We start from the raw sequence: 57,256 nt of genomic DNA on the forward strand, positions 1-57,256 counted from the left end.
CCCGCGCCCCCGCCCTGGTCGAGAACCAACGCGGTTCCCCCTTCGCACACCTGGATCACGGGGTGCGCAGCGGAACACCGGTGGTTCCGCTGCGCACCCCGTGATCCAGGTGTGCGAAGGGGGAACAGCGGTGTTTCCCGACCAGGGCGGGGGCGCGGGGCGGAGGCAGCCGCGCCGCGTCAGTTCGCGTGCGGGTGCAGGGCGTCGTACCGGCGGAAGGACGGCACGAGGCGGAGCAGCAGCGCGACGAGGCCGATGATCAGCACCCCGCCGAGCACCGGCGGCACGGCGATGCCGACCGCGACGACGAGCCCGGCGTAGAGGTCGCCGACGCGCGGGCCGCCCGTGACCACGACGACGAAGATGCCCTGCAGCCGACCGCGCATGCCGTCCGGAGCCGCCGCCTGCAGGATCGTGTTCCGGAACACCGAGCTGACGTTGTCGGCGCCGCCGGCCAGCGCGAGGAAGAGCGCGGCGAACCCGAGCGCCGGCAGGATCCCCGCGTCGAACGCCTCGCCGGCGCGGCCGCCGAGCACGTGCGCGAGCCCCACGACGACACCGAACGCGGCGATCGCCCCGCCGTAGACCGTGATCGCCCAACCGACGGCCTCGCCCTGACGGCGCACGTGGCCGAGCGGACCGGAGAACACGCTGGACAGCAGGGCGCCGATCGCGTACGCAGCCGTGAGCGCACCCACCGTGATCGAGCCGCCGCCGATCACGAGGGCCCCGATCGCCGGGTAGAGCACGCGGGGCTGGCCGAACGTCATCGCGATGATGTCGAGGACGAACGTCATGGTGATGTTGCGGGACCGCCGGAGGAACCGGGCGCCCTCGACCAGGGAACCGAGCCCGGGCTTCAGCGCACCGTGCTCGGCCGCGAGCTTCGGCAGCGTGAACACCCCGAGGAAGGCGCAGCTGAACAGCACGACGTCGATCGTGTACGTCGGCGCGAAGCCCACGGCGGCGATGAGGACGCCGGCGACGGCGGGCCCCACCGTGACCTGGAGCCCGACGGCGATGCCGCCGAGGGCGCTCGCCGCGGGCAGCAGGTCGGTGCCGACGAGTCGCGGGACGATGGCGGCGCGCGCCGCGCCGTTGACCGTGGCGGCGACGGCGTTCACCGTCGCCAGGACGTAGAGGAGGGCGACGCTCTGCAGCCCGAGCCAGGCGTGCGTGGCGATGAGCGCGATGGCGAGCCAGGCGACGACCGCCGACCACAGCGCGACGGTGCGCCGGTCGAACGCGTCCGAGAGCATGCCGCCGTACAGGCCGGCGACGATCATCGGCAGCAGGGCGATCACGCCGACGAGCGAGACCGCGAACGTCGAGCGGGTGATCTCGTACACCTCGAGACCGACCGCGACGGTGGTCATCTGGGTGCCGATGCCGGCGATCGCGGTACCGGCCCACAGCCTGGCGAACGCGGGGGAGCGGCGGAGCGGGGTGAGGTCGGCGAGCAGGCGGCGGCGCGGAGCGGTGTCAGGTCGTGTCACGGTGGAACCATTCTGCTGCCTCCTGGCCCGCGAACGGGCGGAACCCGTCGCAACGGTCGGTCGGCCGTGACCGATCGTGCCCGTTCGTGCACGGTGGGGACGGAACGAGCCCGTTCGCGGGCAGCGAGACACCTGCGCGGCCCGGGATCGCCCCCACGCCGACCTGGTTGACTGACGGACATGACTGACCTCAACAGCAAGCCCGAGTTCGACGCCCCCGAGGGTCCGGCCCCCACCGAGCTCGTGATCACCGACATCGTCGAGGGCGACGGCGACGTCGCGAGCGCCGGTTCGACGGTCAAGGTCCACTACGCCGGCGTCGAGTACGAGACCGGCGAGGAGTTCGACAGCTCGTGGAACCGCGGCGAGCCGATCGACTTCCCGCTCGCGGCGCTCGTCCGCGGCTGGCAGGAGGGCATCCCCGGCATGAAGGTCGGCGGTCGCCGCAAGCTCGTCGTCCCGCCGGAGCTCGCCTACGGCCCGGCCGGCGGCGGACACTTCCTGTCCGGCAAGACCCTCATCTTCATCATCGACCTGCTCGGGGTCCGCTGATGCAGGTCGGCGCGCCCACGATCGAGCTGAACGACGGCCACCGCTTCCCGGAGCTCGGGCTCGGCACCTACGGCCTGAGCGGCGACGAGGGCGCCACGGCCGTCGGCACGGCGATCACGAGCGGCTACCGGCTGCTCGACACCGCGCTCAACTACGGCAACGAGGACGCCGTCGGTCGTGCCGTGCGCGAGTCCGAGGTCGACCGCGAGGACCTCGTCGTCACCTCGAAGCTGCCCGGCCGCCACCACGGCTACGACGAGGCGCACCGCTCGATCGACGAGACGCTCGGGAACCTCGGGCTGGACCGCGTCGACCTGTACCTCATCCACTGGCCGAACCCCTCGGTCGGGAAGTTCGTCGACACCTGGAAGGCGTTCGTCGACCTCCGCGACAGCGGCAAGGTCCGCTCGATCGGTGTCTCGAACTTCACGCCCCAGCACCTCGAGGCGATCATCGACGCGACCGGCGTCGCCCCCGCCGTGAACCAGGTGGAGCTGCACCCGTACTTCCCGCAGGCCGAGCTCCGCAAGGTGCACGCCGAGTACGGGATCGTCACCGAGAGCTGGAGCCCGCTCGCCAAGCAGTCCGAACTGCTCACCGAGCAGCCCGTGCTCGACGCGGCGGCCGCGCACGGCGTGACGCCCGGACAGGTCGTGCTGCGCTGGCACGTCCAGCTCGGCGCGGTGCCGGTACCGAAGTCGGGCGACCCGGACCGGCAGCGCGAGAACCTCGACGTCTTCGGCTTCGAGCTGACCGACGACGAGGTCCGTGCGATCTCCGGCCTCGAGCGCGGTCGCCTCTGGGACGGCGACCCGGACACGCACGAGGAGATGTAGGGGCTGCCGCCCCGACGGACGGGAGGCACGTGGCGGGTCCGCTACGTGCCTCCCGTCCGTCTGTCCCGGGGGACTACACTGGGTTCCCCTGTCCCGAAGGGTGGCGTGTGTCCGAACCGACCGAGATCGACCGTGAGCGTGGCTACGTGGACGGGCTCTTCGCCCGTCTCGACGAGCTGACGGCCGAAGCCGAGCAGCGCCTCGCCGAGACCCGCCGCCAGGCGGTCGGGGGCAACCACCAGAGCCGCAGTGAGCGCGACGCGTACGCCCGGTTGTACGAGGACACCATCGCCACGCTCGAACGCGTCGGCGACCGCCTGGTGTTCGGTCGACTCGAGGTCTCGGAGCCCGACTCCGCCGAGGACACGTTCCGCTACATCGGCCGTGTGGGCCTGCGGGACGACGAGCACCGGCCGCTCCTGCTCGACTGGCGCGTCCCCGGTGCGAGCGCCTTCTACCAGGCGACCGCGGCGCACCCGATGGGGATGCGCGCCCGCCGCCACGTGACGCTCGAGGGCCGCACGGTCGTCGGCGTCGAGGACGAGGTCTTCGACGCCGCGCTGTACGACGACGAGCGCACCCACCTGCAGGGCGAGGGCGCCCTGCTCGCGGCCGTCACGGCCGAGCGCACCGGTCGGATGACGGACATCGTCGCGACGATCCAGGGCGAGCAGGACCGCATCATCCGATCCCCGCTCGAGGGCGTCCTCATCGTGCAGGGCGGCCCCGGCACCGGCAAGACCGCCGTGGCACTGCACCGTGCCGCCTACCTGCTCTACTCGCACCGCGAGCGCCTGCGGGGCTCCGGCGTGCTCATGGTCGGCCCGTCGCCGGCGTTCCTGACGTACATCGAGCAGGTGCTGCCGTCGCTCGGTGAGACCGGCGTCGTGATGGCGTCGCTCGGGTCGCTGTACCCCGGGGTGCACGCGACGACGCACGACCACGGTGACGTCGCCGCGGTGAAGGGCTCGGCACAGATGGCGTCGCTGCTCCGCCGTGCCGTGCGCTCGCGCCAGGTCGTGCCGACCGAGCCGGTCGTGCTCGACGTCGAGGGGGAGCGGCTCACCGTGCCGCCGCAGCTCGTCGCCGACGCACTGAAGCGGGCGCAGGACCGCGGGAAGCCGCACAACGTCGCGCGGGTCACGTTCAACAAGATCGCGCTCGACGCGATGACCCGACTGCTCGCCGACCAGCTCCGCGCGCGCGGCACCACGGTGGACGAGGCCGACGAGAAGGTCCTGCGCGAGGACATCCGCAGCTCGTACGACGCCCGGGTGCTCCTCAACACCGCCTGGCTGCCGCTGCCGCCGGAGAAGTTCCTCGAGGACCTGTACGCGCGGCCGAACTGGCTCGCCTCGCTCACGCCCGACTGGGCCCCGGCGCGTCGCGCCCTGCTGCACCGTCCGCGCGGGGCCGGCTTCACGATCGAGGACGTCCCGCTGCTCGACGAGGCCGCCGAGCTCCTCGGCCCGTTCGACCCGAGCGGCGGCGCGGCGGGGCGTGCGGCGAAGGCCAGCCGCAACCGCGACATCGAGAACGCACGGCAGGCGATCGAGAACATGGGGGTCGAGGGGATCGTCACGGCCGAGCAGGTCGCTGGGTCGTTCGCCGAGGGCGGCGACCCCCGTACCACGGCCGAGCGCGCCGCCGAGGACCGCGAGTGGACCTACGGGCACATCGTGGTCGACGAGGCGCAGGAGCTCTCCCCGATGCAGTGGCGGGTGCTCGCGCGTCGGAACCCGCTGCGGTCCTTCACGATCGTGGGGGACATGGCGCAGGGCTCCTCACCGGCAGCCGCCCGCTCGTGGGACGACGTGGTCGGGGCCCTCGCCCGCCGTCGCCGCGGACGTGCGCCGGTCGTCCCGCTCGACCACCGGATCGAGGAGCTCACGGTGAACTACCGGACGCCCCGTTCCATCGTGCAGGCGGCCGGGGCCTTCGCCGACGCCGCGGGTCTGTCCGTCACCCGGACCGAGGCCGTGCGCGACGGCGACCCGGTGGACCGCGTGACGGTGTCGCGCGCGGCGCTGCTCGACACGGTCGCCGAACGGGTCGACGCGGAGCGTGGTCGGATCGGCTCCGGCACGATCGGCGTCATCGTCCCCGAGGCCGAGGTGGTCGCGGTGCGCGAGCGACTGGCGCGGACGGACGCCGACGTGCGGGGCCTCGGGTCGCCGCGACCCGGCTCGGTGACGGTGCTCACCGGAGCCGACGCGAAGGGCCTCGAGTTCGACGGCGTGCTGCTCGTCGACCCGGAGCGGGTGGGCGCGGACGCGGCGCGCGCCGCGGCGGCCGTGTACGTGGCGATGACGCGCCCGACCCGTCGGCTGGTGGTCGTCAACGTGACCGACTGACGGCGGGACGTCAGCGGCGGACGGACGGGAGGCCCGTGGCAACCCCGCCACGAGCCTCCCGTCCGTCCGTGCCCACGTCGCGGAGCACGCCGCTCAGCTGACCGGCTCGCCCTCGTCGCGCACCCGCGTGACGAGGGTCGCCCACGGCCCGTCGAGCTGGCTGCCGGGGATCGTCACGGTGGTCCTGGCGACCGTCACCGTCCAGGTGAAGTCGTCGGGGACCGCGTGTCTGCGCCGGACCGGGGCCTCGCGGGGGAGTGCGCCGACCAGGTCGTACCAGGCGTCCGGGTCGTCGCACGACTCGGTGTCGATCCGCCAGCCCCGCGAGAGGCCGGCGAACCCACCACTGCGGCGGACGACGATGTGCATGTCCCGGTTCTACGCCGTCACGACCCGGAGCGGACACCGACCGCGCGCCAGGCGTCGTGGACGGCCGTGCGCTGAGCGGAGTCGCGGCCGAACCGACGTGCGGCGGCGTCGAGCGTCACCCTCGCGAACCCCGCGAAGTCGATGCCCTCGGTGGTCTCCGCCGAGGTCAGGGCGTCCCACCACACGGCCCCCGCGCCCTGCCACGCGTACCCGCCGATGGCCGTCGCGGCCAGGAAGAACGCCCGGTTCGGGATGCCAGAGTTCAGGTGCACCCCGCCGGAGTCCTCGGTGGTCTCGACGTAGTCGGCCATCGTCGCCGGCTGCGGGTCCTTCCCGAGCACCGGGTCGTCGTAGGCGGTGCCCGGCGCGCGCATCGACCGGAGCGCGACGCCCCGGACGGCGTCGGTGAACAGCCCCGCTCCGATGAGCCAGGACGCCTGGTCGGCCGTCTGCCCGGCGGCGTACTGGGCGACGAGCGAGCCGAAGACGTCGCTGACGGACTCGTTGAGGGCACCGGACTGCCCCTCGTAGGTCAGGTCGGCGGTGTACTGCGTGACCCCGTGCGCGAGTTCGTGACCGATGACGTCGAGGGCGATCGTGAACCGCTCGAAGACCTCGCCGTCACCGTCCCCGAAGACCATGCGCCGTCCGTCCCAGTAGGCGTTGTCGTAGTCCTGCCCGTAGTGCACGGTGGCGTCGAGGGGGAGGCCGACACCGTCGATCGACGCCCGCCCGAACACGTCGAGCCAGAACGCGTGGGTCGCGCCGAGGCCCGCGTACGCCTCGTCCACCGCGGCGTCGCCCGTGTCCGGGTCGCCCTCGCGACGCACGACCGTGCCGGGCAGGGTCGTCGTCGCGTCGGCGTCGGCGATGGTGCGCTGCGGTGACCGGTCCACGGATCCGGTGACGCCCTGTCGTCGGACGCGGTGCTCGTGCTTCGGCGCCGCGACGACCGTGATCTCCGCGAGGGCCGTGCGCGCGGCCGAGGCCGCCCGGGGGTGCTCCTCCGCGGCGGCGACGGCGCGCAGCAGGTAGGGCGGGACGACACAGCGGCGGCGGTCGGGGGCGGTCATGGCGCCATGGAACCACCCACGGCCGACGGCGGCCCGGGCACGGCCTCAGTCCCGCTTGCGGTGCTCGACCAGCGCGAGCGCGTACGACTCCCACCACGCTCCGGCGGCGGGGCCGCCGTTGCACGTGCCGTCGCTGAGGCCGGGGGTCTTCACCCAGAGCAGGGCGTCCAGCCGTGACGTACCGCGGGTCACGTGCGGCGCCTGCCCGAGCCCGGCGCCCTCGGGGTTGCACCACGTGCCGCGCCACCCCTGGCCGTTCCGGGAGACGTCGATGACGAAGTGCGGATCGCCGCCGACGGCGTCGGCCAGGCGGTCCGCGTACGCGCGCTCCTGGTCGACGCGGTAGAAGTTCGAGACGTTCGTGGCGAAGCCCTGCGTCCGGTCGACGCCTGCCTGCCGGAGCCAGCGCGCCATCGTCGCGACCGGCACCCGGTCCTCGTTGCCACCGTCGAGGTACACCGTCAGGCCGCGGTCGGCCAGCTCGTCCACCGCGCGGTCGAGCAGTCGCAGGCGCTCCTGCCCGAGGCGCTCGCAGACGTGGATCTGGGCGATCGAGTCCGGTTCGACGAGCACGACCGCGTGCGAGCCGGCCATCGCCCGCGCCGCCGAGCGGACCCACGGCAGGTAGGCGTCCCCGTCGGTCCCGCCCGCCGAGTAGCTGCCGCAGTCGCGGTCCGGGATCGCGTAGAGCACGAACACCGGAGTGCGTCCCTGTTGCTCGGCACTCCGCACGACGCGTTCGATCGTCCGTCGTGTCGTTCGCTCGGAGGGGTCCGTCAACCAGGTCGCGACGGGCTGGTCCGCGATCACGTCGATCTGTTCGGCGGTGGTGCGCTCACCGTCGTCCCGGGCCTCGGCCGCTCGGCGGGCCGCCTGGTTGTCGGTGTCCGGCTGTCGCGCCAGGCCGCCGGGGAAGGCCGCCGCCGCCGACTCGCGTGCCGCGACCGGTCTGCCGGCGCCGCCGCCGTGCCCGTCGGGGCCCCGGCCGTCCGGCGGGGGAGCCGGCAGGGTCGCGAGCACGACGGTGACCACGGCGGCCGCGACCACGGCCCCTGCTCCGAGCCACGCCCACTGGCGGCGTCCGCTGCCCGTGGTGCTGCGGTGCTCGTCGCCGCTGTGCCTGCCGCTGTGCCCGCCGCTGTGCCTGCCGCTGCGGGCGTCCGTGCGGCCGCGCTTCCCCTGCTCCGGCATGCGTCAATGCTGGCAGGACGACGGGCGGTCGTGCCAGCACCGCGGGGCGTCCGCCCAGCTCGGGCGCGGGCTCCTGCCAGGAGCACGCGGCGATACTGTCCGGATGTTCCGGAAGCTGCTGTTGCTCGCCGTCACCGCCGGCTACGCCTGGGTGATCTGGCGGATGACCCTCACCCCGCGGGTCTTCACGCACGCGCAGAACGAGCTCGTGCTGCACGCGGTCGCGTGGGTGCAGGCGCTGCCGCACGGCGCGTGGTTCACCTACGACCGCGTCGAGTTCCTCGCGAACATCGGGATGTTCGTCCCGGTCGGGATGCTCGCGGCGCTGTGGTTGCCGCGCCGGTGGTGGTTGCTCGGCGCCGTCGTCGCCGTCGTGCTCTCGGTCGGCATCGAGTTGGCGCAGGCCCGCTACCTGCCGTACCGCGTGGCCGACCCGCGGGACGTGCTGTCGAACGGTCTGGGCGGGCTCCTCGGCGCGACGCTCGTCGGACTCGTCCGCAGCCTGCTGCCCGCGCCCCGACGGCAGCGCCTGCGCGCCCGTACTGCCTGAACTCTGGTAGTCTCGTCCGGTTGCCGTCGAACGGCCGCGGACAAAGAGCGCCCATGCATCAGGCATGGGCACCGCGCAACGGACAGGAAGGGGATCATCCATGGCACTTGACGCGAAGGTCAAGCAGGAGATCATCGAAGAGTACGCGACCCACCCGGGCGACACCGGATCCCCCGAGGTCCAGGTCGCCGTTCTGACGCGTCGCATCAACGACCTGAACGAGCACCTCAAGGAGCACAAGCACGACCACCACTCGCGTCGTGGTCTGCTGCTCATGGTCGGTCAGCGTCGCCGCCTCCTCGGGTACCTCTCCGACGTCGACATCAACCGCTACCGCGCGCTCATCGAGCGCCTCGGCCTGCGCCGCTAGTCGACTCGCAGACACTGCGTGACCGAACGCCCCGGTCCTCCTCGTGAGGACCGGGGCGTTCCTCGTCGGCGGGAGGGGGTGACGCCGGGAATGGTTGCGCGCTCGGCGCGGTTCGGTACGATGTTCATGCAAACGCATCGAAAGTCGGGATCACTCATGACCACCATCGCCGTCGTCTCCGCCGGGCTCTCCGAACCCAGCTCCACCCGCCTGCTCGCCGATCGCCTGGCCGAGGCCGCGGTCGTCGCCGTCGAGGCCGACCAGCCAGATGGTCACGTGGAGGTGCGCCACGTCGAGCTCCGGCCGATCGCACACGAGATCATCGACGCGATGCTCACCGGGTTCGCCGCGCCGGGACTCGCGGCCGCGCAGGAGACCGTGCTCGAGGCTGACGCCGTCGTCTTCGTCACGCCGGTCTTCACCGCGGGCGTGAGCGGCCTGGCGAAGTCGTTCCTCGACGTGCTCGACAAGGACGGCATGGCCGACGTCCCGGTGCTCCTCGCCGCGACCGGCGGCACGGCGCGGCACTCGCTGGCCATCGACCACGCCCTGCGGCCGGTCTTCGCCTACCTCCGCGCGGCGGTCGTGCCGACGGGCGTCTTCGCCGCGACGGACGACTGGGGCAGCGAGGCGGACTCGGCTGCACTCGACGCGCGCATCCGCCGGGCCGGGGTCGACCTCGCGTGGGCGGTCCGCGCCTCCCGGCGGACGCCGCAGCGAGCGGACGTGCTCGCCGCTCCGACCGACTTCGCGTCCCTGCTCGGCGGCCTCGGGCACTGACCCGCGCGCTGACGGAACGCGTCGGTAGGGGACGCGTCAGTACCAGTGCGGGTCCACGCTCATCTCGTGGCCCCAGGCTGCGCAGGGCGAGCCGTAGGCGTCGTGGATGTACGCCAGACCCCAGTCGACCTGCGTGGCGGCGTTCGTCCGCCAGTCGGCACCGGCGACCGCCATCTTGCTCGCCGGCAGCGACTGGGGGATGCCGTAGGCGCCGCTCGACGCGTTCAGGGCGTTCGCCCGCCAACCCGACTCCTGGTTCCAGAGCGACACCAGGCACGAGAACTGGTCCGCACCCCATCCGTAGGCGCCGATCGCGCTCCGTGCGTACGCCTGCGCTCCCGCCGGGTCGACGACGACCCCGTCCGTGCTCGGGTAGGACGTGCCCGAACCGCCGCTCGTGGCCGCCGGCGTCCCGGTCGCGGCGGCCGCCTCCGCCGCCTCCGCCGCCTCGGCTGCGGCGGCCTGTTCGCGGGCGCGCTGCTGCGCGGCCTTCTGCGCCGCCACCTGCAGGCCGAGCTCGTACCGCCGCTGGGTCCTGGCGGTGGTGTCCTTGAGCTCCGCGAGCTGGGCGTAGAGCTCGTCGCTGTGCTGTCGGGTGTCGGTGACCGCCTGCTCGGCGGTGTCCGACGCGGTGCGGGCCGCGGCGGAGCGCTGCTCGGCCGCGTGGGCGAGGGTGCTCCGCTCGGCCTCGGCGCGCTCGGCCTGGTCGTGCAGCGACGCCGCGGTGCGGCCGGCGACCGAGGCGTCGTCGAGGACCCCCTCCCAGGTGGTCGAGAGCTGGTCCATCGCGCCCAACTGGTACAGCAGTTGGCCCGGGTCGTCGGCGGTGGCGATGCGCGCGGTCATCGCGTTCCCGCTGCCGTCGCGGTACAGGGTCGCGGCGAGCTGGCCGGCTCGCTCCTGGGCCCGTGCAGCGGTGCGCTCGGCACTGTCCGCCTGCGTGCGCAGGGCCGTCGCCGCCTGGGCGGCCGAGGCGAGGTCGGCCTCGGCCCGGTCGGCGGCCTCGCTCGCGTCGAGAGCCGCCTGCGACTTCTCGGCGGCGTCCGCCTGCACGGAACGGAGGGCGGCCTGCACCTTCCGCACCTGCGCCGCGGCGGCACGCTCGTTCCCCTCCGCGCGCTGCACGTCCTGCCAACTCGGGTACTCGGTCGCGTTCGCGGGCAGGACGGTGACGACGGGGCGACGAGCGCGCCGGCGACCACGGCGGCCGCGACGAGCACGCCCCGGGAAGGGGTGGGACGCATGGCGGCAGGCTACCGGGGACACGCCCGTTCGCCACGAGCGACACCGGTCGGGAGCCTGAGGACTGGTAAAGTCCTCATCGTCCGGGGACCGTTCTCCGGACGTCACACGCAACAGTGACACCAACAACACTGCGCAGACCGGGCACGGAGCTGGTCATCGGTGGTGGTTCGCGGGCCCTTCGGACTCCCGAGTGCTTCTACTGCTGGCCAGACATGCGTCCCGACCCCTCGGCGCGCACGCACCATCGAGTGCCGTCGCCCGGGTCTGCCGAACACGTCAAGGAGGCACCCTTTTGGAGGGTCCCGAGATCAAGTTCGCCGAGGCCGTCATCGACAACGGCAAGTTCGGCAAGCGCGTCGTCCGGTTCGAGACCGGCCGGCTCGCACAGCAGGCCCAGGGCGCGGTCGCCGCGTACCTCGACGAGGAGACCATGCTCCTCTCGGCCACCAGCGCCGGCAAGCACCCGCGCGAGGGCTTCGACTTCTTCCCGCTGACGGTCGACGTCGAGGAGCGCTCGTACGCCGCCGGCAAGATCCCCGGCTCGTTCTTCCGCCGCGAAGGCCGTCCGAGCACCGAGGCGATCCTCGTCTGCCGTCTCATCGACCGGCCGCTGCGCCCGTCGTTCGTCGACGGCCTGCGCAACGAGGTCCAGATCGTCATCACCGTCCTGAGCATCGCGCCGGACGAGTTCTATGACGCGCTCGCGATCAACGCGGCGTCCGCGTCGACGCAGATCTCCGGTCTGCCGTTCTCCGGCCCGATCGCCGGTGTGCGCCTCGCGCTCATCGACGGTCAGTGGGTCGCGTTCCCGAAGGCCTCGCAGCTCGAGGAAGCCGTCTTCGACCTCACCGTCGCCGGCCGCGTCGTCACGGACGAGCAGGGCAACGAGGACGTCGCGATCATGATGGTCGAGGCCGAGGCGACCGAGCACGCCTGGGACCTCATCCAGGGCGGCGCCACCAAGCCGGACGAGGCGATCGTCGCGCAGGGCCTCGAGGCGGCGAAGCCGTTCCTCAAGGTCCTCGTCGAGGCGCAGGCGAAGATGGCCGCGCAGTCGGCCAAGGAGATCCAGGACTACCCGGTCTTCCCGCCGTACGCCCCGGAGGTCTACTCCGCCGTCGAGGCACTCGCCCTCGACGAGCTCAAGGACGTCTACCAGATCGCCGGCAAGCTCGAGCGTCAGGACAAGGACGACGCGCTCAAGGCGAAGGTCAAGGACGCCGTCGCCGCCCAGGTCGAGGCCGGGGAGCTCCCCGAGGCCGCGAACGGGCAGGTCAGCGCCGCCTACAAGTCGGTCACGAAGAAGGTCGTGCGCGGCCGCATCCTGACCGAGCAGGTCCGCATGGACGGCCGCGGCCTGGCTGACATCCGTCCGCTCGACGCCGAGGTCGCCGTGATCCCGCGCGTCCACGGCTCGGCGATCTTCCAGCGCGGCGAGACGCAGATCCTCGGCGTCACCACGCTGAACATGCTCAAGATGGAGCAGCAGATCGACTCGCTGTCGCCCGTCACGAAGAAGCGCTACCTGCACCACTACAACTTCCCGCCGTACTCGACCGGTGAGACCGGCCGCGTCGGTTCGCCGAAGCGTCGCGAGATCGGGCACGGTTTCCTCGCCGAGCGCGCCCTCGTGCCGGTGCTGCCGTCGCGTGAGGAGTTCCCGTACGCGATCCGTCAGGTGTCCGAGGCCCTCGGCTCCAACGGCTCGACGTCCATGGGTTCCGTGTGCGCCTCGACCCTGTCGCTGCTCAACGCCGGTGTGCCGCTGCGTGCCCCGGTCGCGGGCATCGCGATGGGCCTCGTCTCCGACACCGTCGACGGTCAGACCCGCTACGCGGCGCTGACCGACATCCTCGGTGCCGAGGACGCCCTGGGCGACATGGACTTCAAGGTCGCCGGCACCTCGGACTTCGTCACGGCGATCCAGCTCGACACGAAGCTCGACGGCATCCCCTCGTCGGTGCTCGACGCCGCGCTCAAGCAGGCCAAGGAAGCGCGCTCCGCGATCCTCGGCGTGCTGACCGAGGCGATCGACGCCCCCGACGAGATGGCGGACACCGCTCCGCGCGTCATCTCGGTGCAGATCCCCGTCGACAAGATCGGCGAGCTGATCGGCCCGAAGGGCAAGACGATCAACGGCATCCAGGACGAGACCGGTGCCGACATCTCGATCGAGGACGACGGCACGGTCTACATCGGTGCCGTCGACGGTCCCTCGGCCGAGGCCGCCCGCGCGCAGGTCAACGCGATCGCCAACCCGACGAACCCGGAGATCGGGGACCAGTTCCTCGGCACGGTCGTCAAGATCGCGACCTTCGGCGCGTTCGTGTCGCTGCTCCCGGGCCGCGACGGCCTGCTCCACGTCTCCGAGGTCCGCAAGCTCGCCGGTGGCAAGCGTGTGGAGAACGTCGAGGACGTGCTCGGCGTCGGCCAGAAGATCCTGGTCGAGGTCACCAAGGTGGACGACCGCGGCAAGCTGTCGCTCGCGCCGGTCGTCGCCGACGACGTGGACACCGAGGGCCGCGAGGGCCACGAGAAGCACACCGAGGACCCCGCCGAGGGTTGATCCCCGGCGCTCCGCGCTGCTGACACCGCAACGGCCGCCACTCCTGCTGGGGTGGCGGCCGTTGCCGCGCGGGCGGGGTGCGTCAGGAGGCGGGGGTCTCCTGCGTGCCGGTCAGCTGGGCGCGACCGAGCAGGTGCTCGCGGAGCAGGAACCCGACCACGGCCGGGGTCGCGTCGGCCGGGGCCTCGAGCACGGGGACTTCGAGCGCGCTGAGGGTGAAGACGTAGCGGTGCGGCCCATGGCCGGCGGGCGGTGCGGCACCGAGGTAGGTGTCCGTGCCGTACTCGTTGCGTCGGCGGAGCGCCTCGGCGGGCAGCAGCGCGTCGTCCGTCCCGGCACCCTGCGGCAGCGAGGTCGTGGACGCCGGGACGTCCGTCAGGCTCCAGTGCCAGAAGCCGGAGCCGGTGGGCGCGTCGGGGTCGTACACGGTGAGCACGTAGCTCGCGGTGCCCTCGGGGGCGCCGTCCCACTCGAGCGCGGGGGAGCGGTCCTCGCCGCCGGCGTCGGAGCCTCGTGCCCAGTCGGGCAACGCGCCGCCGTCGGTGAAGTCGGGGCTCGTCAGGGTGAACGTGGGGACCTCGGGGAGGTTCCAGTTGGGGTCGTTGGCCATGCACCCAGCCAACACCCGGGGCCTGTTCCGCGGATGGGACGCACGCCAGGCCCGTCGCGGCGCCGCCACGGTCCTCCCGTCCGTCCCGTGGGCCGTGGGCCGGAAGGCCACCCGCGACCGGGGTCCTCCGGAGCGGGCGCTCTGCCTCAGCGCGTGATGACGCGCTCGACCACCCGACCGAGCGCGGCCGTGGCGGCGATCGCGTCGCCGGCGTACGCCCCGGCCATGGCTCCGTCGCGCGCGAGCATGAGCTCGTCGGCGCCGTCGCCCGGCAACGGGTGCCCGGCGCGCTGCAGGAGCGAGGCGAGCTCGTCCGTGTACCAGTCGCGGTGCGTGGCGACGACCTGACGGACGGGCTCACGGGGATCGTGGTACTCGGCGGCGGCGTTGAGGAACGGGCAGCCGCGGAACTCCGCACGGCCCACCTCGTCCGACACGGCGGCGACCCAGGCGCGGACGGCGTCGGTCGGGGAGTCGGCGTCGGCGACGAGTCCGGCGAACCCCTGCCGCACCCGTTCGTCCTGCGCACGGATGTAGGCGAGGATCAGGTTGTCCTTCGACCCGTAGTGCTTGTAGAACGTCGCCTTCGTGACGCTCGCCTCGGAGATGAGGCGGTCGACGCCGACGCCGCGGATGCCCTCCTCGTAGAAGAGCCGGGACGCGGTCTCGAGGATGCGGACCTTCGCGCCGCCGGAGCGGGGAGCCGGGGGGACGCTCGACCCGTCCGGCGACGCGAGGTTCGTGCTCGGGCCCGGGAGACGCTGGACGGCCGGTTGGGGGGAATCGACCGTCACAGCGCTGCTCCTCGGACTCATCGGCTCCGCGGGGAAGTGGGGGGACTCCGCCGCGCAGGACTGATGTCCCGAGCCACCGGGCCGGAATCTAGGGGGGCTTCCGACCCGATGAAGAAACTGTACCACAGTGAGGACAGACAGACGAGTCTTTCTATCCTCCTCTGCTGTCCCCCACTTCGAGGCACGCGCCGCGAGACTGTGGAAACTGGGCGGGTGGCCTCGGCGGATCAGTAGGCTCGTCTGCGATGAACCAGCCAGTGCCGTTGCCGCTCGAGGCCCAGGACACGTCGTTCCTGACGTCCGGTGGTGCCTTCGTCCGTCGATCCGTGCTGCCGTCCGGGGTCCGGGTCCTCACCGAGGCCGTACCGGGGGCGAGTTCGACGAGTCTCGGGTTCTGGGTCGGTGTCGGCTCCCGTGACGAGCGCGAAGGGCAGTTCGGCTCCACGCACTTCCTCGAGCACCTGCTCTTCAAGGGCACTGGGCGGCGCAGCGCCCTCGACATCGCCATCGCCTTCGACTCGGTCGGCGGCGAGCACAACGCCGCGACGGCGAAGGAGTACACCTGCTACTACGCGCGTGTGCGGGACACCGACGTCCCCATGGCGGTGGAGGTGATCGGTGACATGGTGACCGGTTCGGTGCTCGACGCCGACGCGTTCGCCGTCGAGCGCGGCGTCATCCTGGAGGAACTGGCGATGGCGGCCGACGACCCGGCCGACGTCGCGGGCGAGGCGTTCTTCGCGGCGGCCTTCGACGGGCACCCCCTCGGCCGTCCCATCGGGGGCACGCCGGAGAGCATCCGTGCCGTCGGGCGCGACGAGGTCCTCGACCACTACCGCGAGCACTACGCGCCGAACGGCATCGTCGTGACGGCGGCCGGCGCCGTCGACCACGACCGGTTCCGCGAGCTCGTCGAGCACGTGTTCCGTGACGCGCCGCAGGCCTCCCCGCTCGCGCGACGCACGCCGCAGCCGGTCGCCGACCCGGCCGTGCCGCGCCTCACCGTCGCGCACCGCCCGACCGAGCAGGTCAGCATGCTCCGCGGGTCACAGGGCCTTGACCTCCGCGACGACCGGCGGCCCGTGCTCAGTGTGCTGAACGCCGTGCTCGGCGGCGGGATGAGCTCCCGCCTCTTCCAGGAGGTCCGCGAGCGCCGCGGTCTCGCCTACGCCGTGTCGTCGTTCGCCCCGGCGTACCTCGACAACGGTGCCTTCGGTGTCTACGCCGGGTGTGCTCCGGACAACGTCGCCGGGGTGGTCGAGATCATCGACGCCGAGTTCGCCCGCATGGTCGACGACGGCATCACCGAGGACGAGTTGCGGCGTGCGAAGGGACAGATCGAGGGCGCGCTGACGCTGTCGCTCGAGGACTCCGACGCCCGCATGACCCGTCTCGGCCGGTCGGAGCTCGGGACGGGGGAGTTCACCGACCTCGGGACGGCCCTGCAGCGCGTCGACCGGGTGACCCCGGGCGACGTGCTCGACCTCGCGCGCGACCTGCTCACCCGGCCGACGATCACCTCGGTCGTCGGCGCCGTGCAGCAGGACCGACTGGCAGCGGCCATCGGTGCCGAGGGGTGACGGACGTGTCGCACTACCTGTACCTCGTCCGGCACGGCGAACACCAGGACGCCGAGCACGGCCTCCGCGACGGCAAGCTCTCCGAGCGTGGCAAGCGGCAGGCCATGCTCATCGCCGACCGCCTGGGCGGGGTGCCGTTCGACGGCGTGTACCACTCGCCGCTCGACGCCGCGAGCGAGACCGCGGCCTTCCTGGCGCAGCGCCTGCCCTCGATCCAACCCGAGCCGTCGACGCTCCTGTTCGACTGCATCCCCTCCGGCCCGACGCCGGACATGCCGCATGCGTACCAGGGGTGGTACGGCGGCGTGACCGAGGAGGAGATCGTCGCCGGTCAGGCCCAGATGGGCGACGCCGTCGCCGAGTGGTTCACGCCGGCACGCGAGGACCGGCACGACCTGCTCATCACCCACAACGCGGTGATCGGGTGGTTCGTGCGCGAGGCCTTCCAGGCGCCGGAGTGGCGGTGGATGGGCACGAACGTCGCGCACACCGCGCTGACGATCATCCGGATCCGCTCCGCGAAGCCGGCCGAGGTCGTGACGCTGAACGACCTGGCGCACCTGCCGGTCGAGCTCCGCACCGGCCTGCCGGTCGACCAGCCCGTCTAGCGTCGTCCGGCACCGGCCGGCGGACGCTCCGCGCGTCAGCGCACCGGCAGGGAGGCACGCGTCGCACCGGCAGGGAGGCACGCGTCAGCGCACCGGCTTGCGGTACCAGGCCGTCGCGTTCGGGTTGTCGTTGAACGGCTCGACGCGCTGGTAGCCCCGACTCCGGTACATCGCACCGGCTGCGACGAGCGAGTCGTTCGTGTCGAGGACGACGCTCGTCGCGCCGAGCTCCCGCGCCGCCTGCTCGAGTGCGTCCATCACGGCGGTCGCGACGCCACGGCCGCGGCCGGCGGGTGAGACGTACACGTGCTTCACCTCGAAACGGACGTCGCCGGCGTCGTCCGGGATCCGGCGGAGGCCACCGCAGCCGACCGCGAGCGCGTCGGCGCCGTCCTCCTCGTACGCGACGACGAAGACGCCGTTCGGCGGTGCGAACTCCGCGGCGGGGGTGCGCTTCCGCGAGTAGGTGCCCTGCGCGGTGGGGAACGTCGCCTCGCGTTCGTCGAGGTAGGCGTCGAGCAGGGCGTCCACCTCGGGCGCGTCGGCGGGCACGGACCTGACCTGGAGCGGCATGCGTCGATCCTAGGATGGACGCATGGTCACTCCCGTCGCCGTCGTCGGCGCCACCGGTCGTCTCGGGGGCCTGGTGGCCTCCGTCGTGGAGTCGCTCGACGGCTTCGAACTCGTCGCGTCGCTGTCGTCGAAGGACGCCGTGCACGAGGCGCCGCCGTCGGTCTTCGGCGGTGCGGCCGTCGTGGTGGACGTCACCGTCCCGGCGCTCAGCCCCGCGATCGTGGAGCACGCGCTGGCGAGCGGTGCGAACGTCCTCGTCGGGACGTCGGGCTGGTCCCTCGAGCGGCTGGCGAAGCTCCGCGCCGGGCTCGAGGCGCGGCCCGATCAGGGGGTCCTCGTCGTGCCCAACTTCTCGATCGGTTCGGTGCTCGCGACGCACCTCGCCACGATCGCCGCACCGTGGTTCCCCTCGGTCGAGATCGTCGAGACGCACCACGCCGGCAAGATCGACAGCCCGTCGGGCACCGCCGTGCGGACGGCCGAGCTCATCGCCGACGCCCGCCGCGAGGTCGGTCCCGTCGACGCGCCGCACGTCGACCAGCGCGCCCGTGGGCAGCAGGTCGCGAGCGTGCCGATCCACTCGCTCCGCCTGCCGGGGGTCAAGGCGATGCAGGACGTGCTGCTCAGCGGCCCCGGCGAGACCGTCACGATCCGCCACGACACCAACGACGACGTGGCGTACGTCGCCGGCGTCCGCGCGGCGTTGTCCGCCGTGGTCGGTGCCCGGGGCCTGACCGTCGGGCTCGGCAGCGTCCTCGGCATCGGCTAGACGGTGGCGTCGACCTGGCGGGCGCTCCGCTCCCCGTTCTGGGGTGCGGCGCTGATGACGCTGCTGCTCGCGCTGTACATCGGGCTGGTCGGGCAGCGTGCGGTCGCGTTCGTGCAGACCGGCCAGCCGATCGGCATCGGCATCGGCGTCGCGCTGTTCGTCGTCGCGGCGATCGGCGCGCTGCTGCTCGTGCTCGAGGTCCGCTTCGGCCTGCGCACCACGCGGCTCGGCGCGCGGCTCGAGCGCGAGGGCGGTGCGCCGGACGAGGTCGTCCCGGTCCGTCCGTCCGGCCGGCCGACCCGCGAGGCGGCCGACGAGGTCTTCCCGCGGTACCGGGACGCGGTCGAGGCCGATCCCGAGGACTGGCGCGGCTGGTACCGCCTCGGCGTCGTCTACGACGCCGCCGGCGACCGCAAGCGGGCGCGGGCCGCGATGCGCACGGCGCTCGCGAAGGCCAGCGGGCGCTGACGGTCGGGAGGCACGTGGCGGCCCCGCCACGTGCCTCCCGTCCTGCCACGGCGGCCCGCGACGCCGTCGATGGAGCAGAAGACGTCGGGTCGGCCGCCCCCACCCGACGTCGCCTGCTCCACGAACGGGGGCGTGCCGTCAGAACGCGGCGTCGACCGCGTCCTCGGCGCGCTCGTACCGGAACCGGTAGCCCGCGTCTGTGAGCTTGCGCGGCACCATGCGCTGGTTGGAGAGGAGCATCTCGTCGGCGGCCTCGCGCAGGAGCAGGTGCAACGCCGTGGCCGGCACGCTGAACAGGTAGGGGCGGTGCAGGTCCTCGGCCACCCGTCTCGTGATGCGGTCGGCCACGGCCGGCTCCGGTCCCGCGAGGTTGACCGGACCGCGCACCTCGGCGGCGTCCGGGCTCGTGGCGAGGTGGACGATGGCCCCGACCTCGTCGTCGAGGGCGATCCACGGCCAGAACTGTCCGCCGGTGCCGAGCTTCCCGCCGAGGCCGGCCCTCGTCAGCGGGACGAGGGGTGCCAGCGCGCCGCCACCCTGCCCGACGACCACCCCGGTGCGGAGCAGCACGACGCGGACGCCCTCCGGCGCGGCGGTCGCGGCGGCCTCCCACGCGGTGCAGACCTCGGCGAGGAACCCCGTCCCCGCGTCCGCGTCGTCGTCGAGGACGTCGACCGGCCGGTCGCCGTACACGCCCGAGGCGGACCCCGACAGGAAGAGCGCCGGCGGGGTGGCGGCGCCGTGCATCGCCTCGACGAGGGTCTCGGTGGCGTGGACCCGTGAGTCGAGGATCTCCTGCCGGTACGACCCGGTCCACGGCAGCCTGCCGATGCTCGCGCCGGCCAGGTTGACGACCACGTCCGCGCCGTCGAGCACCGCCGGGTCGAGCGGTCGCGTACTGGGGGACCAGCGGAACTCGGACGCGGAGCGCGGGGCGCGGCGGACCAGCGTCGTGACGTGGTGTCCGGCGTCACGCAGCGCGCGGACGAGGGGGGTCCCGATGAAGCCGGAGGCACCGGCGACGAGGATCGAGAGCGGCTCTGTCGACATGGTCGCCACGGTACTCAGCAGCCTGGAGGCGCGGCGTGGACCGACCGGGTCGGCTCGCCTGCGTCCCCGGTCGCGTCTAGGCTCGTCGGCGTGAGCGAGACCGTGCAGCCCGATCCCACCGTCCCCACGCCCGCGGTACCCACTCCCTACGAGGACCTGCTGCGCCGGGTGCTCGAGGAGGGCACGCCGAAGGGCGACCGCACCGGGACCGGCACGCGCAGCCTGTTCGGCGCGCAGCTGCGCTACGACCTGTCGCAGGGCTTCCCGCTCGTCACCACCAAGCGCGTGCACTTCAAGTCGGTGGCGTACGAGCTGCTCTGGTTCCTGCGCGGCGACGGCAACGCCAGCTGGCTCCAGGAGCACGGCGTCCGCATCTGGAACGAGTGGGCGGACGAGGACGGCGACCTCGGACCGGTGTACGGCGTGCAGTGGCGCTCGTGGCCGACCCCGTCGGGTGAGCACGTCGACCAGATCGCCCAGGTCATCGACCAGATCCGGACGAACCCGGACTCGCGGCGCCTCATCGTCTCCGCCTGGAACGTCGCCGACGTGCCCGACATGGCACTCGCCCCCTGCCACGCGTTCTTCCAGTTCTACGTGGTCGACGGCAAGCTCTCGTGCCAGCTCTACCAGCGCAGCGCGGACATGTTCCTCGGCGTCCCGTTCAACATCGCGTCCTACGCGCTGCTCACCCACATGATCGCGGCGCAGACGGGGCTCGAGGTCGGCGACTTCGTGTGGACCGGCGGCGACTGCCACGTGTACGACAACCACGTCGAGCAGGTCCGGGAACAGCTCAGCCGGGCGGCGTACCCGTACCCGACGCTCGAGATCGCCCCGCGCGACTCCATCGACGACTACGAGTACGAGGACTTCACGGTCGTCGGCTACGAGCACCACCCCGCGATCAGGGCCGCGGTCGCCGTCTGATGGTGGACGCGGAGATCGCCGAGCCAGGCTGGACGGAACCCGAGCGCGGCGTCGGCATGGTCTGGGCCCGCACGGCGTCGGGGGTGATCGGCGCGGACGGGGGCATCCCGTGGCACGTGCCGGAGGACCTCGCGCACTTCCGCAGCGTGACCGGGGACGGCGTCGTCGTGATGGGCCGGCGCACGTGGGACTCCCTGCCGCCGCGCTTCCGGCCGCTGCCCGGGCGGCGCAACGTCGTGCTGACGCGTGACGCGTCCTGGTCGGCCGACGGAGCCGAGGTCGCGCCCGACCTGGCGACGGCGCTCGACACCGACGAGCCCGTCTGGATCATCGGCGGGGGAGCGGTGTACGCCGACGCCCTGCCCTTCGCCGACCGGGTCGCCGAGACGATCGTCGACCTCGACGTGCCGGGCGACACCCGGGCGCCGGCACTCGACGACGCGTGGGAACTCGTCGACGAGGGCCCGTGGCACGAGTCCCGCGTGGACGCCACACGCTACAAGTTCCTGGAGTGGCGCCGCCGCGCCTAGTGCCGTACCGGGGGCGGGACGGGAGGCGCGTGGCCGGCCCGCACGCGCCCCGCGTCCGTCCGGGAGCCGCTCACCGTCCACCCGGACGGCCTCCCCGGGGCACGAGCCCGGTACGCTGGTGCGCGTGTCCCCGCGTGAGAATCCCTTCGGTCAGGTCCTCGTCGCCCTCGTGACGCCGTTCACGGCCGACGGCGAGGTCGACTGGCCCGGCGTCGAGCAGCACATCGACGACTGCATCACGGCCGGCGCCGACGGCATCGTCGTCACCGGCACCACCGGCGAGACGAGCACGCTGACCGACCCGGAGAAGCTCCGGCTGGTCGAGGTCGGCAAGTCCGTCGCCGCGGGCCGCGCGAAGATCATCACCGGCGGCGGCTCGAACGAGACCGCGCACGCCATCCACCTCTACAAGCAGAGCGAGCGGGCCGGCGCGGACGGTGTGATGATCGTCACGCCGTACTACAACAAGCCGACCCAGGCGGGCGTGCTCACGCACTTCCGGATGATCGCCGACGCCACGGACCTGCCGGTCATCCTGTACGACATCCCGGGCCGCACCGGCATCCCGATCACCTACGAGACGATCGTGCGGGCGTCGCACCACCCGAACATCCTCGCCGTGAAGGACGCCAAGGGCGACTTCGCCGAGGTCTCGCGGGTGCTCAACAACACCGACCTCATGTACTTCTCCGGCGACGACACGAACGTGCTGCCGCACCTGTCCATCGGCGCGACCGGACTCATCGGTGTCACCGCGAACATCACGAGCACGCCGTACCGCACCATCGTCGACGCCGTGAACCGCGGCGACCTGGCGACCGCGACCGCCGAGCACAAGCGCGTCGAGCCGCTCGTCCGCGCGATCATGACGCACGTCCCCGGCACCGTCGCGGCGAAGTACGTCCTGCACGGGCTCGGCCGCATCGGCAGCCCGCGCGTCCGTCTGCCGCTCGTCGGCCCCGAGGACACCGAGGCGTACGCGATCGAGACCTCGCTCGAAGCGGTCCGGGACATCCCCGGCGCCGACTTCTCGAACTTCCGCCCGGACCGCAACGCTGCGGCCGGCGGCGCACTGCCGAAGGTGCCAGGCACCACACGTTAGGAAAGACCGCGGCGCGCGAGCTGCGCGCCGCACGACAGTCAGGACCGAATGCCCACCCAGATCTCCGAACCGCAGCCGCTCGAAGCCGGCACCCTCCGCGTCGTCCCCATCGGAGGGCTCGGCGAGATCGGTCGCAACATGACCGTCTACGAGTACGAGGGCAAGCTGCTCGTCGTGGACGCCGGTGTGCTCTTCCCCGAGGAGCACCAGCCGGGCGTCGACCTCATCCTCCCCGACTTCGCCCCCATCCGTGACCGTCTCGACGACGTCCTCGGTGTGGTGCTGACGCACGGGCACGAGGACCACATCGGCGCCGTGCCGTACCTGCTCAAGCTCAAGGCCGACATCCCGATCATCGGCTCGACGCTGACGCTCGCACTCGTCGAGGCGAAGCTCAAGGAACACCGGATCAAGCCGTACTCGCTGGTCGTGCAGGAGGACCAGACCGAGCAGCTCGGCCCGTTCCACCTCGAGTTCGTCGCCGTGAACCACTCGATCCCGGACGCCCTCGCCGTCGCGATCACGACCCCTGCCGGGCGTGTGCTGCACACGGGCGACTTCAAGATGGACCAGCTCCCGCTGGACGACCGGATCACGGACCTCCGCGCCTTCGCACGCCTCGGCGAGCAGGGCGTCGACCTGTTCCTGCCGGACTCGACGAACGCCGACGTGCCGGGCTTCACCCCGCTGGAGCGCGAGATCGGCCCGGTCCTCGAGAACGTCATCACCCGTGCCCGCAAGAAGGTCGTCGTGGCGAGCTTCTCGTCGCACGTGCACCGCGTGCAGCAGGTCCTCGACGCCGCCGCCGCCGCGAACCGCAAGGTCGCGTTCATGGGCCGCTCGATGATCCGCAACATGAACATCGCCGCCGAGCTCGGGTACCTCCGGGTGCCGGAGAACGTGCTCATCGACACGAAGAAGGCGAAGGACGTCCCGGACGACCAGATCGTCTACATGTCGACGGGGTCCCAGGGCGAGCCGATGGCCGTCCTCGCGCGCATGGCGAACCTCGAGCACCAGATCGAGATCGGCGAGGGCGACACCGTCATCCTCGCCTCGTCGCTCATCCCCGGCAACGAGAACGCCGTCTACCGCGTGATCGACGGCCTGACGAAGCTCGGCGCCAAGGTCGTGCACAAGGGCAACGCGAAGGTCCACGTCTCCGGTCACGCGGCCGCCGGCGAGCTCCTGTACTGCTACAACATCCTCCGGCCGAAGAACGTCCTGCCGGTCCACGGCGAGCACCGCCACCTGTACGCGAGCGCCGACCTGGCGATCCAGACCGGCGTCCCGCCGCGCAACGTGATCCTCGGGCAGGACGGCATCGTCGTCGACCTCAAGGACGGCGTCGCGAAGGTCGTCGGGCAGCTCGACCTCGCGTACGTGTACGTCGACGGTTCGACCGTGGGCGAGATCACCGACGCCGACCTCAAGGACCGCCGTGTCCTGGCGGAGGAGGGCTTCATCTCGATCTTCTGCGCCGTGGACTTCACGACCGGTCAGTGCGTCATCGGCCCGGAGATCCAGTCGCGCGGCTTCGCCGAGGACGACTCGGTCTTCGACAGCGTCCGTCCGCAGATCACCAAGGCCCTGGCCGAGGCCGCCGCGAACGGCACCCGTGACCAGCACGCCTTCAGCCAGGTGGTCCGCCGCACGGTCGGCCGCTGGGTGAACACCAAGCACCGTCGTCGTCCGATGATCGTCCCGGTGGTCATCGAGGCGTAGGACACCGCACGGCGCTGCTGCGCCGAGCCGGCCAGGAGGCCCGGTGCGCGTTCCCCGGGAACGCTCGCCGGGCCTCCTGGCCGGTCTCGTCCCGCGTGGTCGGGACGGGCGCGGCGGCCTCGGTACCGACGACGCTCGGCACCCGCCGGACGCCGGAGGTGCGGCGGGGCATCCGCGGAATGTCCCGAGCGGGGATTAGGCTCCACCGCATGGCCGGAGGCACCAAGTCGACCACGCGCTCGCGCGCGTCCACGTCGTCCCGCGGGAGCGGGTCGCGCGGTACCTCGCGCACGCAGGCCACGACGAAGAAGCTGCCGCAGGCCGCACCGACTCCGGTGTTCCGCGAGCAGAACCCCGTCGTGACCGCGTGGCTCGCGATGGCGCACGGCGTCGGCGCGCTGTTCCGTCTGCTCGGCAAGGAGACCCTCGCCAAGGACGAACGGCGCGACGGGTTCCCGTTCCTGCTCTTCGTGCTGGCGATCGCGGGCGCCGTGGTCGAGTGGCTCAACCCGACGAACCCGGTGTCGATCGGGCTCGACGCGTACACGTTCGGCGGGCTGTTCGGCCGCCTGGCCTTCGCCCTGCCGGTGATCATGGTGGTCTTCGCGGGCTGGCTGTTCCGGCACCCCGCCTCCGTGCACGACAACACCCGGATCGGCATCGGCCTCGGGCTGATGCTCGTGTCGATCGCGTCGCTCTGCCACGTCTTCGGCGGCCAGCCCAGCGCCTCGGACGGCATGGTCGCCCTCGCCGCTGCGGGCGGGGTGCTCGGCTGGGTCGTGATCAGCTGGCTCGTGGCCGTCGCGACGGTGTGGGTGGCCGTGCCCGTCGCGGTCGTGCTGCTCGTGCTCTCGCTCTTCATCATCACCAAGACGCCGCCGAACAGGACCGGTCGTCGGCTCCACGAGCTGTACGCGTACCTGTTCGGCGCTCCGGCACCCGCCGCGGAGCCCGAGGTCGACGAGCAGCCCGCGCAGCCCGCGGCACGTGCCCGCGGCTCGAAGCGGCAGCAGACGGACTTCCCGCTCTTCGAGGACCTCGGGTTCGACGACGAGCAGGGCCCGGACGCCGGGGACGCCGACGGGTCGACCACACCCTGGTGGCGCCGGAACAAGACCGGACGCGAAGAGGACCCGGCCTACGACAGCCCGGTCCTGCCCGCCCCAGCCACCCAGACCGTGCCGGGCACGGGTGCAGCTGCCCCCGCGACGGACCCGAGCGCGGGCGCGGCGGCCGGCCTCGTCGACCACACGCCGGCCGAGCCCGCCTCGGTCAACCTCAACGACTCGCTCGAGCAGGCCGCCGCCGGCGCCGACGTGCACGGGGAGCAGGAGGTCGAGCACGACCTGGCCGTCGCCGAGCAGGCACTGCGTGACTTCGGCACCGCCGTGCCGGAGCAGCCCGCCGCCGTCGCTCGTCCCGATGCGGGCGTCTCGCCCGTGGTGTCGCCGTCCGCGCCGGGGTCCGCCCCCGACGCGGTCGACGAGGGGCTGCCCGCGGCGACCGCCGCCGACGAGGACCCGTCCGCGCCGTACCGTCTGCCCGCGGCGTCAACGCTGAGCGCCGGCACGCCGTCGGTGGCCCGCAGCCAGGCGAACGACGACATCGTCGCCGCGATCACGGGCGTGCTGACCGAGTTCAAGGTCGACGCGAAGGTGACCGGCTTCTCCCGTGGCCCGACGGTCACGCGGTACGAGATCGAGCTCGGCCCCGGCGTCAAGGTCGAGCGCGTCACGGCGCTGTCGAAGAACCTGTCGTACGCGGTCGCGTCGAACGAGGTCCGCATCCTGTCGCCGATCCCGGGGAAGAGCGCCATCGGCGTCGAGATCCCGAACACCGACCGCGAGATCGTCTCGCTCGGCGACGTCCTGCGCTCCGGCGCGGCCACCAAGTCGAAGCACCCGATGACCATCGGCGTCGGCAAGGACGTCGAGGGCGGCTTCGTCGTCGCGAACCTCGCGAAGATGCCGCACCTGCTCGTCGCCGGCTCCACCGGCTCGGGCAAGTCGGTGTTCATCAACTCGATGATCACGTCCCTGCTCATGCGCGCGAAGCCGTCCGAGGTCCGTATGGTCCTGGTCGACCCGAAGCGCGTCGAGCTCTCGATCTACGCCGGCGTCCCGCACCTCATCACCCCCATCATCACGAACCCGAAGAAGGCCGCAGAGGCGCTGCAGTGGGTCGTGAAGGAGATGGACATGCGGTACGACGACCTGGCGTCGTTCGGGTTCCGCCACGTCGACGACTTCAACAAGGCCGTCCGGAACGACGAGATCGTCCTGCCCGCCGGCAGCGAGCGGAAGCTCAAGCCGTACCCGTACCTGCTCGTCGTCGTCGACGAGCTCGCGGACCTCATGCTCGTCGCCCCGCGCGACGTCGAGGAGTCGATCGTCCGCATCACCCAGCTCGCCCGAGCCGCCGGCATCCACCTCGTGCTCGCGACCCAGCGACCGTCGGTGGACGTCATCACGGGGCTGATCAAGGCCAACGTGCCGTCCCGCGTGGCGTTCGCGGTCACCAGCGTCACCGACTCCCGCGTCATCCTCGACCAGCCGGGCGCCGACAAGCTCATCGGCCAGGGCGACGGTCTGTTCCTGCCGATGGGCTCCTCGAAGGCCGTCCGCGTGCAGGGTGCCTGGGTGCAGGAGAGCGAGGTCGCCGAGGTCGTCGCGCACGTCACGCGCCAGGCCCGCCCCGAGTACCGGCAGGACGTCCAGGCCGTGGTCGAGCGCAAGGAGATCGACGCGGACATCGGTGACGACCTCGAGCTGCTGCTCGCTGCCGTCGAGCAGGTCGTGTCGACGCAGTTCGGCTCGACGTCGATGCTGCAGCGCAAGCTCCGCGTCGGCTTCGCGAAGGCCGGCCGCCTGATGGACCTCATGGAGTCGCGCGACATCGTCGGTCCCTCGGAGGGCTCGAAGGCGCGCGACGTGCTCGTCACGCCGGACCAGCTGCCCGGCGTGCTCGCGAAGCTCCGGGGTGAGGAGCCGCCGGCGCCGGCGCCGGCGCCGGCGCCGGCGCCGGGTGGCCCCGGACCTGCGGGCCCGGCATCCTCGGCCCAGCCCGGAGGGGCACTTCCGGTCGACGGGGCCGGCGCCGGCTCGCCGACGGCCGCCTCGGGCGGCGCGGACGACGACCGGTACGGCTCGGACCCGGTGGCGGACATGACCCGCGGGTACCCTGAGGTCGAGGACGACGGACCGGACGAGGACGCGTGGGGACTGACGGGCAGGGAGTGAGCGACATGACCAGCTCGGAGACCACACACGGAGCGCGCTTCCCCTGGCGCGGACGGCTGCTCCGCAAGGGGGACGGCCCGGCATCGACCGCGAACGTCGCCAACATCATCACCGTGGTGCGCATCCTCATGGCGCCGCTGTTCTTCGTCATGCTGCTCGCCGACGGCGGGCAGGACACGTCGCTGCGCGTCTGGGCGGCCGTCGTCTTCGTCGTGGCCATCGTCACCGACAGTGCGGACGGCATCATCGCCCGACGGCAGAACCTGGTCACCGACTTCGGGAAGCTCGTCGACCCGATCGCGGACAAGGTGCTCATCGGCGGTGCCCTCGTCGCGCTGTCGATCCTCGGCGAACTGCCCTGGATCGTCACGGTGCTCATCATGCTGCGCGAGATCGGCATCACCGTGTTCCGCTTCGCGGTGCTGTCGGACCGGGTGATCCCGGCCAGCCGTGGCGGCAAGATCAAGACCGTGCTGCAGGCCGTCGCGATCACGCTCGCGCTGTTCCCGTGGTGGAACGTCGTCGGTGACCTCGCGCACTGGGTGAACGGCGTCCTCATGACCGCGGCGCTGGCTGCGACCGTGCTCAGCGGCGCCGACTACCTGTGGCAGGCATGGAAGCACAACCGCACCACGGCGTGACCCAGCCTGACGGACCGACCGACACCGCGCCTCCCGGCGGTGGTGCCGTGGTGCCCGTCGCCCCCGGACTGATCGCGGAGCTCACCGCCCGCGGGGAGACGGTTGCGGTGGCGGAGTCGCTGACCGGCGGGCTGGTGGTGGCGACGCTCGTCGACGTGGCGGGTGCGAGCGCCGTCGTCCGCGGCGGCGTCGTGGCCTACGCGACGCCCGTCAAGACCTCCCTGCTCGGGGTGGACCCCGAGCTGCTCGCGACCGAGGGCGCGGTCGACCCGGAGGTCGCGCGGCAGATGGCGTCCGGTGTCCGGACCGCGCTGGCGGTGGACGGCGAACCCGCGACCTGGGGCATCAGCACGACCGGCGTCGCCGGACCCGACCCGCAGGACGGCAAGCCCGTCGGCACCGTCTTCGTCGGCATCGCATCCGCGGAACGCGTCGATGCGGTCGAGCTGCACCTCGACGGGGACCGCGATGCAATCCGTCACGCCACCGTCTCCGAACTCCTGGCACGGATGTCGACCAGGATCCGCACCGGGGAATAGGCCCTGTTGCCACTGGGTTACATCCCACGCAATCTCCAGCAGTACGGCAGCCAGCGTGGTTAGCATGCTGCGAACGGCAACGCTACTGTTGCTGAACCCGACCACGGTCACCAGGACCAGGCGGGCGCGGAGACGACAGAGAGGAGGAGTCCCCATGGTTCTCGTTCGTCAGGAGATCGGCGATGTCCTGCGAGACTTCCGCTTGCAGAAGGGCCGGACCCTCCGTCAGGTCGCGTCCAAGGCCAGTGTGGCTCTCGGGTACCTGAGCGAGGTGGAGCGCGGCCAGAAGGAGGCCAGCTCCGAGATCCTCGCTTCGGTGGCCGACGCCCTCGACACCCCGATCTCGACCATCATGCGCGAGGTCGGAGACCGTCTCGCGGTCGTGGAGGGACTCACCCCCGTTCCCGACACGCTGCCCGACGACCTCGTCGCCGAGTTCGACAACGACCTCGCGGTGCGCTGACGCACCACCACCACGAACGCCCTCGCCGGTCCGCCGGCGGGGGCGTTCGTCGTTACCCTGGTCAGATGCGCGTGAGTGAGTTCTGGCGAGCGGTGGACCAGGTGTTCGGCGAGGCGTACGGTGCCGTGGTGTCGCGCGACGTCGTGCTCGAGGAGCTCGGCGGACGGTCCGCGGCGGACGCCCTCGAGGCGGGGATCGACGCGCGTCGCGTCTGGCAGGCGCTCTGCGACTCGCAGGACGTCCCGCTCGAGAAGCGCCACGGCAAGGGCCTCGCGGAGCCGCGGGACTGAGCGTCCCCGGGCACAGCGGCACCCGAAACTCTGTTCGGCGTGTCGCTCGAACGCGTGTTCGATCGGTGCTAGGTTCCTGCACAACGGCGCTGTCCGGACCTTCGTCCACAGATCGCGCGGTCGCGGGCAGTGATGTCGGTGGCCCGCCCTAGGTTCGAAGCCATCGGGAACAGCCCGAAGCCTTGTCGCCGAGCACCAGCCCTGCACCACCGGCTGGGGTGGACGCGACAGCCTACAGGCGGCCGACACCGAGCACGAAGGAGCACCCCATGCCATCATCCGCAGACCGCGAGAAGGCCCTCGAGACCGCACTCGCCCAGATCGACCGGCAGTTCGGCAAGGGCACGGTCATGCGCCTCGGCTCGGATGAGCGCGCGCCCGTCGCCACCATCCCGACCGGTTCGGTCGCCCTCGACGTCGCGCTCGGCATCGGCGGGCTCCCGCGTGGCCGCATCATCGAGATCTACGGCCCGGAGTCGTCGGGTAAGACGACGCTGACGCTGCACGCCATCGCCAACGCCCAGCGCGCCGGCGGGATCGCGGCCTTCATCGACGCGGAGCACGCGCTCGACCCGGAGTACGCAAAGAAGCTCGGCGTCGACATCGACGCCCTGCTCGTGTCGCAGCCCGACACCGGTGAGCAGGCGCTCGAGATCGCCGACATGCTCGTCCGCTCGGGCTCGATCGACCTGATCATCGTCGACTCGGTCGCGGCCCTCGTGCCCCGCGCAGAGATCGAGGGCGAGATGGGTGACTCCCACGTGGGTCTCCAGGCCCGCCTCATGTCGCAGGCGCTGCGCAAGCTCGCCGGTGGGCTGAACCAGACGCAGACGACGATGATCTTCATCAACCAGCTGCGCGAGAAGATCGGTGTCTTCTTCGGGAGCCCGGAGACCACCGCGGGTGGTAAGGCGCTGAAGTTCTACGCCTCGGTCCGCCTCGACATCCGCCGCATCGAGACGCTGAAGAGCGGCACCGACGCCGTCGGCAACCGCACGCGCGTCAAGGTCGTGAAGAACAAGATGGCTCCGCCCTTCAAGCAGGCCGAGTTCGACATCCTGTACGGCACGGGCATCTCGCGAGAGGGTTCGCTGCTCGACTTCGGCGTCGACCACGGCATCGTCAAGAAGTCGGGTGCCTGGTACACGTACGACGGCGACCAGCTCGGGCAGGGCAAGGAGAACTCGCGCTCCTTCCTCATCCAGAACCCGGACATCGCGGCGGAGATCGAGGGCAAGATCCTCGCGAAGCTCGGTGTCGGCGGTGCCAAGGCCGACGCAGCGGACGCCCCGGTCGACTCGATCGCGCCGAAGCTCGCGGAGCGCAAGGGCGCGTGACGGACGCACACGACCACGACGAGGGCCTCGCGCCGGTCACCGACCTGTTCGGTGCGCGGTCCCGTCGTGGTCGACGCACGTCCGAGCGGGTCCCCGACCTCGGGCCGCAGCAGCTCACGGACACAGCGCAGCCCACAGACGCAGCGCAGTCCACGGGCGCCGGGCAGCCCACGGACGCCGGGCAGTCCACGGACGCCGGGCAGTTCACGGACGCATCGCAGCCCACGGACGCCGGGGCGCCCGACGTCGGCCCGCGCTCGGGCGTCGACGAGGGCGCGTGGTCGACGCGGGACGGGGACGATGCGGCGGGCGCGTCGTCTGCCGCGATCCCGCTCCGTGGGGCGCAAGCGCAGGCCGAGTGGCTCTCACCGGTCGTCGGTGACGGCTCGGGTCGGAGTGTGCGGGCCGAACAGCGCGGGTACGACGCCGAGACGGCCGACGCGACGAGCGCGTCGGTGTTCGCCATCGCCAGCGGCGACGAGATCGATCCGGCCGAGGCGCCGCGTCCGCTCGACGAGCAGCGCGCCGATGCCGAGCGGGTCAGCATGCGTGCGCTCGGACGCAAGGGCGTGAGCGAGTCGGAGATGCGCCAGCTGTTGACGAAGCAGGAGCTCGACGCGGAGGTCGTCGAGCACGAGGTCGCCCGCCTGGTGCGGGTCGGTCTGCTGGACGACGTCGCCCTCGCCACGGACCTGGTGGACCGGCTGCACGAGCGCAAGGGGCTCGGGCGCCAGGGCGTCGTGGCCGAGCTGCGCCGCCGGGGCATCGACCAGGCGGCGATCGACGCTGCGCTCGAGGCTGCGGCGGACGACGCCGACGACGAGTTCGTCCGTGCGATCGAGCTCGCCGAGAAGCGTGCTCGGCAGCTCCGGGGCCTCGACCGTGAGACGGCCGAGCGTCGGCTCAGCGGCTTCCTCATGCGTAAGGGCTACGGCTCCGGAGTGGTGCGGGTCGCCGTGCAACGTGCGCTCGACGCGCCGCCCCGCCGGTCGCCGTCCGGCGGGGGCACCGTCCGGTTCGAGTAGCGCCGACGGTGGCCGCGGCCGACCTACACTGGGACGACCATGGCCACCGTCGCAGCCCGCCCCCGCACCTACGAGGTCCGCACCTACGGGTGCCAGATGAACGTCCACGACTCCGAACGGCTGAGCGGATCGCTCCAGGCCGCCGGGTACGTCTCGGCGGACGGCGAGCAGGCCGACGTCGTCGTGATCAACACGTGTGCGGTGCGCGAGAACGCGGACAACCGCCTCTACGGCAACCTCGGGCACCTGGCCGGCGTGAAGCGCCAGCACCCCGGCATGCAGATCGCCGTCGGCGGCTGCCTGGCGCAGAAGGACAAGAACGTCATCCTCGAGAAGGCGCCGTGGGTCGACGTGGTGTTCGGGACGCACAACATGGCGTCGCTGCCGACGCTGCTCGAGCGTGCCCGGCACAACGACGAGGCGCAGATCGAGATCCTCGAGGCGCTCGACGTGTTCCCGTCGACGCTGCCGACGAAGCGCGACTCGACGCACAGCGGATGGGTGTCGATCTCCGTCGGGTGCAACAACACCTGCACCTTCTGCATCGTGCCGTCGCTCCGCGGCAAGGAGAAGGACCGCCGTCCGGGCGACGTGCTCGCCGAGATCCAGGCGCTGGTCGACGACGGCGCGATCGAGGTCACGCTCCTCGGGCAGAACGTCAACTCGTACGGCGTCGAGTTCGGTGACCGCCAGGCGTTCGGCAAGCTGCTGCGCGCGGCCGGACAGATCGAGGGCCTCGAGCGCGTCCGCTTCACCAGCCCGCACCCCGCCGCCTTCACCGACGACGTGATCGACGCCATGGCCGAGACCCCGAACGTCATGCCCCAGCTGCACATGCCACTGCAGTCGGGGTCGGACCGCGTGCTGAAGGCCATGCGCCGGAGCTACCGCAGCGAGCGGTTCCTGGGGATCCTCGACCGCGTCCGCGCGAAGATCCCGCACGCCGCGATCTCGACCGACATCATCGTCGGGTTCCCCGGTGAGACCGACGAGGACTTCGAGGACACCCTGCGCGTCGTCGAGCAGTCCCGGTTCGCCTCCGCGTTCACGTTCCAGTACTCGATCCGCCCGGGCACACGCGCGGCGACCATGCCCGACCAGCTGCCGAAGGCGGTCGTGCAGGAGCGCTACGACCGGCTCATCGCGCTGCAGGACCGCATCACCGCCGAGGAGCACGCGAAGCAGGTCGGTCGCACCGTCGAGGTGCTCGTCGCCACGGGCGAGGGCAGGAAGGACGAGACCACCCACCGCCTGTCGGGCCGGGCTGAGGACGCTCGGCTCGTGCACTTCGCCGTCCCGGAGGGGTCCGACGTCCCGCGTCCCGGTGACGTCGTGACCGTGGAGGTCACCCGGGCAGCGGCGCACTTCCTCATCGCGGACGGTGAGGGACCGCTGCGCATCCGGCGCACCCGTGCCGGGGACGCCTGGGACCGTGCGCAGGCGGAGAGCTGCGGCGTGCCCACCCCGGCCGCACCGGGAGCGGGGCCGCGTCCGGTGTCGCTCGGGCTGCCGGGCCTCCGTGTCGGCCGCTGACGCGCCGGGAGCGGGCCAGCGCGGCCAGGACGGCCTGGATGGCCTGGACGGCCAGCGCGTCCAGGGTGACGGCGCCGTCGACGCGGGCTGTCCGGACCTCGTCGCGGTCGTCGGAGCGACCGGCACCGGCAAGTCCGAGCTCGCGCTGACGATCGCCGAGCGGCTGCGGGCGACCGGGCGTCCGGCGGAGATCGTCAACGCCGACGCGATGCAGCTGTACCGGGGCATGGACATCGGGACCGCGAAGCTGTCCGAGGCGGAACGCCGTGGTGTCCCGCACCACCAGCTCGACGTGCTCGAGGTCACGGACGAGGCGAGCGTCGCCGCCTACCAGCGGGACGCCCGGGCCGACGTCGACCGGATCACCGCTGCGGGTGGGACGGCGGTGCTCGTCGGCGGCAGCGGCCTGTACGTGTCGTCCGTGCTGTTCGACCTCGCGTTCCCCGGCACCGACCCCGCGCTCCGGGCGGAACTCGAACAGGAGCACGCGGAGCACGGACCGGGCGTCCTGTTGGCGCGACTGCGCGCCCTCGACCCGGCCGCCGCCGCCGCCGTCGACGCGCGCAACCCGCGACGCCTGATCCGTGCCGTCGAGATCGCGAGCCGGTCCGAGGCCGTGACCCCGCGCCTCCCGTCCGTGCCGCGGGCGTGGCGGTCCGCGCGCGTGCTGCGCCTGCACCGCGAGCGGGGCGAACTCGTCGAGTCCCTGCACGCACGGGCCGCGCGGATGTTCCGTGCCGGGCTCGTCGACGAGGTCGACGCACTCCGTGCCGCCGGGCTGGAGCAGGGGCGGACCGCCCGTGCCGCCATCGGGTACTCGCAGGCACTCGACGTCCTGCACGGACGGTCGACCTCCGACCAAGCGGTCGAAGCGACCGCCGTCGCGACCCGCAAGTACGCCCGGCGGCAGGTGTCGTGGTTCAAGCGCTACGACGCCGAGGTGCTCGACGTCACCGGGACCGATGTCGCGGGGCTGCGGGCAGTGGCCCGTAGGATCGTGCCGTGACCGAGCTGCACTTCACGAAGGGCCAGGGGACGGGCAACGACTTCGTCCTGTTCGCCGACCCCGACGCGACGGTCGACCTGACGCCGGAGCGCATCCGGGCGATCGCGGACCGGCGGTTCGGCGTCGGTGCGGACGGCGTGATCCGCGCCGTGCGGTCGGACGCGCTCCCCGAAGGGCGTGCGCTCGTCGCGGTGGAGCCCGCCGCGACGTGGTTCATGGACTACCACAACGCCGACGGTTCGGTCGCCGAGATGTGCGGCAACGGCATCCGGGTCTTCGCCCGGTACCTGACCGAGTCGGGGCTCGTCGACCTCGCGCCGGGCGAGACGCTCACCGTCGGCAGCCGCAAGGGCCTGGTCGACGTGCAGCGGACGACGAACGGGTTCTCCGCGGACCTCGGGCGCTGGGGCCTCGGCATCGAGGGCGGCGGGGCGAACGACGTGACCGTGCGGGCGAAGGAACTCGACGGCGCACGACCGGGCCTCGGCATCGACGTCGGGAACCCGCACGTCGTCGTCGCCGTGGCGACCGAGGACGAGCTCGCGGAGCTGGACCTGACGTACGTCCCGGTGCTCGACCCGGTGCCGGCGGCGGGGGCGAACGTGGAGTTCGTGCTCCCGGGCGACCCGCTGGTCAAGGACGGCGTCGGTGAGATCACGATGCGCGTGCACGAGCGGGGGAGCGGCGAGACGCTGTCCTGCGGGACGGGCGCGGTGGCGGCAGCCCTGGCGACGCGGTACTGGGCGGGGCCGTCGGCACCGGACACCTGGCGCGTGCGCGTGCCGGGCGGTGTCGTCACGGTGCGGATGTTCGCGGCGGAGGACGGCGAGCACGTGGCGCTCGCGGGGCCGGCGGAGCTGGTGTTCTCGGGAGACCTGACGGTCTGACGCAGACGGGCGCGGTGCTCCCGCCCGGGTGGTGCACGAGCGGTACGCCGGCGTCGAGCCGAGACGCGGCGGCTCGACCGAGACGCCGCGAGGAGCGACGGCGTCTCGCGTGCATGCAGGCGTCTCGCACGGACGACGGCGTCTCGCACGGACGACGGCGTCTCGCACGGACGACGGCGTCACACTCGTCCCACGCCCCCTACTCCGCGGTGCGGTGCACCCGGATGACCCGGAACCCCTTGTCGGTCGATGCCCGCGAGACCTCGTAGCGGTGGCCGAGCGCGTCCCGGAGCCACCGCTGCAGCGAGTCGCCGCCGAGGTCCTTCAAGACCACGAGCCACGCGTCGCCGCCGACCTCGAGCCGGGGGAGCCACGTGAGCAGGATCGCGTGCAGTTCGTCCTTGCCGACACGGATCGGCGGGTTCGACCAGATGGTGCGGAAGCGCAGGTCCGCCGGCACGTCGTCGGGCAGCCCGACCCTGACGTTGGTCAGTCCGGCGGCGACCGCGTTCCGCTGAGCGAGGCCGAGCACCCGCTCGTTGACGTCCACGCCCCACACCTGCGCGTCCGGCGACTCCAGTGCCATCGTGATCGCGATCGGCCCCCAGCCGCATCCGACGTCGAGCAGCGCGCCCTCCGGCGCGGGCGGCGGCACGGAACCGAGCAGCACCTTCGTGCCGCGGTCGACGCCGTCCGGGCTGAAGACCCCGGCCGCGGTCGACAGGGTGAGTGGCCGACCGGCGAGCGTGACGTGCACCTGGCGCTCACGGATCTCCGACGACGGACTGGCGGAGAAGTAGTGGTCGTTCGCCATGGAAGAACCGTACCGTCGACCCCGTGTGTCCCGGGCGTGGCGGCGGTACCCTGTGGAGAAGATGACGGAAACCACCATGAACGACGGACGATCCGACGACAGCGCCGAAGGTGTCGTGGAACGCGTCCTCCGCAACGCCGACACCAAGGCGTCGTCGGCGATCTTCGCCCCCGCACAGGCGATCCAGACCCGATCGGTCGACGATCACGGCTGGTCCGGCGACGGCGACCAGTACGACCGCGAGGACCGCGCAGCCCTGCGCCGCGTCACCGGTCTCTCCACCGAGCTCGAGGACGTCACCGAGGTCGAGTACCGGCAGCTCCGGCTCGAGCAGGTCGTCCTCATCGGCGTGTACCCGCAGGGCGACGCCCAGGACGCCGAGAACTCCCTCCGCGAGCTCGCGGCCCTCGCCGAGACCGCGGGTGCCGTGGTGCTCGACGGGCTCCTGCAGCGGCGGCCGAACCCCGACCCGTCGACCTACCTCGGCAAGGGGAAGGCCGAGGAACTGGCGATGGTCGTCAAGGCCACCGGCGCCGACACCGTGATCGCCGACACCGAGCTCGCACCGTCGCAGCGTCGTGCGCTCGAGGACGTCGTGAAGGTGAAGGTGATCGACCGGACCGCGGTCATCCTCGACATCTTCAGCCAGCACGCCAAGAGCCGCGAGGGCAAGGCGCAGGTGGAGCTCGCGCAGCTCGAGTACCTGCTCCCGCGCCTTCGTGGTTGGGGTGAGTCGATGTCCCGCCAGGCCGGTGGTCAGGTCTCCGGCGGCGCGGGCATGGGATCGCGTGGTCCCGGTGAGACGAAGATCGAGCTCGATCGTCGCCGCATCCACACCCGCATGGCGAAGCTCCGCCGCCAGATCGCCGGGTTCCGTCCCGCGCGTGAGGCGAAGCGCGCCGACCGGCACCGCAACGACGTGCCGAGCGTCGCGATCGCCGGCTACACCAACGCGGGCAAGTCCTCGCTCCTCAACCGGCTCACCAGCGCCGGCGTCCTCGTGCAGAACCAGCTGTTCGCGACGCTGGACGCCACGGTCCGCCGGACCGAGACGAGCAAGGGCCGCGAGTACACCTTCGCCGACACGGTCGGCTTCGTGCGGAACCTTCCGCACCAGCTGGTCGAGGCGTTCCGCTCCACGCTCGAGGAGGTCGGCGAGTCCGACGTCATCGTGCACGTCGTCGACGCGTCGCACCCGGACCCGGCAGCGCAGCTCGCCACCGTCCGCGACGTGATCGGGGACGTCGGGGCGCGGGACATCCCGGAGATCGTCGCCTTCAACAAGGCGGACCTCATCGACGAGTCGCAGCGGCTCGTGCTGGTCGGGCTCGTGCCGGACGCGGTGTTCGTCTCCGCGCGGACCGGCGAGGGGATCTCCGAGCTCCTCGCCGCCATCGAGGACCGCCTGCCGGAGCCCGACGTGTCGCTCACCCTGGTCGTGCCGTACGACCGCGGTGACCTCGTGTCGTCGCTGCACGACGCGGGTGCGGTCGAGTCGACGGACTACGTCGAGGACGGCACACGCCTGCAGGTGCGGGTCTTCCAGCGCCAGGTCGCCGAGCTCGACCCGTACGTGGTCGCGCCCGCCGTGTCGGCCTAGTCCCGGGACCCACACCGGTACGGAACGGGAGGCGCGGTGCCAGCTGGCACCGCGCCTCCCGTTCGTCGTGGGCTGCGTCCCGCGAGCGAGCGCGGGGTCAGACGGAGCGGAGGACCGCGACCACCTTGCCGAGCACCGTGGCTGCGTCGCCGAGGATCGGCTCGAACGCCGAGTTCCGCGGCAGCAGCCACGTGTGGCCGTCGCGCTGCCGGAACACCTTGACGGTCGCCTCCTCGTCGAGCATCGCAGCGACGATGTCACCGTTGTCGGCGGTCTGCTGCGCGCGGACGACCACCCAGTCGCCGTCGCAGATCGCGGCGTCGATCATCGACTCCCCGACGACCTTGAGCATGAAGAGGTCACCCGTGCCGACGAGCTGGCGGGGGAGCGGCACGATCTCGTCGACGTGCTGCTCCGCCGTGATCGGCACGCCCGCGGCGATGCGCCCGACGAGCGGCACGAGGGTCGTGGCGTCGACGTCGGGGGTCTCGACGTCGGGCGTGGGCTCGTCGACCAGGACCTCGAGGGCCCGAGGGCGGTTCGGGTCGCGTCGGATCCAGCCGCCGAGCTCGAGCTGACCGAGCTGGTGGGAGACGCTCGACAGTGACGAGAGGCCGGCCGCGTCGCCGATCTCGCGCATGCTCGGCGGGTAACCCCGGCTGGCGATCGACGCTCGGATCGCGTCGAGGATCGCCTGCTGCTTCGCCGTCAACGGCTTCTGGACCCGCAGTTCGTCCGCCACGTCGTCTCGCCCTTCGTCGATGCCGGGCGGTCGGGCGGGAATGTCGGTGGTCCCCGCTTGACTCGTCCCAGTCGATCGAAACAGTATCCGACCACTCCAGGCCGGACAAACACCTGTTCGAGCGTGTCGGCGAAAAAATCCCACTCGAATCTCTTCCTGAGACTTGTGTGGGCCCGCATTCGAAACTATGTTCGGTACACGACTTCGGTTCCTCCGAACGGGAAGGCAAGAACGACATGAGCACCATCGCCATCGCTGACCAGCAGCGCTCCGCGACCCCCGCCGTCCGTACGCGCCTGCGCATCACGCGCCGCGGTCGGATCGTCCTGACGACGCTCGCCGCACTCCCGGTCTTCCTGATCGTCGCCCTGTCCGTACTGAACGGGGGCCAGGCCTCAGCCGGCGACTCCTCCCGCGCCGGAGCACCCGTGCATTTCCAGACGGTCACCGTCGAGCCCGGCGAGACGCTGTGGCAGCTGGCGGAGGAGACGGCACCGCAGGCCGATCCGCGCGACTTCGTGCAGGACGTCGTGAGCCTCAACGCGCTCGAGGGGTCGACGCTGCAGGCGGGCGAGCAGATCGCCATCCCGGCCAAGTACACCGCGGGGAACTGACCCGGTCGTTCGGAGACGCGGGCGGCTGAGCCCGACCGGGACACCTGGACGGCGACATCGGCCGTGGCCTGGCCCGTGCTCGGACCCAGGCCCCGTCACCGTCCGGACGGCCGGTCGTTGCCCAATGGGCGCGGCCTACGATGGATCGGTGGCAACCACGCTCGAAGACCTCCCGATCCGCGACGACCTCCGCGGGCAGAGCCCGTACGGCGCCCCGCAGAAGCACGTGCGCGTGCAGCTCAACGTCAACGAGAACACGCATCCCGTGCCCGAGGACGTCGCCGAGGACATCGTGGGCTCGATCCGCACCGCCCTGACGACCGTCAACCGCTACCCGGACCGCGAGTTCACCGAGCTCCGGGAATCGCTCACCCGCTACTTGAACGGCGGGCTGTCCTCGGACCAGCAGCTGACGCCGGACCAGCTGTGGGCGGCGAACGGCTCGAACGAGGTGCTGCAGCAGCTCCTCCAGGCGTTCGGGGGCCCGGGACGGTCGGTGCTCGGGTTCCCTCCCACCTACTCGATGCACTCGATCCTCGCGGCCGGCACCGGAACCCGGTGGATCCCCGCGCAGCGTGACGACGAGTTTCGGATCACACCGGAGACCGTCGTGGCCGCGATCCGCGAGCACCAGCCGGACATCGTCTTCCTGTGTGGGCCCAACAACCCCACGGGCACCCCGCTCGACATCGACACGATCCGTGCCGCGTACGACGCGACGGACGGCATCGTCATGGTCGACGAGGCGTACGCGGAGTTCATGCCCACCGACGCCCCGAGCGCCATCACGCTCCTGCCGGGGCGCCCGCGCCTCGTGGTCTCGCGCACGATGAGCAAGGCCTTCGCGTTCGCCGGTGCTCGCGTCGGGTACCTCGCGGCCGACGCGGCGGTGGTCGACGCACTCCGACTGGTGCGCCTGCCGTACCACCTGTCCGCGCTGACCCAGGCGGCCGCGATCGCCGCGCTCCGGCACGCCCCGGCGATGCTCGCGATGGTGGACGACATCAAGCGGCAGCGTGACCGCATGGTGACGGAGCTGCGCGAGATGGGCTACCGGACGTACGAGACGTGGTCGAACTTCGTGCTCTTCGGTGGCGTCGCGGACCCGCACGCCGCGTTCGAGGCGCTGCTCGAGCAGGACGTCATCGTGCGCGACCTCGGCATCCCGAACCACCTGCGGGTGAGCGCCGGCACCGAGGAGGAGACCAGCGCGTTCCTCGACGCCATGCGCCGCGTGGCCGCCGTGCAGCCGCCGGTTAGGGTTGACGCATGACCGCCCGTACCGCCTCGATCAGCCGGAGCACGAGCGAGTCGAGCATCGAGCTCTCGCTCGACCTGGACGGCACCGGCTCGTCCGACATCTCGACGAGCGTGCCGTTCTTCGACCACATGCTGACCGCGTTCAGCAAGCACTCCCTGATCGACCTGCGCGTGCGCTCGACGGGTGACACCGACATCGACGTGCACCACACCGTCGAGGACACCGGCATCGTGCTCGGACAGGCCCTGAAGCAGGCCCTCGGCGACCGCGCCGGCATCGGCCGCTACGGCGACGCGCTCGTGCCGCTCGACGAGGCCCTGGCGCAGGCCGTGGTCGACGTGTCCGGTCGCCCGTTCCTCGTGCACTCCGGCGAGCCCGACGGGTTCGAGTTCCACCGCATCGGCGGGCACTTCACCGGTTCGATGGTCCGCCACGTGTTCGAGGCCATCACGTTCAACGCCGGCATCACCGTGCACGTCCGCGTGCTCGGCGGCCGTGACCCGCACCACATCGCCGAGGCCGAGTTCAAGGCCTTCGCCCGCGCGATGCGCCGCGCCGTCGAACTCGACGCCCGGGTCGACGGCATCCCGTCCACGAAGGGGAAACTGTGACCGCCAAGCCGAACGTCGTCGTCCTCGACTACGGATCGGGCAACGTCCACTCCGCGGCCAAGGCGCTGGAGCGCGCCGGCGCCGAGGTGACGCTCACTGCCGACAAGCAGGCCGCGCTCCGCGCCGACGGCCTGCTCGTGCCGGGCGTCGGCGCGTTCGCCGCGGTGGTCGACCAGCTCGAAGGGGTCCGCGGCGGCGAGATCGTCGACCACCGCCTCGCCGGTGGCCGCCCGGTGCTCGGCATCTGCGTCGGCATGCAGGTCATGTTCGCCCGCGGTGTCGAGCGGGGGGCGGACGTCGAGGGCCTGGGTCAGTGGCCCGGCACCGTCGAGGAGATCGAGGCCGAGGTCCTGCCGCACATGGGCTGGAACACGGTCGAGGCCCCCGAGGACTCGGTGCTGTTCGACGGCCTGCACGACGAGCGCTTCTACTTCGTGCACTCGTACGGTGTGACCGACTTCCCGCTCGACGCCTACGGCCCGTTCCGTGCGCCGCGGCTGACGTGGGCCGAGCACGGGCAGCGCTTCGTCGCCGCCGTGGAGAACGGTCCGCTCACCGCCACGCAGTTCCACCCGGAGAAGTCGGGGGAGCCGGGTATCCGGCTGCTCCGCAACTGGGTCGACTCGCTCTGAGACCGCCTCCGTCCGGAACGACCCGTCCCACGACGGGAGTCGGACCGGCACCGCGTCCGACGCACCGGACCCGTGGTGCCCGACACCGCGCCTCCCGGCCGCCCGAACCACCCCGAGAACCGACAGGACCATGACCGATCTCACCGCGACCCCGCCCCTCGTCCTGCTGCCCGCCGTCGACGTGGTCGACGGTCAGGCGGTCCGCCTCACGCAGGGTGAGGCCGGCAGCGAGACCTCGTACGGCGACCCGGTCGCCGCCGCCCGGACCTGGCGTGACCAGGGAGCGGAGTGGATCCACCTCGTCGACCTCGACGCGGCGTTCGGCCGCGGCGACAACCGCAGGGTGATCGCGAAGGCGATCCACGAGGTCGAGGGCGTCTCGGTCGAGCTGTCCGGCGGCATCCGCGACGACGCGTCGCTCGAGGCGGCGCTGGCGACGGGTGCGGCCCGCGTGAACCTCGGCACGGCGGCACTCGAGAAGCCGGAGTGGGCGGCGCGGGTGATCGGCGAGTACGGCGAGCAGATCGCCGTCGGCCTCGACGTCCGGGGGACCACCCTGGCGAGCCGGGGCTGGACCGAGGACGCCGGCGACCTGTGGGAGGTGCTCGACCGACTCGAAGCCGCCGGGTGTGCGCGCTACGTCGTCACCGACGTCACGAAGGACGGCACCCTGCAGGGGCCGAACGTCGACCTGCTCCGCGCGGTCTGTGACCGGACCGATCAGCCCGTCGTCGCCTCGGGTGGGATCTCGACCCTCGACGACCTCCGTGCGCTGCGGGAGCTCGTGCCGCACGGACTCGAGGGCGCCATCATCGGCAAGGCCCTGTACTCCGGCGCGTTCACGCTGCCGGCCGCCCTCGACATCGCCTCCGAGTAGCCGTCGTGGCGGGCATCTCGAACGGCCGCGGCACCGGACCCGACGCTCCGGAGCCCGGCGCGACCGACGACGCCCACACGCCGGGCGGGGCCGCGGACTCGGCGGGCAACCCCTGGGCGGGTCGTACCTTCGACGCGCACGACGACGCCTTCGCGGACGACGACGGGCTGGCGGACCCGGCGGTCGTCGCCGCCGTCGCCGCCCTGCAGCAGGGCGGGTCGCAGCGGGCCGTCGTGGACGCCCTGCGCGGCGCCCGGCTGCTCATCCCGCTCGTCGCCGAGGCCGGCGACGTCGGCCACACCGCCGACGGGAAGCTCGTCGACAAGACCCAGGAGCTGTCGATCGTCACGGTCGCGGGTCCCGACGGCCGCAGCGTCATGCCCGCGTTCACGTCGGCCGAGGCGATGCGGTCGTGGGACGCCACCGCCCGTCCCGTGCCCGCCGACGCTCGCCGCGTCGCGATGGCCGCGGCGAGCGAGGAGACCCAGCTCGTGGTCCTCGACCCGACGGCGCCGACCGAGTTCGTGCTGCGGCGGCCCGCGGTGTGGGCGATCGGTCAGGACCTGCCGTGGACACCGTGCTTCGAGGACCCGGAGGTCGCGCGGGCCTTCGCCGGCTCCGTCGCCGACGAGCGTGCGGTCGCCCGGGTCGAACTGTCCCCGGGCGACCCGCTCGGACGGTTCGCGGGTGCCGAGCTGACGGTCGGTCTGGCCCTGCACCCCGGGCTCGACCAGGCGGCGGTGCAGGCCCTGGTCGGTCGGCTGCAGCAGCGGTGGACGGCGGACACCGTCATCGCGGACCGCGTGGACAGCATGCGGGTGGCGCTTCGTCCGGCCTGACCCACGGCGGGTCCAGGCGGGAGGCACGTCGTACGCCCGGTGGACAGGCTGCGGTCCGCGACGGCACCGCTCCGGACCGCAGCCGTGACAGGCCGTGGCCGCCCGCGCGGCGGTGCGGCCGGAGGCCCGGACGGCACGCCGGTACGATGACCGGGTGAGGACGAACCCGACGACCACCCCCGGAACCGACGAGACCCCGGTCGGCCCCACCGGTCGGCCCGTGCGGCAGTTCCCCGTGCCCGAGGAACTCGACGGCCACGGGCCCGCTCGCATCATCGCGCTGTGCAACCAGAAGGGCGGCGTCGGCAAGACCACGACGTCGATCAACCTCGGTGCCGCGCTCGCCGAGTACGGCCGCAAGGTCCTCGCCGTCGACTTCGACCCGCAGGGCGCCCTGTCCGCCGGGCTCGGCGTCCGCACGCACGACATCCCCACCGTCTACGACCTGCTGATGGGCGCCGTGAAGGACCCGCGCGAGGTCATCCAGCCGACGAACGTGCCGCTGCTCGACGTCATCCCCGCCAACATCGACCTGTCCGCGGCCGAGGTCCACCTGGTCAACGAGGTCGCCCGCGAGCAGATCCTGGCGAGCGTCCTCCGCAAGGTGTCGAACGACTACGACCTCATCCTCGTCGACTGCCAGCCGTCCCTCGGACTGCTCACCGTGAACGCCCTGACCGCGGCGCACGGCGTGCTCATCCCGCTCGAGTGCGAGTTCTTCGCGCTGCGCGGCGTCGCGCTGCTCATCGAGACGATCGACAAGGTGCGCGACCGGCTCAACCCGGCGCTGCGGCTCGACGGCATCCTCGCGACGATGTACGACTCCCGGACCCTGCACTCGCGCGAGGTCATGGAGCGCGTCGTGGAGACCTTCGACGACCACGTGCTCGACACGGTGATCGGCCGGACGGTGAAGTTCCCGGACGCCACCGTCTCGGCGCGACCGATCACGCAGACGGCGCCGGAGCACGCCGCGGCGCACGCGTACCGGGCGCTCGCCAGGGAGCTCGTCGAGCGTGGCGCCGTCGCCTGATCCGACCCGGCCGAGCGGTGCCGACGACGCCGCCGGCGCAGCGTCCGCACCCGCGGGCACCACGACGGCGCCCGGGTTCCGGGTCCGGCTGAGCAACTTCGACGGCCCGTTCGACCTGCTGCTCTCGCTCATCACGAAGCACGAGCTCGACATCACCGAGGTGTCGCTCGGCGCCGTGACGGGCGAGTTCATCCAGTACGTCCGGCAGGCCGAGTCCGCCGACGAGCTCGACGAGGCGAGCGAGTTCCTCGTCGTCGCCGCGACCCTGCTCGACCTGAAGATCGCCGGGCTGCTGCCCCAGGGCGAGCTCGTCGACGCCGAGGACGTCGCACTGCTCGAGGCCCGCGACCTGCTCTTCGCCCGGCTCCTGCAGTACCGGGCGTTCAAGCAGGCCGCCGAGTGGTTCGGGGAGCGGTGGCAGCAGGAGTCCCGCCGGCACGTCCGTCGCGTCCGGCTCGAGGAGCGCTTCCGCGCGCGGACGCCGGAGCTGGTCTGGACGCTGTCCGTGCAGGACTTCGCCGCGATCGCCATGCTCGCCTTCGCACCGCGGGAGATCCCGACCGTCGGCCTCGACCACCTGCACGCCCCGCTCGTGAGCATCCGCGAGCAGGCGGCGATCGTCGTGTCGATCCTCCGCACCCGTGCCGATGAGGACGTGTCGTTCCGCGAGCTGGTCGCCGGTGTCACCGAGACGGGTATCGTGGTGGCTCGCTTCCTGGCGATCCTGGAGCTGTACCGGAACGCGTCGATCTCGTTCGAGCAGCTCGAACCGCTGGGGGAGCTCACACTCCGGTGGACCGCCGAGGACTGGTCCGACGAGAGCCTCGCCAACCTGGGAGCCGACTATGACGGATGACGCACGCGCCGCCGCGTCGAGCGCCGAACCCGGGGGAGCGGACGAGGTCGCCGACGCCCGCGCGGTCGAGCAGGAGCTCCACGCCGCGCAGGGCGTCCGCACGGAGCTGCCCGTCGACCGGCAGCTCGAGGCCATCCTCATGATCGCGGACGAGCCGCAGTCGCTGGTGTCGCTCGGGGCAGCGGTCGGGGCACCCGTGCCCGCGGTCCGTCAGGCGATCGAGCGGCTCGTGGCCGACTTCGACGGCGTCGACGGCACCGTGCGGCGGGGCTTCGAACTCCGCGAGGTCGGCGGTGGCTGGCGCTTCTACGTGCGCCGTGAGCTCGACGACGTGGTCGAGCAGTTCGTCGAGGCCGAACGCCCGGCCCGGCTCTCCCAGGCGGCCCTCGAGACCCTGGCGGTCGTCGCCTACAAGCAGCCGATCACCCGGTCGCAGATCGCATCGATCCGCGCGGTGAACGTCGACGGCGTCGTCCGGACCCTCGTCGCCCGCGGGCTCATCGAGGAGTCGTTCACCGACGCCGAGACGGGCGCCATCAACTACGTCACGTCCGACCTGCTGCTCCAGCAGCTCGGCATCAACTCGCTCGACGAGCTGCCGCTCATCTCGCCCCTCCTGGAGGACGGCGCGGACGGCTTCGGGCACAACGAAGGGATCCCTGATGGCCGCGTATGAGGACGATCGACGAGGCGGCTCGCGAGGTCGCGCCGGTTCCGGTCGCGACGGCCGGTCGGGAGGCGCGTCACGCGACCGCGGCGCCGGCTCCGGTCGCGCGGGCGGCCGACAGGGTGACGACCGCGGCGGGTACCGCGGGCGGGACGAGCGTCCCTCGGGTGGTTCCGGTGGGTACCGCGGTCGCGACGACCGCTCCGGGTCGACCGGTGGCGGGTACCGCGGCAACGACGACCGTGGCGGGTACCGCAGCCGCGACGAGCGCCCGTCGGGTGGTTCCGGCGGGTACCGCGGGCGGGACGACCGCTCCGGTGGCACCGGAGGCGGGTACCGAGGTCGTGACGATCGCTCCGGTGGCACCGGAGGCGGGTACCGCGGGAACGACGACCGTGGTGGGTACCGCGGGCGCGACGAGCGTCCGGGCGGTGACCGTGGCCGTTTCGTGAGCCGCGACGAGGACCGGCGCGGTGGAGACCGCGGGTTCGTCCGCCGCGAGGACGACCGTCCGTCGGGTGGGTACCGCGGTCGTGACGACCATTCCTCCGGTGGGTACCGCGGACGTGACGACCGTCAGGGTGGCGGCGCGCGTGACCGTGACGACCGTTCGTCGGGTGGGTACCGCGGTCGCGACGACCGTTCCTCCGGTGGGTACCGCGGACGCGACGACCGTCAGGGTGGCGGCGCGCGTGACCGTGACGATCGTTCGTCGGGTGGGTACCGCGGTCGCGACGACCGTTCCTCCGGTGGGTACCGCGGACGCGACGACCGTGGCGGCGCGAGCGACCGACGCGGTGTCGGTCGTCGTGACGACCGCCGCGACGACCGCCGTGACGACCGCCGTGACCCGGCGCGCGAGGATCGTCGCGGCCCGGACGGACGCCCCAGCACCGTGTGGCACAACGGCCGTCGCTACGTCGGCGGGACGACCACGGCCAGGAACAGCGACCGCCCCCGGAACGGTGGTGCCGGCGCAGGCCGCACCGACCCGCGCACGACGCCGCGCCCGGAGGGTGCGCGCGACGAGCACGGCATGCCGCTCGAGGGCACGCCCGAGCGCCCCGTCATCCCCGACTGGGACGCGGCGGGGGCGGGCGCTCCTGCCGGCGGTGGGCCGGGCCTCCAGGCCGACGGTGAGCGGCTGCAGAAGGTGATCGCCGCTGCGGGGGTGGCGTCCCGGCGGGTCGCGGAGAACCTGATCGTCGAAGGCCGCGTGACGGTGAACGGCGAGGTCGTCGACGCCCTCGGCCGTCGGGTCGACCCGGAGACCGACGAGATCGCGGTGGACGGCGTGCCGGTGCAGGTCGACACCTCGCGCCGCTACGTGCTGCTCAACAAGCCGACGGGCGTCGTGTCGAGCCTGCAGGACGAGCGCGGCCGGCGCGACCTGGCCGAGTTCGTCGACCGGTACGAGGAGCGCCTGTTCAACGTCGGACGGCTCGACGCCGAGACGTCCGGGCTGCTGCTGCTGACGAACGACGGCGACCTCGCCCACGTGCTGGCGCACCCGTCGTTCGGGGTGACGAAGACGTACATCGCCAAGGTCGCGGGCAACGTGAACCCGGCGACGGTGCAGCGACTGCTCGACGGCGTCGAGCTCGAGGACGGCCCGATCGCCGCCGACAAGGTGCGCCTGCTCGAGTCCGCCCGCGGCGAGTCGCTCGTCGAGATCACGCTGCACTCGGGACGCAACCGGATCGTCCGCCGCATGCTCGACGCCGTCGACCACCCGGTGCTCGAACTCGTGCGCCGGTCCTTCGGGCCGCTGCAGCTCGGGTCGCTGCCGCTCGGCCGGACCCGTGAGCTGTCCACGGTCGAGCTCGGGGCGCTGCTCCGCATCGCCCGCGACGCCAAGGGTGCTCCGCAGGAGGACACCGACGAGGAGACTGCCGACTGACCGTCGGTAGGCTGACCGCGTGACCGACGCCCCCGCCCCGCTCGCCGAACCGGACATCGACCGGCGGCTCCGGGGACCCGTGCGGGTCGTCGGTGCGGGGCTGCTCGGGGCCTCGATCGGGCTCGCGCTGCGCGAGAAGGGCGTCGACGTGGTGCTCGACGATGTCTCGCCCGCCGCGCTGGCGCTCGCCGTCGACTACGGCGCCGGTCGTCGCCCTGCCGAGGGCGACCAGCCCGAGCTCGTCGTGGTCGCGGTGCCGCCGGACGTCGTCGCGGCCGTGGTCGAGCGGGAGCTCGCCGCGTTCCCACGGGCGGTCGTGACCGACGTCGCGAGCGTCAAGACCGGGCCGCTCGAGCGTCTGCGGGCAGCCGGCGCCGACGTCGGCCGCTACATCGGGTCGCACCCGATGGCGGGGCGCGAGCGCAGCGGGCCGACCGCCGCACGTGCGGACCTGTTCGTCGGACGGCCGTGGGTGATCGCCGGCCACGACGGCATCACCTACCAGCGCGCCGCGGTGGTCGAGGACCTCGCGCTCGACGTCGGCGCGACGGTCGTCCCGATGGAACCGGAGTCGCACGACCTGGCCGTCGCGTACGTCTCGCACGCGCCACAGCTCGTCTCGACGCTCATGGCGGCACGGTTGCGGGACGCACCGGACGGTTCGCTCGACCTCGCGGGCGGCGGCGTCCGCGACGTCACCCGGATCGCGGCGAGCGACCCGGGACTCTGGGTGCAGATCATCGGGGCGAACGCCGCGCACATCAAGCCGGTGCTCAGCGACCTGCGTGACGACCTCGAGCGGGTGATCCGCGCGCTCGACGACCCCCACGGCCAGGGCTCTCCCCGCACGATCGCCGAGACCATCGCATCCGGCAACCGCGGCGTGGAGCGGCTCCCGGGCAAGCACGGCACCACGAAGCGCTTCGCCCAGGTGGTCGTCCTCGTCGACGACACCCCGGGCCAGATCGCCGCGCTCCTGCAGTTCATCGGGGAGATCGGCATCAACCTCGAGGACATGCGCCTCGAACACTCGCCGGGCGCACCGATCGGCATCGTCGAGGTGTCGGTCGTGCCCGAGCAGGAACAGCGACTCGTCGAAGAGCTCGAGGGTCGCGGATGGAGGATCGCAGCAGCATGGGCCTGAACGACGACACGCACGTCTCCGTGAACGACTCCGGCGTCACCGGTGGACCGGAAGGCCCCGACGCGGGCCTGCCGACGCCGAACCCCGGTGACGGCGCTGCCGGCGGCGCGGACGGCGGTGCGCTCGGCGGTCCGGCGGGCGGCCTCGGCGAGCCCGGCGGGGAGCCGGGGTCGACCAGTGCGCCGGTGCCGTCCGGTCTGCCGCAGGGCGCGTTCGTGGCGAAGACCGTGATCGCGGTGGACGGGCCGGCGGGCAGCGGCAAGTCGAGCGTCTCGCGCGCGGCGGCCCGTGCCCTCGGCTTCGGCTACCAGGACACCGGCGCCGCCTACCGGGCGCTCGCCTGGCACGCGCTGCAGCAGGGCGTCGACCTCGACGACCCGGCGTCGGTCCTGGCGAGCTGGGACAGCTTCGACTACACGATCGGCACCGACCCCGACGACTACTTCGTGCGGGTCGGCGACACCGACGTGACCGATGCGATCCGCACGCCCGAGGTCACCGCCGCTGTCGCGCACGTCGCGAAGCTGCCCGAGGTCCGGCAGAAGCTCGTGCAGCTGTTCCGACAGATCATGCGGAAGGCCGACGCGCGGGGCATCATCACCGAGGGGCGCGACATCACGACGGTGGTCGCCCCCGACGCCGAGGTCCGCATCCTGCTGACCGCCGACGAGTCGGTTAGAATGGCCCGGCGCTCGGCAGAGGTCACCACCCAGTCGGCCGCCGAGACCTCCGCCGCACTCGCCCGACGTGATGCAGCGGACGCGAAGGTCGTCGACTTCATGAACGCCGCCGACGGCGTCACGACGCTCGACTCCACCGACCTCGACTTCGACCAGACCGTCCAGGCGGTCGTCGACCTGGCCCGAGCGGCCACGCACTGACGCACGACCGGACACCGTCCGGTCACCACGGCCGGGGGACCGGCCCGGCCGGTACCGGCCACCGACACCGCGGCTCCGGTCGCACACGAGGAAACCCACCATGGCCCAGCAGGACAGCCACGACAACGACGACTTCCCGGAGTACGACGACGCGCTCGGTGAGCGGCTCGCCGATCTCGACGACGCCGAGGCGGACCAGCGTGCGAACGCGCTCCGCGCCGGCCTCGACGAGTACGAGCTCGACGAGGAGGACGTCGCCCTCCTCGATGCAGGGGAACTCGGCGAGGACGGCGTGCACTACCTGCCCGCCTACCCAGTGCTCGCCATCGTCGGTCGACCGAACGTCGGCAAGTCGGCCCTCGTCAACCGCATCATCGGTCGGCGCGAGGCCGTCGTGCAGGACGTCCCCGGCGTGACGCGCGACCGCGTGAGCTACAAGGCCGAGTGGAACGACAAGCGGTTCACGCTCGTCGACACCGGCGGGTGGGAGCCCGACGCCCGCGGCATCAACGCCTCGGTCGCCGCGCAGGCAGAGGTCGCGGTCGACCTCGCCGACGCCGTGCTCTTCGTCGTCGACGTGACGGTGGGCATCACCGCCACCGACGAGCACGTCGTGAAGATGCTCCGCGGCACCGACCGGCCGGTCATCGTCGTGGCGAACAAGGCCGACGACGACCGCCGCGACCTCGACGCCTACGAGCTGTGGAACCTCGGGCTCGGCGAGCCGCACCCGGTGTCGGCGCTGCACGGCCGCGGTGTCGCGGACCTCATGGACCTCATCATCACGACGCTGCCGGACACGTCGGCCGTCGCGAAGCAGGAGGTCGGCGGCCCCCGTCGCGTCGCGATCCTCGGCCGTCCGAACGTCGGCAAGAGCTCGCTCCTCAACAAGGCGGCGGGCGAGGAACGCGTCGTCGTCAACGACCTCGCGGGCACCACGCGTGATCCGGTGGACGAGCAGATCGAGCTCGGCGGCCGTGTCTGGCGCTTCGTCGACACCGCCGGCATCCGGAAGCGCGTGCACCTGCAGCAGGGCGCCGACTTCTACGCCTCGCTCCGCACCACCGCGGCGCTCGAGAAGGCCGAGGTCGCCGTCGTCGTGCTCGACGTGACCGAGCCGATCTCGACGCAGGACCTCCGCATCATCGACCTCGTCCTCGAATCCGGACGCGCGCTCGTCCTGGCCTACAACAAGTGGGACCTGCTCGACGACGACCGTCGCCGATACCTCGAGCGTGAGATCGAGCAGGACCTGGCGCACGTCGCATGGGCGCCACGCGTGAACATCTCGGCGCGGACCGGCCGTCACCTCGAGAAGCTCGTTCCGGCGCTCGAGACCGCGCTCGAGTCGTGGGACACCCGCATCCCGACCGGCAAGGTCAACGCCTTCATCGCCGAGCTCGTGCAGGAGCACCCGCACCCGGTCCGTGGCGGCAAGCAGCCCCGCATCCTGTTCGGGACGCAGGCGTCGAGCCAGCCGCCGACCTTCGTGCTCTTCACGTCGGCGTTCCTCGACCCGCAGTACCGCCGCTTCATCACCCGTCGTCTCCGCGAGGTGTGGGGCTTCGAGGGCACCCCGATCAACGTCAACATGCGGGTGCGCGAGCGCCGCAAGCGCACGTAGCGGCCGGACGGGGGGATGGCACGGCGAGCACCGCGAGGACCGGCGACGGTCCTGGTGGCGCTCGCCGTCGTCGTGTCCGCCGTCGGTGTCGCATGGTCGAGCACGGGGGCCGACGACGTCGTGTTCCGGACGGGGCGTCCCACCGACCTCGCCTCCTCGGTGCCGGACGGCCCGGCGCCGACGGAGGCCGCTCCGCAGGACGCCGACGCTCCGGTGCCGTCGCCGTGTCGAACGCCCTGGGTGCCCCGACCCCCGACGCCGCGGGGCAGCAGGGCGTCCCGCGCAGTGTCGAGGACTGGATCGACCGGGTGCTCCCCGTCGGCGGCTCCCTCGCGCCCGTGGTCGACGGCGTCGCCGCACGGGTCCGCGTCGAGCGGAACGGGGACGGCTCCGTCGTGGTCCGGGTCGACGGCGTGACCCTGCCGCCGGGGCGCCGGGCGGTCAGGCTCGTCCTGTCGCCGGACCCGACACCCGACCTCGGCGCGCTCGCCCACGTGTCCGCGTTCCCGCCCGTCCCGGTGGAGGGCGACGCCGCCGGAGGCTTCTCGATCGTCACGGACGCGTCGTCGCTGCAGGCGGACACCCGGTCCGCGGCCCTGGTCGACGACGAGACCGACCAGGTGCTCGGCGTCGCCCTGCTCGTGCCGGTGGACTGACATGGGCGCGGGCCGTCCGTGCCGCCCGCCACACCCGGCCGCGGCCGCGGTCTGATCGTTCCCACAGTCCGCCGCCCGGACCGGAGCCGCGGGACCGTCCGGATGCGGCACCATGGAGACGTGTCCCTCCCCGTCCTCGCCGACCGTCTGTGGTGCCGGTTGCACCTGGACCGCCTGGCCGGCGGTCGACAGGCCGACCACGTCATCCGCGAGGACTTGCTGGCGCACCCGGAGACCGTGCGCTCCTTCCGGTGGACCCGGTGGTTGCTCGTCGCCGAGACGGCGGTCGGGCTCGCGGCGATCGTCGTCGCCGTGCTCCTCACCCGAGCCGGGGAGACCGTTGCCTGGGCGGTGTGGTTCCGGGCGACCGTGGTGTTCCTGATCACCCTCACGCTCTCCGTCTTCGCGTGGCGGGCACAGCTCGGCTACTACTGGGCGTACCAGCGGCTCCGGCTGTTCAGCAGGATCTTCCCCGTCGTCACCCTCGTCGTCGCGGCGATCCCGGGGCTCTACCCGTCCTGGATGGTCGTCGAGCAGATCCTGTTCTCGCTCCTGATGGTCGGCATCGGCGACGTCCTGACGAGCGACCACATGCGTGCGACGTTCCCGAGGCCGGCGCGCGTGCCGCGGCAGGAGCGGTCGGCGGAGTGAGCGGCGGCGTCCTGGTCCGAGGACGCCCGTACCATGGTGGGCACGGGGGTGGTGTGTGAAACTCAAGGTGACCATCGCGGGGCCGCGGGCTGATCGTGACGTCGTGGTGACGGCCGACGTGACGGCGACGATCGGCTCGTTGGCCGACCGACTGTCCCGGGGGCGGACCGCGTCCGACGGCGTCCCGCTGACACTGCGCGTGTGGTTCCCAAACCGACGGCAGCCCCGCCTGCTCAACCCGTCGGCGACGGTGCACGAGTCGTCGCTCCGCTCGGGCTGTCGGGTCGAGGTCGTCGCGGCGACCGACCGTCGCCGGGGTGACGACGTCGAGGACGCCCCGGCAGCCGTCGCGCAGGTCGTCTCCGGCCCGGACGCCGGCAACGAGTACACCCTGTCCGATGGGGTCAACCTCATCGGCCGTGATGCGATGGCCCAGGTCTGGCTCGCGGGGGACGACCTGGTCTCCCGGCGGCACGCCACGGTGACGATCGGTGAGACCGTCGAGGTCGTCGACCTGAACTCCGCGAACGGGGTCGAGGTGGACGGGCGACTCGTCGCGCGCGCGTTCGTCGATCCCGACACGGCAGTCCGTGTCGGCGACACGACGCTGCGCATCCGGCCGTTGCCCACCGCGCCGTCCGCGCGGGTAACCGGCACGGGCGTCCCCGCGTCGGCGGTCCCGGAGGTGGACTTCAGCCGCTCGCCCCGGGTCGAGCCGGCGCTCCGCGGCCGACAGTTCACCCTGCCGGAGATCCCGGTACCGGGCGAGAAGCCCCGGCTGCCGATGATCGCGATCATCGCGCCGATCATCCTCGGCGCGGTCCTGTTCCTCGTCACGAAGCAGCCGTACACGCTGATCTTCATCGCGCTCTCGCCGGTGATCATGATCGGCACGTGGATCGACCAGCGGGTCCAGGCCCGACGGCGGAGACGCGACGAACGGCAGCGGTTCGAGGAGTCGCTCGCCGACTCCCGCGCACGGCTCGCGACGGCTCGCGCGGCCGAGATCGAAGCCCGGACGGCCGAGTCACCGGCCCCGGCGATCGTGACGGCGGCGATGCGCGACCGCTCGGCGCTGCTGTGGACGCGGAAGCCCGAGCACACCACCTTCCTCGAGGTCCGGTTCGGCGCCGGTACGCAGCCGTCCCGGTCGACCGTCACCCTGCCCTCGAAGAACTCCGGCAGCGTCGACGACTGGAACCGCGCCGAGGCACTGGCCGACGAGTACGCCACCGTCGGACCCGTGCCCGTGGTCGAGACGTTCGAGCGCGCCGGAGCCATCGGCGTCGCCGGCACCGGGCTGCCCGCTGACGACGTCGCACGCTCGCTGGTGGTGCAGCTCGCCGGCCTGCACAGTCCGGCGGACCTCGTGCTCACCGCCTTCGCCGGCGGCACCACCACCGACCAGTGGTCCTGGCTGAAGTGGCTCCCGCACGTCGACTCGCCCTACAGTCCGCTGCGCTCGACGGGACTCGTGCACGACTTCGCCGGCGCATCAGCGCTGCTGGCCGAGCTCGAGGGGCTCGTGGCGACCCGCCGTGCAGCCGGCTCGGGCCGCGGCGAGCAGGTCCGGTCGCGCATCGACGAGTCCCGTGCCCTCGACGAGGACCACGGCGAGTCGGTCGACCGGCTCCCCGCGACCCCCGCCGTCGTCGTGCTCGTCACCGCCGAGGCCCCCGCGGACCGCGCCCGTCTCGTCGCCCTCGCCGAGGAGGGCCCGGACCTCGGCGTGCACGTCCTCTGGCTCGCCCCCACGCTGCAGGCGCTGCCCGTCGTCTGCCGCACGCACATCGTGCTCGACCGGGCGAGCGGCACCGCCACGGTCGGCTTCGTCCGGTCCGGGCAGTCCGTCGTGCTCGACGAGCTCGACCGCGTGGACAGCATCGAGGCCGCGACCGTGGCCCGTGCGATCGCGCCGATCAAGGACTCCGGCGCTCGGGTCCTCGACGAGACCGACCTGCCGCACAGCGTGGCGTTCGTCGACCTGTACGAGGGTGACGTCGCCGGTGACCCGTCCGCCATCGTCCAGCGGTGGTCGAAGAACGACAGCCTGACCGCGGCGTGGGTGCCGGGCTCCGGGCGCGAGAGCGGCGGGGTGCGCGCCGTCGTCGGACAGGGCCCCAGTGAGCCACTCGCGCTCGACCTGCGCGCCCACGGCCCACACGCGCTCGTCGGCGGCACGACCGGTGCCGGCAAGAGCGAGTTCCTGCAGACCTGGATCATGGGCATGGCCACGGAGTACGCGCCCGACCGGCTCACGTTCCTGCTCGTCGACTACAAGGGTGGTGCCGCGTTCGCCGAGTGCGTGGGGCTGCCGCACACCGTCGGCCTCGTCACCGACCTCAACCCGCACCTGGTCCGTCGCGCCCTCACCTCGCTGCGCGCCGAGCTCCGGTACCGCGAGCACCTGCTGAACGACCGTGGCGCGAAGGACCTCGTCACCCTCGAGCAGCGCGGTGACCCTGCGGCGCCGCCCGTGCTCGTCATCGTGATCGACGAGTTCGCCGCGCTCGCCACGGAGATCCCGGAGTTCATCGACGGCGTCATCGACGTCGCGCAGCGCGGACGGTCCCTCGGCCTGCACCTGGTGATGGCGACCCAGCGTCCGAGCGGCGTCATCAAGGACTCGCTGCGCGCCAACACGAACCTCCGCATCGCGCTCCGGGTCGCCGACCCCGTCGACAGCGAGGACGTCCTCGGCGTGGCCGACGCCGCCTTCTTCGACCCCGGGACCCCGGGTCGCGCGGCCGCGAAGATCGGCCCGGGACGCGTGCTGGACTTCCAGACCGCCTACCTCGGTGGTCGCTCCGACGACGTGGTGCACGAGCCCGACGTCGACGTGCAGGACTTCCCCTTCGGGCCCGGCAGCACCTGGCCGAGCCCACCGCGGGCGCCGCGCGACTCCGGGCGAGCCCGCGACATCGAGCGGCTCGCCGCCACGATCGTGCGCGCCGCGGACCGGCAGGGCCTCGACGTCCCGCGCAAGCCGTGGCTCGACCAGCTCCCCGACGCCGTCGGTCTGGAGGCACTCCCCACCTCCGACGGATCGGCCCTCGTCATCGGGACGGTCGACCTGCCCGAGTCGCAGCAGCAGACCCCGTTCCGCCTCGACCTCGACGCGGTCGGCAACGTGGCCGTGCTCGGTGCCGGCGGGGCCGGCAAGTCCGCGGCGCTCCGCGCCGTGGCGGTGGCCGCCTCCGCCGTGGCGGACCGGTTCCCGGTCCGGATCACCGGGCTCGACTTCGGCGGTGGTGGTCTGCGCATGCTCGAGGCGCTCCCGACGGTGGGAACCGTGATCAGCGGGCCGGACGACGAACGGATCACGCGCCTCCTGGCCGACCTCGAGTCGACCGTCGCCGACCGCTCCGTGCGGTTCGCGGCCGCCCGTGCGGCGAACCTCAGCGAGTACCGCGAGGTGACCGGCACCGCCGAGCCGCGCATCCTCGTGCTGGTCGACGGCATGGGGGCGTTCCGCAACGAGTACGAGTTCCGCCTCGGCACCCAGCCCGTCTTCGACCAGCTCGTCGCGATCGCGGCGACCGGCCGCGCGCTGGGCGTGCACCTGGTGATGAGTGCGGACCGCATCGCGGCCTTCCCGTCGAACCTGCAGGCGGCCATCGGGGAGCGCATCGTGCTCCGACTGGCGACCGAGATGGAGTACCACGCGGCGGACGTGCCGGCAGACGTGCTCGAGGACGCCGTTCCCGGCAGGGGGCTGGTCGTTGAGCACGAGGTCCAGCTCGCGGTGCCCGGCGGCACCGCCGACCTCGTCGCGCAGGCCGCTGCGGTCGAGGAGCTCGCCGCCGACCTGCTGCGGCGCGGGGTCGCGGAAGCGCCGCCGATCCGCCGACTGCCCGAGCACGTCGATCGCGCGGAGCTGCCGGCCGCCGTCGCCGGACGGCCGACGATCGGGCTCGCGGACGACACCCTCGGACCGGTCGGCATCCCGACCGACGGCCTGTTCGTGGTCACGGGGCCCTTCGGGTCCGGACGCTCGACGACCATGCGGACCGTCCTGCGGTCGGTGCGGGCGACGTGGCCGGACCGACCCGCGCACCTGGTCGTCGGCAGACGGTCCACGCTGCGCGATGCGACCGCCTGGGCGTCGGCGGCGCAGGACGCCACGGACGCCGAGGCGATCGCGTCGCAGCTCGCGACCGCGCTCGAGAGCGGTGCGTCGAGCGGTCCCGACCCGGTGATCGTGATCGAGAACGTCGGCGACTTCGAGGGCCTGCCGGCCGAGAGCCAGGTCGCACGGCTCATCAAGGCCGCCCGCCGTGCCGGGGTGTTCGTGCTCGCCGAGGCCGACACGGTGACGGCGCCGAACGCGTGGCAGCTCTTCGCCGAGCTGAAGACCGCGCGTGCCGGGATCGCCCTGCAGCCGGAGGAGACCGACGGGCTGACGCTCTTCCGGACGGCGTTCCCGCGGGTGACCCGGACCGACTTCCCCGTCGGGCGCGGCATCATGGTCGACTCCGGGCGGATCACCCGCGTGCAGGTCGCTCGTGACACGGAGTCCTCCTGATCGGGGACCCGCTCGTCCCCCTCGAACGGGGGTGTGGACATTGCATGGGTGATTTGTTCCAGGGCGGTGTTACCGTTGTCGCGGTCGCCGGAGGGGCTGGCGATCCAGACCACCGTGAAGGGGTGCAACGTGGCCAACATCAACGTCTCCTACCAGGAGCTCAACAGCAACGCCGACCGTCTGCTCGCAGGGCGTGACGAGATCAACGCGACCCTGTCGAAGCTGCAGGCGCAGATCGCGTCGCTGAC

55 protein-coding genes (1 of these 55 cut by a window edge) are annotated in these 57,256 nt (G+C 72.4%); 43 read left to right on the plus strand and 12 right to left on the minus strand.

What is annotated here, in order from left to right:
• Positions 1–179 precede the first annotated feature (179 nt).
• On the minus strand, positions 180–1,496 hold the full coding sequence (locus DEJ23_RS10925) for an MFS transporter (protein WP_181429223.1): 1,317 nt from the start codon (positions 1,494–1,496) through the stop codon (positions 180–182).
• Positions 1,497–1,676: 180 nt separating this feature from the next.
• Here DEJ23_RS10925 and DEJ23_RS10930 point away from each other — a divergent pair, with 180 nt between their 5' ends.
• The 3 genes from DEJ23_RS10930 to DEJ23_RS10940 all read left to right on the plus strand — a co-directional run bounded on the left by DEJ23_RS10930 (position 1,677) and on the right by DEJ23_RS10940 (position 5,238).
• On the plus strand, positions 1,677–2,048 hold the full coding sequence (locus tag DEJ23_RS10930) for an FKBP-type peptidyl-prolyl cis-trans isomerase (protein WP_111240296.1): 372 nt from the start codon (positions 1,677–1,679) through the stop codon (positions 2,046–2,048).
• The gene (locus DEJ23_RS10935; protein WP_111240297.1) at positions 2,048–2,884 is read left to right on the plus strand and encodes an aldo/keto reductase; all 837 of its coding nucleotides are present in this window, start codon (positions 2,048–2,050) and stop codon (positions 2,882–2,884) included. The genes DEJ23_RS10930 and DEJ23_RS10935 overlap by 1 nt, the downstream gene beginning before the upstream one ends.
• A 107-nt stretch (positions 2,885–2,991) precedes the next feature.
• A complete protein-coding gene (locus DEJ23_RS10940) occupies positions 2,992–5,238 on the plus strand; it encodes an ATP-binding domain-containing protein (RefSeq protein ID WP_111240298.1) in 2,247 nt (748 codons plus the stop codon).
• Between the two features lie 93 nt (positions 5,239–5,331).
• On the opposite strand, the gene DEJ23_RS10945 is transcribed toward DEJ23_RS10940, so the two are convergent.
• From DEJ23_RS10945 to DEJ23_RS10955, 3 genes are read right to left on the minus strand one after another with little or no spacing between them, the layout of a single operon-like run.
• The gene (locus tag DEJ23_RS10945; RefSeq protein ID WP_111240299.1) at positions 5,332–5,607 is read right to left on the minus strand and encodes a protealysin inhibitor emfourin; all 276 of its coding nucleotides are present in this window, start codon (positions 5,605–5,607) and stop codon (positions 5,332–5,334) included.
• A gap of 17 nt (positions 5,608–5,624) precedes the next feature.
• Positions 5,625–6,680, minus strand: coding sequence for a M4 family metallopeptidase (locus DEJ23_RS10950; protein WP_111240300.1), 1,056 nt, complete (start codon positions 6,678–6,680; stop codon positions 5,625–5,627).
• Between the two features lie 45 nt (positions 6,681–6,725).
• Positions 6,726–7,871, minus strand: coding sequence for a glycoside hydrolase family 6 protein (locus DEJ23_RS10955; protein WP_146240273.1), 1,146 nt, complete (start codon positions 7,869–7,871; stop codon positions 6,726–6,728).
• A 103-nt stretch (positions 7,872–7,974) separates the two neighbouring features.
• On the opposite strand from DEJ23_RS10955, the gene DEJ23_RS10960 reads away from it, so the two are divergent.
• From DEJ23_RS10960 to DEJ23_RS10970, 3 genes are all read left to right on the plus strand, one after another.
• Positions 7,975–8,421, plus strand: coding sequence for a VanZ family protein (locus DEJ23_RS10960; RefSeq protein ID WP_181429224.1), 447 nt, complete (start codon positions 7,975–7,977; stop codon positions 8,419–8,421).
• A gap of 100 nt (positions 8,422–8,521) precedes the next feature.
• Entirely contained in the window at positions 8,522–8,791 is a 270-nt protein-coding gene (rpsO, locus tag DEJ23_RS10965; RefSeq protein ID WP_022902140.1) for a 30S ribosomal protein S15, read from the plus strand.
• Between the two features lie 156 nt (positions 8,792–8,947).
• Positions 8,948–9,571: a CE1759 family FMN reductase gene (locus DEJ23_RS10970; protein WP_111240303.1), complete on the plus strand. Its 624-nt coding sequence runs from the start codon at positions 8,948–8,950 to the stop codon at positions 9,569–9,571.
• A 36-nt stretch (positions 9,572–9,607) separates the two neighbouring features.
• Here the strand turns inward: DEJ23_RS10970 and DEJ23_RS10975 are convergent, their stop codons facing one another.
• The gene (locus DEJ23_RS10975) at positions 9,608–10,696 is read right to left on the minus strand and encodes a lytic transglycosylase domain-containing protein (protein ID WP_111240304.1); all 1,089 of its coding nucleotides are present in this window, start codon (positions 10,694–10,696) and stop codon (positions 9,608–9,610) included.
• A 412-nt stretch (positions 10,697–11,108) separates the two neighbouring features.
• On the opposite strand from DEJ23_RS10975, the gene DEJ23_RS10980 reads away from it, so the two are divergent.
• Entirely contained in the window at positions 11,109–13,382 is a 2,274-nt protein-coding gene (locus DEJ23_RS10980; protein ID WP_111240305.1) for a polyribonucleotide nucleotidyltransferase, read from the plus strand.
• A gap of 82 nt (positions 13,383–13,464) precedes the next feature.
• On the opposite strand, the gene DEJ23_RS10985 is transcribed toward DEJ23_RS10980, so the two are convergent.
• Both DEJ23_RS10985 and DEJ23_RS10990 read right to left on the minus strand, forming a co-directional pair.
• Positions 13,465–13,992, minus strand: a complete 528-nt coding sequence (locus DEJ23_RS10985; protein ID WP_111240306.1) for a YbhB/YbcL family Raf kinase inhibitor-like protein — start codon at positions 13,990–13,992, stop codon at positions 13,465–13,467.
• A gap of 146 nt (positions 13,993–14,138) precedes the next feature.
• Complete coding sequence (locus DEJ23_RS10990; RefSeq protein WP_220034221.1) at positions 14,139–14,786, minus strand: TetR/AcrR family transcriptional regulator; 648 nt, start codon at positions 14,784–14,786, stop codon at positions 14,139–14,141.
• Between the two features lie 245 nt (positions 14,787–15,031).
• On the opposite strand from DEJ23_RS10990, the gene DEJ23_RS10995 reads away from it, so the two are divergent.
• Together DEJ23_RS10995 and DEJ23_RS11000 are read left to right on the plus strand one after the other, a co-directional pair.
• Positions 15,032–16,366: a pitrilysin family protein gene (locus DEJ23_RS10995; RefSeq protein ID WP_111240308.1), complete on the plus strand. Its 1,335-nt coding sequence runs from the start codon at positions 15,032–15,034 to the stop codon at positions 16,364–16,366.
• Between the two features lie 5 nt (positions 16,367–16,371).
• Complete coding sequence (locus DEJ23_RS11000; RefSeq protein WP_111240363.1) at positions 16,372–16,974, plus strand: histidine phosphatase family protein; 603 nt, start codon at positions 16,372–16,374, stop codon at positions 16,972–16,974.
• Between the two features lie 84 nt (positions 16,975–17,058).
• Here DEJ23_RS11000 and DEJ23_RS11005 read toward each other — a convergent pair whose 3' ends face one another.
• On the minus strand, positions 17,059–17,547 hold the full coding sequence (locus tag DEJ23_RS11005; protein WP_111240309.1) for a GNAT family N-acetyltransferase: 489 nt from the start codon (positions 17,545–17,547) through the stop codon (positions 17,059–17,061).
• Positions 17,548–17,569: 22 nt separating this feature from the next.
• Here DEJ23_RS11005 and dapB point away from each other — a divergent pair, with 22 nt between their 5' ends.
• Both dapB and DEJ23_RS11015 read left to right on the plus strand, forming a co-directional pair.
• Positions 17,570–18,316, plus strand: coding sequence for a 4-hydroxy-tetrahydrodipicolinate reductase (dapB, locus tag DEJ23_RS11010; protein ID WP_111240310.1), 747 nt, complete (start codon positions 17,570–17,572; stop codon positions 18,314–18,316).
• 3 nt (positions 18,317–18,319) lie between these two features.
• A complete protein-coding gene (locus DEJ23_RS11015; protein WP_309147083.1) occupies positions 18,320–18,784 on the plus strand; it encodes a tetratricopeptide repeat protein in 465 nt (154 codons plus the stop codon).
• Positions 18,785–18,922: 138 nt separating this feature from the next.
• Here DEJ23_RS11015 and DEJ23_RS11020 read toward each other — a convergent pair whose 3' ends face one another.
• Positions 18,923–19,834, minus strand: coding sequence for a TIGR01777 family oxidoreductase (locus DEJ23_RS11020; protein WP_111240311.1), 912 nt, complete (start codon positions 19,832–19,834; stop codon positions 18,923–18,925).
• Positions 19,835–19,924: 90 nt separating this feature from the next.
• On the opposite strand from DEJ23_RS11020, the gene DEJ23_RS11025 reads away from it, so the two are divergent.
• From DEJ23_RS11025 to dapF, 14 genes are all read left to right on the plus strand, one after another.
• Positions 19,925–20,764: a thymidylate synthase gene (locus tag DEJ23_RS11025; RefSeq protein ID WP_258375459.1), complete on the plus strand. Its 840-nt coding sequence runs from the start codon at positions 19,925–19,927 to the stop codon at positions 20,762–20,764.
• Positions 20,764–21,294, plus strand: a complete 531-nt coding sequence (locus tag DEJ23_RS11030; RefSeq protein ID WP_111240312.1) for a dihydrofolate reductase — start codon at positions 20,764–20,766, stop codon at positions 21,292–21,294. Before DEJ23_RS11025 ends, DEJ23_RS11030 begins: the two co-directional genes overlap by 1 nt.
• Before the next feature lie 124 nt (positions 21,295–21,418).
• Positions 21,419–22,396, plus strand: a complete 978-nt coding sequence (gene dapA, locus DEJ23_RS11035) for a 4-hydroxy-tetrahydrodipicolinate synthase (protein ID WP_111227626.1) — start codon at positions 21,419–21,421, stop codon at positions 22,394–22,396.
• A 48-nt stretch (positions 22,397–22,444) separates the two neighbouring features.
• The gene (locus DEJ23_RS11040; RefSeq protein ID WP_111240313.1) at positions 22,445–24,121 is read left to right on the plus strand and encodes a ribonuclease J; all 1,677 of its coding nucleotides are present in this window, start codon (positions 22,445–22,447) and stop codon (positions 24,119–24,121) included.
• A 209-nt stretch (positions 24,122–24,330) separates the two neighbouring features.
• The gene (locus tag DEJ23_RS11045) at positions 24,331–27,360 is read left to right on the plus strand and encodes a DNA translocase FtsK (RefSeq protein ID WP_111240314.1); all 3,030 of its coding nucleotides are present in this window, start codon (positions 24,331–24,333) and stop codon (positions 27,358–27,360) included.
• A gap of 5 nt (positions 27,361–27,365) precedes the next feature.
• A complete protein-coding gene (gene pgsA, locus DEJ23_RS11050) occupies positions 27,366–28,001 on the plus strand; it encodes a CDP-diacylglycerol--glycerol-3-phosphate 3-phosphatidyltransferase (RefSeq protein WP_181429225.1) in 636 nt (211 codons plus the stop codon).
• A complete protein-coding gene (locus DEJ23_RS11055) occupies positions 27,998–28,540 on the plus strand; it encodes a CinA family protein (protein ID WP_375342274.1) in 543 nt (180 codons plus the stop codon). Before pgsA ends, DEJ23_RS11055 begins: the two co-directional genes overlap by 4 nt.
• 154 nt (positions 28,541–28,694) lie before the next feature.
• Positions 28,695–29,003 (plus strand): helix-turn-helix domain-containing protein, encoded by a 309-nt coding sequence (locus DEJ23_RS11060; protein ID WP_058742950.1) that lies wholly within the window; start codon positions 28,695–28,697, stop codon positions 29,001–29,003.
• Between the two features lie 65 nt (positions 29,004–29,068).
• The gene (locus DEJ23_RS11065; protein ID WP_111240317.1) at positions 29,069–29,293 is read left to right on the plus strand and encodes a DUF3046 domain-containing protein; all 225 of its coding nucleotides are present in this window, start codon (positions 29,069–29,071) and stop codon (positions 29,291–29,293) included.
• Between the two features lie 269 nt (positions 29,294–29,562).
• Entirely contained in the window at positions 29,563–30,630 is a 1,068-nt protein-coding gene (recA, locus tag DEJ23_RS11070) for a recombinase RecA (protein WP_111240318.1), read from the plus strand.
• Positions 30,627–31,655, plus strand: coding sequence for a regulatory protein RecX (locus tag DEJ23_RS15725; protein ID WP_111240319.1), 1,029 nt, complete (start codon positions 30,627–30,629; stop codon positions 31,653–31,655). Before recA ends, DEJ23_RS15725 begins: the two co-directional genes overlap by 4 nt.
• A 39-nt stretch (positions 31,656–31,694) precedes the next feature.
• The gene (gene miaB, locus DEJ23_RS11080) at positions 31,695–33,188 is read left to right on the plus strand and encodes a tRNA (N6-isopentenyl adenosine(37)-C2)-methylthiotransferase MiaB (protein ID WP_111240320.1); all 1,494 of its coding nucleotides are present in this window, start codon (positions 31,695–31,697) and stop codon (positions 33,186–33,188) included.
• Between the two features lie 43 nt (positions 33,189–33,231).
• Complete coding sequence (gene miaA, locus DEJ23_RS11085; protein ID WP_111240366.1) at positions 33,232–34,194, plus strand: tRNA (adenosine(37)-N6)-dimethylallyltransferase MiaA; 963 nt, start codon at positions 33,232–33,234, stop codon at positions 34,192–34,194.
• The gene (gene dapF / locus DEJ23_RS11090) at positions 34,191–35,081 is read left to right on the plus strand and encodes a diaminopimelate epimerase (RefSeq protein ID WP_111240321.1); all 891 of its coding nucleotides are present in this window, start codon (positions 34,191–34,193) and stop codon (positions 35,079–35,081) included. Before miaA ends, dapF begins: the two co-directional genes overlap by 4 nt.
• 199 nt (positions 35,082–35,280) lie before the next feature.
• On the opposite strand, the gene DEJ23_RS11095 is transcribed toward dapF, so the two are convergent.
• Positions 35,281–35,895 (minus strand): class I SAM-dependent methyltransferase, encoded by a 615-nt coding sequence (locus DEJ23_RS11095; protein WP_111240322.1) that lies wholly within the window; start codon positions 35,893–35,895, stop codon positions 35,281–35,283.
• Between the two features lie 61 nt (positions 35,896–35,956).
• Between DEJ23_RS11095 and hflX the strand changes: the two genes are divergently transcribed.
• Positions 35,957–37,495, plus strand: a complete 1,539-nt coding sequence (hflX, locus tag DEJ23_RS11100; protein WP_111240367.1) for a GTPase HflX — start codon at positions 35,957–35,959, stop codon at positions 37,493–37,495.
• Positions 37,496–37,592: 97 nt separating this feature from the next.
• On the opposite strand, the gene lexA is transcribed toward hflX, so the two are convergent.
• The gene (lexA, locus tag DEJ23_RS11105) at positions 37,593–38,258 is read right to left on the minus strand and encodes a transcriptional repressor LexA (protein ID WP_111240368.1); all 666 of its coding nucleotides are present in this window, start codon (positions 38,256–38,258) and stop codon (positions 37,593–37,595) included.
• 215 nt (positions 38,259–38,473) lie between these two features.
• On the opposite strand from lexA, the gene DEJ23_RS11110 reads away from it, so the two are divergent.
• From DEJ23_RS11110 to scpB, 9 genes are all read left to right on the plus strand, one after another.
• Complete coding sequence (locus DEJ23_RS11110; RefSeq protein WP_111240323.1) at positions 38,474–38,851, plus strand: LysM peptidoglycan-binding domain-containing protein; 378 nt, start codon at positions 38,474–38,476, stop codon at positions 38,849–38,851.
• A gap of 148 nt (positions 38,852–38,999) precedes the next feature.
• Positions 39,000–40,124 carry a histidinol-phosphate transaminase gene (locus tag DEJ23_RS11115; RefSeq protein ID WP_258375464.1) on the plus strand — a complete coding sequence of 375 codons (1,125 nt, stop codon included), beginning with the start codon at positions 39,000–39,002 and terminating at the stop codon, positions 40,122–40,124.
• The gene (gene hisB / locus DEJ23_RS11120) at positions 40,121–40,723 is read left to right on the plus strand and encodes an imidazoleglycerol-phosphate dehydratase HisB (protein WP_111240325.1); all 603 of its coding nucleotides are present in this window, start codon (positions 40,121–40,123) and stop codon (positions 40,721–40,723) included. The genes DEJ23_RS11115 and hisB overlap by 4 nt, the downstream gene beginning before the upstream one ends.
• The gene (gene hisH, locus DEJ23_RS11125) at positions 40,720–41,355 is read left to right on the plus strand and encodes an imidazole glycerol phosphate synthase subunit HisH (RefSeq protein WP_111240326.1); all 636 of its coding nucleotides are present in this window, start codon (positions 40,720–40,722) and stop codon (positions 41,353–41,355) included. The genes hisB and hisH overlap by 4 nt, the downstream gene beginning before the upstream one ends.
• A 130-nt stretch (positions 41,356–41,485) precedes the next feature.
• Entirely contained in the window at positions 41,486–42,232 is a 747-nt protein-coding gene (gene priA, locus DEJ23_RS11130; RefSeq protein WP_111240327.1) for a bifunctional 1-(5-phosphoribosyl)-5-((5-phosphoribosylamino)methylideneamino)imidazole-4-carboxamide isomerase/phosphoribosylanthranilate isomerase PriA, read from the plus strand.
• 5 nt (positions 42,233–42,237) lie between these two features.
• Positions 42,238–43,071 carry an SseB family protein gene (locus DEJ23_RS11135; protein WP_111240328.1) on the plus strand — a complete coding sequence of 278 codons (834 nt, stop codon included), beginning with the start codon at positions 42,238–42,240 and terminating at the stop codon, positions 43,069–43,071.
• Positions 43,072–43,225: 154 nt separating this feature from the next.
• The gene (locus DEJ23_RS11140; RefSeq protein WP_111240369.1) at positions 43,226–44,104 is read left to right on the plus strand and encodes a ParA family protein; all 879 of its coding nucleotides are present in this window, start codon (positions 43,226–43,228) and stop codon (positions 44,102–44,104) included.
• On the plus strand, positions 44,088–44,960 hold the full coding sequence (locus DEJ23_RS11145) for a ScpA family protein (protein WP_111240329.1): 873 nt from the start codon (positions 44,088–44,090) through the stop codon (positions 44,958–44,960). Before DEJ23_RS11140 ends, DEJ23_RS11145 begins: the two co-directional genes overlap by 17 nt.
• Positions 44,950–45,636 carry an SMC-Scp complex subunit ScpB gene (gene scpB / locus DEJ23_RS11150; RefSeq protein WP_111240330.1) on the plus strand — a complete coding sequence of 229 codons (687 nt, stop codon included), beginning with the start codon at positions 44,950–44,952 and terminating at the stop codon, positions 45,634–45,636. The genes DEJ23_RS11145 and scpB overlap by 11 nt, the downstream gene beginning before the upstream one ends.
• 67 nt (positions 45,637–45,703) lie before the next feature.
• Here scpB and DEJ23_RS15730 read toward each other — a convergent pair whose 3' ends face one another.
• Positions 45,704–46,531: a hypothetical protein gene (locus DEJ23_RS15730; RefSeq protein ID WP_181429226.1), complete on the minus strand. Its 828-nt coding sequence runs from the start codon at positions 46,529–46,531 to the stop codon at positions 45,704–45,706.
• Positions 46,532–46,663: 132 nt separating this feature from the next.
• On the opposite strand from DEJ23_RS15730, the gene DEJ23_RS11165 reads away from it, so the two are divergent.
• From DEJ23_RS11165 to DEJ23_RS11200, 8 genes are all read left to right on the plus strand, one after another.
• Positions 46,664–47,527: a pseudouridine synthase gene (locus tag DEJ23_RS11165; RefSeq protein WP_111240370.1), complete on the plus strand. Its 864-nt coding sequence runs from the start codon at positions 46,664–46,666 to the stop codon at positions 47,525–47,527.
• Positions 47,528–47,546: 19 nt separating this feature from the next.
• Complete coding sequence (locus tag DEJ23_RS11170; protein ID WP_111240333.1) at positions 47,547–48,671, plus strand: prephenate dehydrogenase; 1,125 nt, start codon at positions 47,547–47,549, stop codon at positions 48,669–48,671.
• A 185-nt stretch (positions 48,672–48,856) separates the two neighbouring features.
• On the plus strand, positions 48,857–49,552 hold the full coding sequence (cmk, locus tag DEJ23_RS11175) for a (d)CMP kinase (RefSeq protein ID WP_375342275.1): 696 nt from the start codon (positions 48,857–48,859) through the stop codon (positions 49,550–49,552).
• Between the two features lie 100 nt (positions 49,553–49,652).
• Positions 49,653–51,176: a ribosome biogenesis GTPase Der gene (gene der, locus DEJ23_RS11180; protein WP_111240335.1), complete on the plus strand. Its 1,524-nt coding sequence runs from the start codon at positions 49,653–49,655 to the stop codon at positions 51,174–51,176.
• Positions 51,177–51,400: 224 nt separating this feature from the next.
• Positions 51,401–51,832, plus strand: a complete 432-nt coding sequence (locus tag DEJ23_RS11185; RefSeq protein WP_111240336.1) for a hypothetical protein — start codon at positions 51,401–51,403, stop codon at positions 51,830–51,832.
• Positions 51,833–51,952: 120 nt separating this feature from the next.
• Positions 51,953–52,483 carry a hypothetical protein gene (locus DEJ23_RS11190; protein WP_258375466.1) on the plus strand — a complete coding sequence of 177 codons (531 nt, stop codon included), beginning with the start codon at positions 51,953–51,955 and terminating at the stop codon, positions 52,481–52,483.
• Positions 52,484–52,538: 55 nt separating this feature from the next.
• Positions 52,539–57,008 carry an FtsK/SpoIIIE domain-containing protein gene (locus tag DEJ23_RS11195; protein ID WP_181429227.1) on the plus strand — a complete coding sequence of 1,490 codons (4,470 nt, stop codon included), beginning with the start codon at positions 52,539–52,541 and terminating at the stop codon, positions 57,006–57,008.
• Between the two features lie 129 nt (positions 57,009–57,137).
• A protein-coding gene (locus tag DEJ23_RS11200; protein WP_058728075.1) for a WXG100 family type VII secretion target crosses the window boundary here: on the plus strand, positions 57,138–57,256 show its start. 178 nt of this gene lie beyond the right edge of the window; 119 of the gene's 297 nt are visible here — the first part of the coding sequence; it begins with the start codon at positions 57,138–57,140; its stop codon lies beyond the right edge, outside the window.

It is taken from the genome of Curtobacterium sp. MCSS17_008 (assembly GCF_003234185.1).
In the GTDB taxonomy this organism is placed as follows: domain Bacteria; phylum Actinomycetota; class Actinomycetes; order Actinomycetales; family Microbacteriaceae; genus Curtobacterium.

Bases quoted from the DNA above. Each gene is read 5' to 3' on its own strand.
- DEJ23_RS11110 (WP_111240323.1), top strand. From the start codon at position 38,474: ATGAGCACCATCGCCATCGCTGACCAGCAGCGCTCCGCGACCCCCGCC.
- scpB (WP_111240330.1), top strand. From the start codon at position 44,950: ATGACGGATGACGCACGCGCCGCCGCGTCGAGCGCCGAACCCGGGGGA.
- priA (WP_111240327.1), top strand. From the start codon at position 41,486: ATGACCGATCTCACCGCGACCCCGCCCCTCGTCCTGCTGCCCGCCGTC.
- rpsO (WP_022902140.1), top strand. From the start codon at position 8,522: ATGGCACTTGACGCGAAGGTCAAGCAGGAGATCATCGAAGAGTACGCG.
- hflX (WP_111240367.1), top strand. From the start codon at position 35,957: ATGACGGAAACCACCATGAACGACGGACGATCCGACGACAGCGCCGAA.
- DEJ23_RS10960 (WP_181429224.1), top strand. From the start codon at position 7,975: ATGTTCCGGAAGCTGCTGTTGCTCGCCGTCACCGCCGGCTACGCCTGG.
- DEJ23_RS10930 (WP_111240296.1), top strand. From the start codon at position 1,677: ATGACTGACCTCAACAGCAAGCCCGAGTTCGACGCCCCCGAGGGTCCG.
- DEJ23_RS10985 (WP_111240306.1), bottom strand. From the start codon at position 13,992: ATGGCCAACGACCCCAACTGGAACCTCCCCGAGGTCCCCACGTTCACC.
- DEJ23_RS11065 (WP_111240317.1), top strand. From the start codon at position 29,069: ATGCGCGTGAGTGAGTTCTGGCGAGCGGTGGACCAGGTGTTCGGCGAG.
- pgsA (WP_181429225.1), top strand. From the start codon at position 27,366: ATGACCAGCTCGGAGACCACACACGGAGCGCGCTTCCCCTGGCGCGGA.
- hisB (WP_111240325.1), top strand. From the start codon at position 40,121: ATGACCGCCCGTACCGCCTCGATCAGCCGGAGCACGAGCGAGTCGAGC.
- DEJ23_RS11165 (WP_111240370.1), top strand. From the start codon at position 46,664: ATGCCGCTCGAGGGCACGCCCGAGCGCCCCGTCATCCCCGACTGGGAC.
- DEJ23_RS10995 (WP_111240308.1), top strand. From the start codon at position 15,032: ATGAACCAGCCAGTGCCGTTGCCGCTCGAGGCCCAGGACACGTCGTTC.
- DEJ23_RS10955 (WP_146240273.1), bottom strand. From the start codon at position 7,871: ATGCCGGAGCAGGGGAAGCGCGGCCGCACGGACGCCCGCAGCGGCAGG.
- der (WP_111240335.1), top strand. From the start codon at position 49,653: ATGGCCCAGCAGGACAGCCACGACAACGACGACTTCCCGGAGTACGAC.
- DEJ23_RS10945 (WP_111240299.1), bottom strand. From the start codon at position 5,607: ATGCACATCGTCGTCCGCCGCAGTGGTGGGTTCGCCGGCCTCTCGCGG.
- DEJ23_RS10970 (WP_111240303.1), top strand. From the start codon at position 8,948: ATGACCACCATCGCCGTCGTCTCCGCCGGGCTCTCCGAACCCAGCTCC.
- DEJ23_RS11040 (WP_111240313.1), top strand. From the start codon at position 22,445: ATGCCCACCCAGATCTCCGAACCGCAGCCGCTCGAAGCCGGCACCCTC.
- DEJ23_RS11060 (WP_058742950.1), top strand. From the start codon at position 28,695: ATGGTTCTCGTTCGTCAGGAGATCGGCGATGTCCTGCGAGACTTCCGC.
- DEJ23_RS11005 (WP_111240309.1), bottom strand. From the start codon at position 17,547: ATGCCGCTCCAGGTCAGGTCCGTGCCCGCCGACGCGCCCGAGGTGGAC.
- DEJ23_RS11045 (WP_111240314.1), top strand. From the start codon at position 24,331: ATGGCCGGAGGCACCAAGTCGACCACGCGCTCGCGCGCGTCCACGTCG.
- DEJ23_RS10935 (WP_111240297.1), top strand. From the start codon at position 2,048: ATGCAGGTCGGCGCGCCCACGATCGAGCTGAACGACGGCCACCGCTTC.
- miaB (WP_111240320.1), top strand. From the start codon at position 31,695: ATGGCCACCGTCGCAGCCCGCCCCCGCACCTACGAGGTCCGCACCTAC.
- DEJ23_RS11020 (WP_111240311.1), bottom strand. From the start codon at position 19,834: ATGTCGACAGAGCCGCTCTCGATCCTCGTCGCCGGTGCCTCCGGCTTC.
- DEJ23_RS11095 (WP_111240322.1), bottom strand. From the start codon at position 35,895: ATGGCGAACGACCACTACTTCTCCGCCAGTCCGTCGTCGGAGATCCGT.
- dapB (WP_111240310.1), top strand. From the start codon at position 17,570: ATGGTCACTCCCGTCGCCGTCGTCGGCGCCACCGGTCGTCTCGGGGGC.
- DEJ23_RS11030 (WP_111240312.1), top strand. From the start codon at position 20,764: ATGGTGGACGCGGAGATCGCCGAGCCAGGCTGGACGGAACCCGAGCGC.
- DEJ23_RS10950 (WP_111240300.1), bottom strand. From the start codon at position 6,680: ATGACCGCCCCCGACCGCCGCCGCTGTGTCGTCCCGCCCTACCTGCTG.
- recA (WP_111240318.1), top strand. From the start codon at position 29,563: ATGCCATCATCCGCAGACCGCGAGAAGGCCCTCGAGACCGCACTCGCC.